Raw genomic sequence first — 54,879 nt, forward strand, 5'->3', positions numbered from 1 at the left:
CGGCGAAGGCACCGTTGAGCACCGACGTCGCACGGATCGACGCGGCGTCGACGTCGGCGGTGAACTCACGGCGGAGCTCGAAGTTGCGGTTGGTGCCCGGGGTGACCGAGCGGTAGTCGGCCGCGTAGTCGGACGGCACGAACCGCTGCACGCCGGCGTCGACCGCGGCTGCGAGCAGGGCGCGCTGGGCGTCGACGATGACCGAGCGGGTGCCGCTGACGGCCGAGACCACGACCTCGACGCCCTCGAGCGCCCGGAGCAGTGCGGCCCGGTCGGTGTAGTCGGCGACGACGACCTCGACCCGGTCCTGGTCGGCGAACTGCTCGGCCGCGCGGTTCGATCCCCCGCGGGTCAGGACCCGCACGTGCGTGTCGAGGAGCAGGAGTTCGCGGACGATGCGCGAACCGAGGTCGCCGGTCGCACCGGCGACGAGCACAGAGGTGGTCATGTCGACAACGCTACGGGTGACCATCGCCGACCGCTCAGGTCCTGCCACCCGGACGCCCGGCGGGCAGCGCGGTCACCACCCGGTGTCGAGCGTGTGCTGCACCAGGAGCGCGGCCAGCACCTGGACCGCCAGACCGACACGACGCCAGCGGGCGGGCAGCAGGGCGGTGCCGACGAGGACCCAGGGCGCGAAGGGCAACCAGATGCGCTCGACCTCGGCCTTGCTCATCCCGGACGCGTCGGCGAGGAACACCATCGCGATCCCCGCGAGCGACAGCAGGACGGGCACGACGACCGGTCTCGGCAGGCGGAACCAGGCCCGGATGCCGCCCGCGGCTCCCCGCAGCGTCCGGGCGGTCACCGCGACGGTCTGCGCCACGGCCGCACCGGCCAGGGGTCCGGCACTGAAGCCGAACGCGCCCAGGTTGCCCCAGGCCCAGTACGTGATCGGCCGGTTGTGCGCCACACCGGCGTAGTAGCGCACGCGGAGGACCGGGTACGCCTGCCACCACGCGAAGCCCCAGACGGCGAAGCCCCCGACCACGACGACCGCCCCGCCGACCGCCCAGACGAACGGCCGCCAGTTGCGCGCGGCGAGCAGCACCGCGACGGCGAGGACCCCGAGCAACGGCAGGCCGTAGGACATCATCACGGCGTACCCGAACAGCAGGCCGGCGCCGATCCCCCACGCCGCGGTCGCGGTCCGGGTCCTGCTGGACGCCGCCACGGCCAGCAGGCACGCAGCCCATGCCCCGACGGCGGCGAACACCGCGTCGGCGGACACCGCCGACCACACCGCCGCGGGCCCGAGCACCAGGAAGGGTGCTGCCCGACGGGCCGCCGATCCCGCTCCGAGCCGACGGAGGGTGAGCAGCACGGCGACCGGCGTCGTCGCCGCGACGAGCAGCGTGACCCACCCGGCAGCGAGACCCGTGGTGACACCGAGCCGGACGAGGACCACGTAGAACAGGAGTGCGCCCGGCGGGTGTCCGGCGATGTGGACCGGCCACTTGCCCGGGCCGTCCACGATCCGCGGGATGTAGCCGTCGAGCGTCTCGGCGAACGGGCGACCGGCGACGTCGCGAGCCGTGTCCATGTACTCGTATCCGGTGTCCAGGATGCGCCCGACCCCGTCGGTCCCGTCCACCAGCGCCAGGGCGGCGAACCAGGCCACGGTGACGGCGTACCCGATGAGCAGCAGCCACGGCCAGCGCAGTCGCGCCGTCAGTCGGGGCGCGGCGACGACCGCCAGCAGCGCCAGCAGCACGGCCGGGATGGTCCCGGGTCCGACGCGCGGCTCCCACGAGGCGTGCAGCGGCGGGAAGTACCGGACGTGCACGTCCCAGCCGGTCAGACCGGGGACGAGCACCGCGGCAGACATCAGGACGAGTGCGACGGCGAGGCCGATGGTCGCGGGCAGGCTCCGGAGGTCGCGCACCCCGGGAACAGTACCCGTGTCACACCACCGGGGCGCGTGCGTGCACCGTTCCCGGTCGGGAGGCCCGTGGCGGCGCCACCACGGGCCTCCCGACCGGGACGGGCCGGCACCACGGCGCACCCGCCCCATCGCGGTCAGTGTGCGGCGGCGGCCAGCGCGCGGAGTCCCTCGTCGATCGAAACCGACGGCGACCACCGCAGGTCCGACCGGGTGCGGCGCTGGTCGAACCAGTGCGCCGTCGAGAGCTGTTCGGCGAGGAACCGGGTCATCGGCGGCTCGTCGGTGCCGGGACGGACGCGCCACACGGCCTCCACGGCGGACCCGGCGATCCGGGCGAGCGCGGCCGGCACGTGCCGGCGGGGCGCGGGGACGCCGGAGGCCGTGCAGATCCCCGCCAGGAGCTCACCGACCGGACGGGGTTCCCCGTTCGTCACGACGTACGCCTGGCCGTGCACGTCCTCGGCGCGGTGCAGCGCGGCGACCATCGCGGTCGCGGCGTTGTCGACGTAGCAGGTGTCGATCAGGGCGGCGCCGGAGTCCAGCACCGGCAGGCGCCCGCTGCGGGCCCGGTCGACGATCCGGCCGACGAGCTGTTCGTCGCCCGGCCCCCACACCAGGTGCGGGCGGACGGCGACGACCGCGAAGCCGGGGGCGTCGGCGTCCAGTGCCAGGCGCTCGGCGGCGGCCTTCGTGCGGGCGTAGTCGCCACGGGCGGTCTCGGGGGCGGCGGGGGTGGCGTCGTCACCGGCGATCGACGTCCCGGTGTGCGCGACGGAGGGCGACGAGACGAACACGAAGCGTGTGGCTCCGGCCTCGCGTGCGGCGGCGAGCAGGACACGCGTCCCGTCGACGTTGATCCGCGCGAAGTCGGCGGGGTCCCCGGCGAGCGACACCTTGGCGGCGAGGTGCACGACCGCCTCGACCCCCGCGACGGCGGAACGGACCGCGGCCGCATCGGTCATCGTGCCGAGCGAGTCGGTGACGCCCTCGACACGGGAGGGCCGGCGCTGGAACGTCCGGACCTCTTGCCCGGCGTCCCGGACGGCGGCGGCGACCGCACGACCGAGGAAGCCGCTCGCACCGGTGACCAGGACCTTCACGGGCGGGTCATCCGTCCCCCGGAGAGCACCGTCGCCGCCCAGCGGGACAGTCGGGCCCGGTCGACCTTCGAGTTGTGCCGGATGTCCGTCGGCAGCACCGGGACGACGAGGACCGCCGCGACCGGCACCCCGGCCGCAGCACGGACGCGCTCGGCGAGTGCGGGGTCCGCGAGGCCGGGACGACGAGCGGCGGGGACGGTCTCGATGACGGCGACCACCTGCTGCGTGCCGGCCGGGCCGATGCCGGCGATGCCGACACGGCCGATGCCGTCCACCCGCTCGATGCGCTGTTCCGGGCCGACCGGCGTGACGACGCCGTCCGCGGTGGTGACGACGTGCTGCATGCGGCCCTCGACCCAGAGCTGGCCGGACGCGTCGAGGTGCCCGACGTCGCCCGTCCGGTGGCCGCGCGGGTCGTCGACGCCGAGACGCGAGGCGCGGTCGGCTCGCCAGAGGCGGTCGTAGTGGTCGCGCACGTGCGGGGCGACGACGACGATCTCGCCGGTGACGTCCGGTGTCTCGGTGAGTGCTCCGGTCGCGCGGCCGTCGGCGTCGAGCGGGGCGATCCGCACCCGCACCGACGCAGCTGGTCGGCCGACGCAGATGCCGACTGCCGACGTCCCGTCGTCGCCGGACCCGGCGGCGCGGACCCCGTCCAGGTCGACGTCCGTCATCAGCAGCCCCTCGGTCATGCCGTAGGGGGTGTGCGCACTGGCGTTCGGCATCAGCTCGGTCGCCGCGGTGAGCAGCGCCGCCGACACCGGGGCACCCGCGGACAGGAACAGCCGCACGCGGCCGAGTGCCCGCCGGTCGTCGTCGCTGAGGGCGGACGCCGTCGCGACGACGTTCGCCAGGGCCGCCGGGGAGAGGAACACCACGGTGGCGTCCGCTGCGACCACCGCGTCGGCGACCGCTCGTGCGGTCAGCGTCCTGGGCGCGGTGACGTCCATGTCGGGTGCGACCGAGCGGGCGCCGAGGGCGGGGCCGAGGAGTGCGAACGGTGCGAAGCCCGCCACCAGGCCGGTGCCGACGCCGACGCCGTACTGGCCGGCGAGGGCGTCCCGCACCGCGCCGAGCTGGCCGTGCGTGTAGACGACGCCCTTCGCCGGTCCGGTCGACCCGGAGGTGAAGAGGACCGCTGCCGGAGCGTCGGAGGCGGGTGCGGGCGGCAGTGCGGCTCCGGCAGCGAGCCGTGCGGCCCCGCGGCGGGCCACGGCGGCCAGGGTGTGCTCGACCCGCAGGGCCCGGCGTGCCGGTGCGGGGAGCGCCACGGTCGCGATCCGACGCCCGGGCCAACCGAGGGCCCGTGCGGCTGCGAGTCCGGGCAGGGCGCCGATGATCCAGTCCGGACGGGCACCGCGGACGGCGCGGGTCAGCCCGCCGAGGCCGAGCCCCGCGTCCGCGACGACGACGACCGCGCCGATCCGGACGCAGGCGTACAGGGCGGCGGTCAGGTCCGCGCCGGGCGTGACCAGGAGCGACACCCGGTCGCCGGGTCGGACGCCGAGGTCGACGAGCCCGGCGGCGACCTCGTCGATGCGTCGGGCGAGCAGCCGCCAGCTGATCGTCCGCGTGCCGCCGGGTGCGGCCATGTCCACCAGGGCGGGCTCGTCGCTGTCGCGGAGTCCGGTCAGGTGCGTCCAGAGCGGGCGGTGCGCGTGCTCTGCCCGGTCGGCGCTGGCGTCGGCCGTGCTGGCGACGTCGTCTGCCGGGAGGCCCGGTGCGGCAAAGGTGGGCAGGACACCGTCTGGCAGGTGGTCACCGAGCCAGTCGAAGACCGTCCCGGCGACGTCGGCGTCGTCCGGCAGCAGGTGTCCGGCGCCCTCGAACCGGTGCACGTCGGCCTGCGGCAGCCGTGCGGCGAGGTCGTCGAGGTAGCGCTCGAGGAACACCGGGTCGCGCGGGCCCCAGAGGAGCAGGGCGGGGACGTCCAGCGCCGCGACGCCCGCCGCGATCCGGTCGAGCTCGCGAGCGCTCGGGTGGGTGGCGTCGACGGGGATGTCCGCGACGAAGCCGCCGACGGCGCCCCGCCGTGCTGCACCGCGGTACGGCGCACGGTAGGCATCGGCGGTCGCTCGGTCGAGCCGCGGGTGCGCGATCGCCAGGGTGGTCTCGATGAACGCCGGCGTGACGACGGTTGCCCGGCCGAGCAGCTCGGGACGGAGCGCCAGGCGGAGCGGCGCCGGGATCGGCGCGTCCTCCGGCTGGTGTACGGCGGTGTTGCAGGTCGTCACCGCGACGACGAGGTCCGGGTGGTCCACGGCCCAGCCGAGGGAGACGACGCCGCCCCAGTCGTGGCCGAGCGTGACGACGGGACCCGCGAGCCCGAGTTCGTCGGTCAGGGCGCCGAGTTCGGCGACCCGGTCCGCCAGGCGGTGGTCGACGCCCGTGCGCTCCGAGAAGCCCATGCCGAGCTGGTCGACGGCGACGACGCGCCAGACCGGACCGCCGGCAGCGGCGACCTCGAGGGACCGCGCGACGACCGAGCGCCACAGGTAGGACCAGGTCGGGTTGCCGTGCACGCAGAGCAGCGTGCCGACGGGCTCGACGCCGAGCTCCGCCAGGGACGCGGCCGTGTCGAGGAGGTGCCAGGTCCGCGCGGGGCGAGCCGGGCCTCCCGAGCGGTCGGGAGTCGCGGGGACCGTGACCAGGCGGGACCAGGCCGGGTCGAGTCCGGGCAGGGGCGGCGGGAGCGTCGCCGGAGCCGTGGTCGCGGCGACGCGGGGCAACCGCGGTGTCACCAGCGCAGTTCCATCATCGCCGTGTTGATGCCGGAGCCGACGCCGCCGAGGAACACGCGGTCTCCGGGGCGGATGGAGCCACGGGTGACCTCGTCCGCGAGGGTGATCGGGATCGACGCCGGGCCGACGTTGCCGAAGCGCTCGTAGGTGGTCGGGACCTTGTCACGCTCGACACCGATGGCCTGGACGAAGGCGTTCGTGTGCACGTCCGAGACCTGGTGCAGGACGTAGCGGTCCATGTCGGCCCAGTCGAAGTGGGCACGGGCCTCGTTCCAGGCGGCGACGACGAGCTCCATGCCGCCCTTGAGCAGCATCTTCGCGTCCGTGAACATGCCGTCGACGCTGCCGACGCACAGGTCGTACCACTGGGTGGCCGCGCGCGTGACTCCGCCGACGATGCGGTGGCCGGCCGGGTGCAGGTCCGCCGGGCCGAGCACGGCGGCAGCAGCGCCGGAGCCGAGCGTCAGGCTGGCGAACTCGCTCATGAAGTCCTTGCGGTTCCGACCGCCCTGGTTCAGGCGGTCGATCGTGTTCAGCTGCACCTGGTCGGCGTCCTCGCCGTCCACGATGAGCGCGTACTTGATCTGACCGGAGTCGATCATGCCGGCGGCGACGCTCATCGCGTTGACGAAGCCGAGGCAGGCGTTCGCGATGTCGAAGTTGATCGCCGACGTCGGCAGGCCGAGGCCGTGGTGCAGCCGTACGGCCACCGAGGGCTCGAGGTGCGGACGGGTCACCGACGTGTTGATGAGCAGGCCGACGTCCTCCGGCTGGATGCCCGCGGCGGCCATCGCCCGACGTCCGGCGTCGATCGCGGCGGTCTGGAAGGACTGGTCCTCGCCCCAGTTGCGGCGCTCCCGCACCCCGGCGACGCGTTCGAGCAGCCCCATCGGCAGGCGGAGCCGGCGGAGCACACCGCGGAGCTTCTCCTCGATGTCCGCGGACGTGGTCACGCGCTCGGCGACGGTGGTCTCCACGGCGAGGATCGCGGCGTTCTGGAAACGGACGGTCGCGTTGCCGGGTCGTTCCGTCTCGGCGCTCGGGGTGTCCTGCTGAGGCCGCTCGGTCATGATCGTCACTTGCACATACTTCCGTATCGATGCTGGGTCTCCGTTGCGACTGCGCCGGACGGACCCCGGGAACGTCGTCGCCGTTGCCGATCCGGCAATCGTACTGGCCGTCCCCGAGCGCCGGTGCGAAGCTGCGCGGATGACCGCACAACCCGCTCCCGGCGCGGATGCCGAGGCCTTCTGGACCGCCCGCTACGGTGACGCCCCGATCTGGTCCGGGGCGCCGAACGCCTCGCTCGTCGACACGGTGGCCCCGCTCGCCCCCACTCGCTCGGATCATCCGCTCCGCGCGCTCGACCTCGGGAGCGGTGAGGGTGGCGACGCACTGTGGCTGGCGGCGCAGGGGTGGCACGTCACCGCCGTCGACATCGCCTCCAACGCCCTCGCGCGCGGCCGGACCGAGGCCGAGCGCGTCGGACTGGGCGACCGGGTGACCTGGGTGCAGGCCGACCTGGCCACCTGGGACACCGACGACCGGTTCGACCTCGTCGCGGCGTCGTTCCTGCACTCGTCGGTGTCGTTCCCGCGGACAGCGGTGCTCCGACGGGCGACGCGGCTCGTGGCGCCGGGCGGCCGCCTGGTCGTCGTCGGGCACGCCGGGTCGCCGTCGTGGGCGTCGCACGGGGAGCACGCGCACGCCGAGCCCCTGGTCGGGCCGGCGGAACAGGTCAAGCAGCTCGCACTGGACGACCGGTGGACCGTCGAGGTCGCCGAGCTCCACACGCGGCACATCGCCGCGCCGGACGGCAGTCCGGCGACGCTCGAGGACTCGGTGGTGCTGGTGCGGCGGGACTGACAGCCCGGCTCCACACCGCACGAGAGGCCCCGTCGCCGGAGCGACGGGGCCTCTCGTGTCAGGTGCGTCGGATCAGCCGCGCAGCTCGAGGTACTTGGCGATGAGCGCCTTCGTCGAGGAGTCCTGCGCGTCCAGGGCGTCCTGGTCACCGTCGACCGCCGGGGCGACCTGCAGCGCCAGCTGCTTGCCGAGCTCGACACCCCACTGGTCGAACGAGTCGATGCCCCAGATGGTGCCCTCGGTGAACACGATGTGCTCGTAGAGGGCGATCAGCTGGCCGAGGACGCTCGGGGTGAGCTCCGGCGCCAGGATGGACGTCGACGGCTTGTTGCCGGTGAAGGTGCGGGCCGCGACGATCATCTCGTCGGTGGTGCCCTCGGCACGGACCTCGTCGGCGGTCTTGCCGAACGCCAGCGCCTTCGACTGCGCGAAGAAGTTCGCCAGGAACAGGGAGTGGACGTCCTGGCCGGGCTGTACGGCCTTGCCGTCGCCGGACAGGTCCTGCAGGGCGTGGGCGGGCTTGGCGACCGTGATGAAGTCGGCCGGGATCAGCCGGGTGCCCTGGTGGATGAGCTGGTAGAACGCGTGCTGGCCGTTCGTGCCGGGCTCGCCCCAGAAGACCTCTCCGGTGTCGGTGACGACGTCCGAGCCGTCCCAGCGGACGCGCTTGCCGTTCGACTCCATCGTGAGCTGCTGCAGGTAGGCCGGGAAGCGGTGCAGGTACTGCGTGTACGGCAGCACCGCGTGGCTCTGGGCGCCGAGGAAGTTCGTGTACCAGACGTTGAGCAGGCCCATCAGGACGGGGACGTTCTGCTCGAGCGGGGCGGTGCGCATGTGCTCGTCGATGGCGTGGAAACCGGCGAGGAACTGCTCCCAGTTCTCCTTGCCGATCGCGATGACGACGCTGGTGCCGATCGCGGAGTCGACCGAGTAGCGGCCGCCGACCCAGTCCCAGAAGCCGAAGGCGTTCTCCGGGTCGATGCCGAACGCGGCGACCTTGTCGAGCGCGGTGGACACGGCGACGAAGTGCTTCGCGACGGCGTCCTTCTTCTCGTCGTCGCCGGCGTCGGACAGGCCGAGCTCCGACCAGAGCCACTGGCGCGCGAGACGGGCGTTCGTGAGGGTCTCGAGGGTGCCGAAGGTCTTCGACGCGACGATGAAGAGCGTGGTTTCGGGGTCGAGGCCCGCGGTCTTCTCGTGGATGTCGGCGGGGTCGATGTTCGAGACGAAGCGCACCTCGAGCCCCTGCTGCACGTACGGCTTGAGGGCTTCGTAGACCATGACGGGGCCGAGGTCGGACCCGCCGATGCCGATGTTGACGACGGTCTCGATGCGCTTGCCGGTGACGCCCGTCCAGGCGCCGGAACGGACCTGCTCGGCGAAGCCGTAGACCTTGTCGAGCGTGGCGTGCACGTCGGCGTCGACGTCCTGGCCGTCGACGGTCAGGGGTGCGGCGGGGACCAGGCCCTCGGTCGCCTTCGGTCGGCGGAGCGCGGTGTGCAGCACGGCGCGGTCCTCGGTCACGTTGATGCGCTCACCGGAGATCATCGCCTGGTAGCGCTCGGCGACGCCGGTGTCCTCGGCGACCTGCAGCAGTGCCTGCAGGACCTCTTCGGTCACCAGGCCCTTCGACAGGTCGACCGTCAGGTCCGCGGCCTGGAAGGTGTACTTCTCGGCACGACCGGGGTCGGCGTCGAACCACCCCCGGAGGTCCGGGGAGAAGCCGGCGGCGATGCCGTCGAGCTGCTTCCATCCTGCGGTCGATGTGGGGTCGACGGGTGCGGAATCGGTCACTTCGGTCCTCCTGGACGCCAGAGCTGGACGGCCCGCAGACCTGGCGCAGCATCGCGTCGCGGGCCGCGTCCGAGCGTAGTGCCGTTCCGTTGACCTCGCGCACAGGACCGCGTCACCGGTGGAGGACGCGGATCCGCCGGACACGACTTCGTCAGGATCGCCGCTCCCTCGACATTGCTGTAGTGAAGGAGGCACCGTGGACACCGAGACCGACACCGACGCAGACGTCGCCCTCACCCGACGACTGGCGGGTGGGGACCGCGCCGCGCTGGCGGACGCGTTCGACCGGTTCGCACCGACGGTCACCCGCTACGCGTGGGCGCTGGCCGGCAGCAGGCAGGACGTCGAGGAGCTCGTCCAGGACACGTTCCTGACGCTCTGGCAGAAGGCCGACACCCTGCAGCTGTCGACCCGTGCGCTCCTCCCCTGGCTGCTGGTGGTGTGCCGGAACCACGCGCGGAACCAGGCGCGGGCGATCGCCGGACGGGCGGCCGACGAGCTGCCGGCCGAGCTCGCCGTGCCGGAAGCCGACCAGGAGGCCCGTGAGCGCCTCCGGTGGGTCCGTGACGAGATCGACGCGCTCACGCCGCTCGACCGGCGGATCTGCGAGCTGTGCCTGATCGAGGGCCACTCGTACAGCGAGGCGGCCGCGATGCTCGGGCTGAGCGTCGGCGCCGTGACCCAGCGGGTGTCCCGCTCCCGAGCACGACTGAAGAAGGCGGTGACGCACGATGAACACTGAGCCCCCCACCGGAGACGACCTGCAGCGGATGCTCGTCTCGATGAAGCAGAACGTCCTCGAGCACGCCGAGGAGCGACACCCGGAGCCGCGGCGGCACCGCAGCCGCATCGTCATCGCCACCGTCGCCCTCCTCGCCCTCGGCACGGCCGGTGGCGCCGTCGCCCTCGCCGTCGTCCCGCAGGTCCAGCAGGCCGCCCCGGCGCCGAGCCCGACCGCCGAGCCCTCGGTGTCCGCGAGCACTCCGGCGTCGGCGCCGGTCGTCGACACCCCTGCTCCGAGGCCGTCCGCATCGAGCGCCGCGGCACCGTCTCGGTACCCGGCCGACTGCCGGGCGCTGTACTCGGACGCGGACCGGCAGCGGTTCTTCGGCGCGACGCCACTCGCCCAGACACCCGCGCACCCGGACGGGACGACCGTTCCGGCACCCGCGTCGACCACGTACTCCGGCGGCACCTGGACGGCCGCGACGTGGCTCGCCTGTGACTGGGCGCAGCCACGCACGGACGTCGGCAGCGTCCACGTCACCATCGGCAGTGCCTCCGCCACCGCTCTCGCTGAGCGCGAAGACGGGCTCCGCGCCGCGGGCGCAGACTGCGCGCCGGGTGACGGTGGCACGGTCTGCCGGCTGCCGGACGCGGCGGACCCGGACTTCGTCGGTGCCGAGACCTCGTGGTGGGACAGCGACGGTCGGTGGATCACGATCGACCAGGTCAACTTCCCGACCTCGGGCCTGCTGCCGGCGACCATCGCCGGGCTCTCGTCCGACCGGGTCGGACCGGGCTCCTGGGTCGTCAGCGGCGCGGGGGTCGGGCCGATCACCATCGGCAGCTCGTACCAGGACGTGGTGGACGAGGTCGAACCCGTCCTGCCGCAGACGAACGGCGCCTGCCCGAACCCGAACGTGGGGTTCTTCGACTCCGGTGACCTGCACGTCATCGTCGTGCAGGCGGGCGGGAAGGTCGTCGGTGTCGACGCGAGCGGCCTGACCACCGCGGCCGGGATGGGCCGGGGGAACAGCATCGACCAGCTCCGGGCCGCGTACCCGGACCTCACCCGGACCCCGGGGTACGGCGACGACTCGTCCCCCGCGTTCGCCTACTGGAGCGTCCGTGACGGCGACCGGTCGGTGACGTTCGAGATGGACGAAGGCGGGGAACTCGTGACCGGGGTGTGGGTCGGCGACGACCCGCGGCCGCCGTACGAGTACTGCGGTTGAGGCCCCGCGGCGACCTTCCCGGGCAATCGGTACGACGACAGTCGTACTGTGGACAGGCCCACGAACCGAACAACCGGGAAGGACCCGCGTGACCCACGCACTCTTCGACCCCATCACCCTCCGCGGACTCGAGATCCGGAACCGCGTCTGGATCCCGCCGATGTGCCAGTACATGGTCGAGGCGCAGGACGGCGTCCCCACCCCCTGGCACCTCGTGCACCTCGGCGGCCTGGCCCGCGGCGGTGCCGGCGCGGTGGTCGTCGAGGCCACCGGCGTCGTTCCCGAGGGTCGGATCAGCCCGCAGGACCTGGGCCTGTGGAACGACGAGCAGCGCGACGCGTTCCGCCCGATCACCGACTTCATCCACAGCCAGGGCGCCGTCGCCGGCATCCAGCTCGCGCACGCCGGCCGCAAGGCCTCCACCAGCCGCGAGTGGGGTCCCACGGCGGGTGGCGGCAACGTCGCGCCGGAGCAGGGCGGCTGGCAGCCGGTCGGCCCGTCGCCGATCGCGTTCCCCGGACTGCACGTCCCCACCGAGCTGACCGTCGAGGGCATCGCGGAGGTGGTCCGCGCCTTCGCGGCCGCCGCCCGTCGCGCGGTCGACGCCGGCTTCGACCTCCTCGAGCTGCACGGCGCCCACGGGTACCTGCTGCACGAGTTCCTGTCGCCCCTGTCGAACGAGCGCACCGACCAGTACGGCGGCTCGCTCGAGAACCGCGCCCGTGCGCTGCTCGAGACCGTCGACGCCGTCCGGGCCGAGGTCGGCGAGGACGTCCCCCTCGTCGTCCGCCTGTCCGCGACCGACTGGGTCGAGGGCGGCTGGGACCTCGCCGAGTCCGAGCAGCTGTCGGCCTGGCTCGGCGAGCACGGCGTGGACCTGGTCTCGGTGTCGACCGGCGGCAACGTCCAGAACGCCCCGATCCCGGTCGGTCCTGGCTACCAGCTGCCGTTCGCGACCGCGATCCGGCAGGCCACGGGCGTGCCGGTCGCGGCCGTCGGGATGATCGACGACCCGTTCCAGGCCGAGCAGATCGTCGCGCTCGGGCAGGCTGACGTGGTCCTCGTCGGTCGTGGTGCCCTGCGCGACCCGAACTTCCCGATCCGTGCCGCGCAGGCGCTCCGGGTGGACCTGCCGTACAAGCCCGCACCGTACGAGCGCGCCTACCGCTGATCCCGCTGCGCGGGTGACGGACGGGAGGCCCGCGCCACCGCCTCCCGTCCGTCAACCTCCACAGACGGCCGTTCCCGCGCCGCCGTCCACAGGTCGGGATCGCCCCGGCGGCCCGGCCGACGGGAGCCGCTACCGTGGTCCTCATGACGGGCACGGGGGTGACCGCCGGGCACGACCCGGCGCGGGGCGAGGAGTGGTCGCGACTCCCGGTGGGACGGCGCGAACACCGACAGGACGTGGTCCTGGCGCTCGTGCTCGCCGCCGCCCTGACGGTGTCGATGACCCTCTACGGCGCGCTCGGCCTGTACGACGACCCGGCCCCCTGGTGGGTGTCGGCGCTCATGGTCGTCGCGAACGCCGGACCGCTCGCGGTCCGGCGGCGCTTCCCGATGTCGGTCGCCGTGGTCGCCGCGCTGGCGTTCGCCGCGACCCAGCTCCTGCAGGTGCCCGAAGGGCTGTTCGTCAACTTCACGCTCTTCATCGCCCTGTACACCGTCGGCGCCTGGTGCTCGGACCGGGTCCGCGCCGAGGCGGTGCGCTGGTTCCTCATCCTCGGCATGTTCGCGTGGGTGTTCCTGGCGATCGTGTTCCGGTGGTCGGTGCCGAGCGCGCTGCCGGGCGACGGCGACTCGGTGATCCCACCGTTCGTGGCGAACTCGCTGCTGTCGATCATCATCAACCTGGTGTACTTCGGCGCCGCCTGGTACTCCGGCAACCGGGCGTGGACGGCCGCGGTCGCCAAGCACGACCTCGACGAGCGCACGGTCGAACTGGCCGCCGAGCGGGAGCGGTCCGCGGCGCAGGCGGTCGCCCTCGAACGGGTCCGCATCGCCCGCGAGCTCCACGACGTCGTCGCCCACCACGTGTCCCTGATGGGCGTGCAGGCCGGCGCCGCCCGACGGGTGATCGAGCGCGACCCGGTACAGGCCGCGGCGTCCCTCGGGGTCGTCGAGGACAGTGCCCGGACCGCGGTGGAGGAACTGCGGCGGATGCTCGGCACCCTCCGGCAGTCCGATGCGGACGGTCACACGCTGCCCGCCGACGCGCCGAGCACCGAGGGGCTCGCGCGGCTGCCGGAACTGGCCGCTGCCGCGACGAGCGCCGGACACGACACCGGCTTCAGCGTCGTCGGTGACGTCCGACCCGTTCCGCCGACCGTCGCGGCGGTCGCCTACCGGATCGCGCAGGAGGCCGTGACGAACGTCCTCAAGCACGCGGGGCACGACGCCCGCGCCGACCTGCGGCTGCGGTACCTGCCGGACGGCCTCGAGCTCGAGGTGACGGACACCGGGGCCGGGGCACGGGCCTCCCGGTCGACCGTGGGCAGCGGACTCGGCCACGTCGGCATGCGCGAGCGCGTCGCCGCGGTCGGCGGACGGATCGAGATCGGGCCCCGTGCCCGCGGCGGCTACCTGGTGCGGGCATGGCTGCCGACGGCGTGATCCGGGTGGTCCTGGCCGACGACCAGGACCTGGTGCGGGCCGGTTTCCGGGTGATCCTGGAATCGGAACCGGGTGTGCAGGTCGTGGCCGAAGCCGCCGACGGCGCCGCAGCCGTGGCCGCCGTCGTCGCCCACCGGCCGGACGTCGTCTGCCTCGACGTGCAGATGCCCGGCGTCGACGGGCTGGAGGCCGCTCGGCGCATCACCGCCACCGACGACCCGCCGGCGGTGCTCGTGCTGACGACGTTCGACACCGACGAGTACCTGTTCGACGCCCTCGCCGCCGGGGCCAGCGGGTTCCTGCTGAAGAACGCGTCCCCCGAGAAGCTCATCGAGGCGGTGCGCACGGTCGCGGCCGGGGACGCCCTGCTCTCCCCGGACGTGACCCGACGGGTGATCAGCCGCGCGACGAGCGCGAGCGCGCCGGTGGTGGCGCCGGTGACCGTGCCCGCGACCGCCGGCGTGGACGCCGGACCCGGTGCTGGTCCGGTGGCCGGCCTGACCGAGCGCGAGACCGAGGTGCTCCGGCTGCTCGGGCGCGGACTGAGCAACGCCGAGATCGCCCGGCTGCTCTTCGTCGGGGACGCCACCGTGAAGACCCACGTGTCGAACGTGCTGCAGAAGCTCGGCGTGCGGGACCGGATCCAGGCCGTGGTGTGGGCGTACGAGAACGGCGTGGTCCGCTCCGGCGACTGAGCCCTCCCCCGGGAGACGCAACGTCGGCGGCACGGCGCAAGGGTGTTCCGTTGCGCGGAACCGCCCACGTTGCGTCTCGCGGAAAGGACCGTCTCCCCCGCGTGGCGGAGGAGCCCGGGTGACGATCCCCGTCTCGTGCCGGAGGCGCCGGCCCCACCCGCCCTCGTACCGTCAGAGGCGCAGCGACGGTCGCTGCGGAAGGGACCCGTCATGCTCAGCATCGAGGGAGTGACCAAGCACTTCGGCGAGCGCCGCGTGCTCGACGACGTCGGCTTCACGGTCGGTCGGGGCCGGTTGACCGGGTTCGTCGGTGGCAACGGCGCCGGCAAGACCACCACCATGCGCATCATGCTCGGCGTGCTGGACGCTGACAGCGGCACGGTCGCCATCGACGGCGTCCCGATCGGCCCGGCCGACCGGCGTCGGTTCGGGTACATGCCCGAGGAACGCGGCCTGTACCCGAAGATGCCGGTGGCCGAACAGGTCACGTACCTGGCGCGGCTGCACGGTGTCGACCGCCGGACCGCGACGGCGCGGACCACCGAGCTGCTCGAGCGGCTCGAACTCGGCCCACATGCCGGCGACCCGGTGGAGAAGCTCTCGCTCGGCAACCAGCAGCGCGTGCAGGTCGCTGCCGCCCTGGCCCACCGGCCGGAGGTCCTGGTGCTCGACGAGCCGTTCTCCGGCCTCGACCCGATGGCCGTCGACACGGTCCTCGGCGTCCTCCGCGAGACCGCGGCGGACGGCGTGCCGGTGCTGTTCTCCAGCCACCAGCTCGACGTGGTCGAGCGGCTCTGCGACGACGTCGTCGTGATCGCGGGCGGTCGCATCCGGGCGGCCGGGCCGCAGGACGAACTCCGACGGAAGGCGGGTCCGGCGGCGTGGGAGATCCTGGTGGCGGACGACGCCGCCTGGCTCCGCGACGAACCGGGCGTCACCATCCGGGAGTTCGACGGCGGCTACGCCCTGTTCGAAGCAGACGAGTCCGTCGCCCAGGCCGTCCTGCAGCGCGCGGTCGGCCGGGGCGCGGTGGCGTCGTTCGGTCCGCGGGTCCCCCGTCTCAGCGAGGTCTTCACGGAGGTCGTCCGATGAGCGTCGTCCAGCGCAGCACCGTCGACGCGGTCCGGCTCGTCACCGTGCGGGAGATCCAGGCCCGGCTCCGCAGCAAGGCGTTCGTCGTCTCCGCGGCGATCCTGCTCGTGATGGTCGTGGCCGGCATCGTCGTCGCGGGCATCGTCGGCAAGTCAGCGGCGAACGCGACGACGCCGGTCGCCGTGGTCAGCGGTGTGAGCCTGCCGAGCTCCGACGGGCTGGACGTGACACGGGCGTCCGACCGCGCAGCCGCCGAACAGCTCGTGCGCGACGGCGAGGTGGACGCCGCGATCGTCCCCGACGGCGGACAGCTCGGCTTCCGGGTCGTCGGACTCGACAGCGCCCCGACCGACGTCGTGCAGGCGCTCAGCGTCTCCCCCGAGGTCGACCTGCTCGACCCCGGTGCGCTGCCGCCCGGGCTGGTGTCCCTGGTGGGGATCGCGTTCGGCGTGGTCTTCTTCGCCTCGGCCGTGACGTTCGGACAGTCGATCGCGCAGAGCGTGGTGGAGGAGAAGTCCACCCGGGTCGTCGAGATCCTGATGGCGGCGATCCCCGCACGAGCACTGCTCGCGGGGAAGGTGATCGGCAACAGCGCGATGGCCCTCGGACAGATCGTCGCGATCGCGATCGCCGCCGCCGTCGCACTCGCGGTGACCGGCCAGGACAACCTCTTCACACTGCTCGGCCCGAGCGCGCTGTGGTTCGTCGGGTTCTTCGCGATCGGGTTCGTCCTCATCGCGGCGCTGTTCGCGGCGTCGGCGGCCCTGGTGTCCCGTCAGGAGGACGTCGGCAGCGTGACGACCCCGGTGATGATGCTGCTGATGATCCCGTACTTCCTCATCGTGTTCGCCGCGGACGACCCGACGATCCTCGGCATCATGTCGTACGTGCCGTTCAGCGCCCCGATCGGCATGCCGGTCCGGATCTTCCTGGGGACGGCCGAGTGGTGGGAGCCCGTGCTCTCGCTGGTCGTCGTCGCAGCGTCCGCCCTCGTCGTGGTGCTCCTCGGTGCCCGGGTCTACGAGAACGCGCTGCTCCGCACCGGTGGCCGGGTGAAGCTGGCCGAGGCCATCCGCGGCTGACCCTGGCCACCGATGCTCCGGAGGACGCGACCGGTCGGCCCCCCGTGGCGGTTCCCGGACACCGGACTGCCACGGGGGACGGCTGTCGTGGGATGCTTCGCGTGATGCCGATCGACGACGCGATGCCGGTGCGTCTCGACGTGACGGGCACGGACCTCGGGGAGGCCGCGACCTTCATCGCGGACCTCTACGGCGCGGAACTCCGCGTCGAGCCCGTCGCGACCCCGTTCTCGTTCCGGTACGCGGCACTCGGCGACAGCACGATGTCGCTGCACACCGCCCAGTTCGCGGGACACGTCGACGGGGAACTGCCGCCGTCGGACGCCGTCATCGTCCAGTGGCTGCAGTCCGGGTCGTCCCGGCTCGACACCGGGGGCAGCGTCCTCGACATGGAACCGGGCATCCCGGTGCCGCTGCTGCCCGAGCGCACGTTCTCGTTCACGATGGAGGACTACGAGCAGCGGCTCGTGCACCTGTCTCGTGAGGTCGTCGAACGCGTCGCAGCCGAGCAGGGTGCGGACCTGACCGCCGGACTGCGCTTCGACCACACGACACCACCGTCCGACCAGTCCGTCCGGACCTGGCACAACACGGTGTCGCTCATCTCGCACACCCTGCGTGACGGCACGCCAGGCCGCCTGCTGCACGCCGAGATGGCGCGACTGGCCGCGGCGTCCCTGCTCGAGATGTACCCGCAGCAGCGCCCGGCACGCCGGAGCCCCGAGGGCACGGCACTGTCGGTGCACGTCCGCGCAGCCGTCGAGTACGTCGACGACCACGCCCGGATGCCGATCACGACGAGCTCGCTGGCGCGACACCTCGACGTGAGCCTGCGTGCACTGCAGGAGGCGTTCCAGCGGGACCTGCAGACCACGCCGAATGCCTACATCCGGCAGGTGCGCCTGGACCGGGTGCGGCAGGAGCTGCTCGCCTCCGAGCCGACCGCCGTCACCGTCCGCGAAGTGGCCGCGGGGTGGGGCTTCGCGCACCTCGGTCGCTTCGCGCAGCAGTACGTGGCAGAGGTCGGCGAGACCCCGATGGCCACGCTCGGGCGCTCGGCGCGGGGTCCGGTACCGGATTGACCCGGCCAGCTCGTGGCGGCACCGGTCGACGGGAGGAGGCCGTGCCTCCCGACCGTCGGTCCGGCAGGGCTCAGATGAAGTCGGTGTGCGCGTTCGGCGCGTAGGCCGTCATCAGCGTCGCCGCGGCGAGCCGGGCGGAGCGCGCCGGACGGGTCGTGCGGTGGATCGCTGCCTCCACCTTGGCGCCTTCGACGAGCAGCGACAACGCGTCGGCGACGTGCAGGGGCAGTCCTGCGCGACCGGCGAGCGCGTGCAGGTGGGCCTCGATGCCGCGCAGGTGCTCGTGAGCCAGGGCGGCGACGCGCGACTCGGAGCGCCCGAGCTCGCCGTAGCCGTTGATGAAGGCACATCCGGTCCAGGTCTCGTCCTCGAAGCAGGACTCGAGGTGCGCGAAGACCGTCAGGATCTCGTCCCGGGCGTCGGCAGCCCCGACGGCGGCATCGGCGAGACCGTCGTTCCACCGCTCGTGGCGGTGCTCGAGCACGGCGACGACGACGTCGATCCGTTCCGGGAAGAGGGCACGGACCGTGGCCTGGTCCTCCCCGGCGAGCGTGGCGATGGTGGCGTGGTCGAGACCGACGGCCCCCTCGGCGGTGAAGACCCGATCGGCGGCGTCGACGACGCGAGCACGGTCCCAGCGGTGCGGTGCCTGCTCGACGTCGACGCCCACGTCAGATGGTCGTGGTCGTGGTGCGGAGAGCGGTGACGCGAGCAGATCGCTCGGTGCACAGCGCTTCGAGCCGGCCCAGTCGAGCCCAGACGACCCGGTGGTCGGCAGTCAGCCCGGTGGCATCGGCCGTCACACCGGTGCTCCCCTGCTGGAGGGCGTTCACGCGGCGGCCTGGAAGAAGTCGGCGTACGTGGGGTCGGTGCTGACGCCGATGCCGAGTCGGCTGATCACGATCCGGTCGATCTCGACGGGCGAGGACATACCTCGTCGGTGCCACTCCAGGGGGTCGGAGCGGAGTTCCTGCATCATGGTGGAGTCACGCACGGGGGGCCTCCTGTTCGCGCAGCAGCGCGGTCATGTCGATGGGTTCGGTCAGCGCGACGGTGTCGTACGGCGCTGTTGCGGCGGTGATCACGAGGCGACCACCAGGGCGATCACGGCGAGCGTGAACGCGGCGACGGCGGCGAGGCCGGCGACGAGCGCGCTGGCGGTCAGGATCCGGCGTCGGGTCGCCTCGCGGACCTCGGAGAAGGTCTCGGTGCGCCTCGGGCGGCGAACGGCCGGGCCTCCGGCGAGAGGTGTCGGGATGGCGGTGATGGTGGCGGGCATGAGCTTCGCCTCCTCTACAGGGACCTCGGACGGTCCCGCGTCGACCAGGGCGACCGCTGCGTACAGGCCGCCGCAGATCGCGGGGGATGTCGGGGCACGCGGGATGATGTTCGTCCTGGTGTCTGCGACGCTACGACACCCGTCCGGCGGGACACGAACGCGTTCGTGGATCCGCGACTCGCGACGGGCGCAGACCGCGCATCCCGAGCGGGGGTCACGCGCGTTCCGCGCATCGCGCTGCGGGCCGGTCAGCGCAGTGCGCGCCGGTAGCGCCAGCGGACGACGACCTGCGCGACCCGGAGCAGCGGGAACACGACTGCCCAGCGGCGGGTCGTGGACGGCCGGGTCAGGGAGCGCAGCGTCAGCCACACCGCGTCGCCCTCACGGGTGACGACGAACGCCTCCTCGCCGTCGACCGGGTGGCCGGGCAGCGTCCGGTAGGCGAACCCGACACGGTCGGCGGTGCGCACGACCTCGACGACCTCGACGGGCTCCCGCACGACGACCGGCCCGATCCGGAAGCGCACGTCCAGCCGCTGACCCGGTCGCGCCTCCGTGTCGTCGGGCACCGAGAAACCGCTGCGCGTCTTCACACCCCAGCGGAGCACCGACCGGGAGGCCCGCTCCCACACCGCCTCGCCCGTCCCGACCACCGACCGCCGCTCGTACCGCCGGTACGTCGGGGCCGTGGGGCCCCAGACGGCGGACGCGACCGCCGTCCGTGCCGCGCCCGCCGCGCTGCCCCGTCCGACCGCGGCCGTCCCCTCGTCGTTGCCCATGCCGGCCATCCTGCCCGAGGGACGTGCGCGGGCGAGCTGGACGACCCTCCCGGCCCATCGCCGACCACCCCGTCGTCAGGCCCCGCGCGTACCGTCCAGACCATGAGCAACGTCATCATCCTCGGCGGCCACGGCCGCGTCGCCCTCCTCACCGCGCAGCTCCTGACGGCCCGCGGCGACACCGTCTCGTCCGTCATCCGCAAGGCCGAGCAGCAGGACGACGTCCGCGGCACCGGTGCGGAGCCCGTCGTCGCGGACATCGAGCAGCTCGACATCGCCGGGCTCACCGACCTGGTCCGCGGACACGACGCGATCGTCTGGGCAGCAGGCGCCGGCGGGGGTTCCGCCGAGCGCACCTGGGCCGTCGACCGGGACGCCGCGATCCGCTCCATGCACGCTGCGCTCCAGGCGGACGTCCAGCGATTCGTCCTGGTCTCCTGGTCGGACGCGGGCCTCGGTCACGGCGTCCCCGAGGATGACGACTTCTTCGCCTACGCCGAGGCGAAGACCGTCGCCGACGCGGTCCTCCGCGACTCGGCCCTCGACTGGACGATCGTCGCCCCGAGCACCCTGACCGACGACGAGCCGACCGGGTCCGTCGAGACCGCCGACCCGTCCTCGAGCATCGCCCGCGGGGACGTCGCCGCACTGGTCGCCGCAGCCCTGCACGACGACGCGTCGGTCGGCAAGACCTTCCGCGTCAACACCGGCGACGTGGCGATCGAGCAGTTCGTCCGCGACTGAGCGGTCACCCCGCGCTGAGCCGTCACCCCGCGTCGCGAGACGCCCGCACGTCCCCGAGACGCCGCCGGATCCGGCGGCGTCTCGTGCTGTCGGCGGCGTCTCGTGCTGTCGGCAGCGCTCAGGGCAGCAGCGCCGCGGCCACCGCTCGGGCCGTCGTGGTGTCGCCGGCGCCGCCCCGGAGGCGCATCGCCAGCGCCCCGGACACCACGAGGAGCAGTCGGTCGGCGAGGACGTCGGCCTCCTCCGGCCCGACCAGCGGCACCGCAGCCTGCCGGAGGCGCGACCGCAGCGTGGCCGTCTCGTGGCGCAGGACGACCGTGATCTCGTCGGGCGCGTCCGCGTACTCCGACGCCGTGCCGAGGAACGCGCACCACCGCGACCCGGTCGGCGTCGACCGGAAGTCGTCGAGCGCGTCGAAGACCGCCAGCAGCCGGCCCCGGTCGTCGGGCGCGTCTGCGACGGCGTCGTCCCACACCCGCAGCCACTCGTCGTGCCGCCGGTCGAGCGCTGCGGCGACCAGGGCCTCCTTGCTGGCGTACCCGCGGTAGAGCGTGGCGGCGGAGACCCCGGCGCGTTCGAGGACGGCGTCGATCGGGGTCGCGGCGATGCCCCGCGTGAAGAACAGTTCCTCCGCGGCGTCGAGGAGCTTCCGCTCCGTTCCTGGACGCATCGTCATGCCAGCACCCTAGGCTCTCAAAAGTGAAACGTACGTTTTCGTTCATGGGCTCGCCCGCCGCGCTGGTCGGCAGCGGTACCGCGCTCATCGCGGCCACCTACGGGCTGGTCCGCCTGGCCTACGGACTGTTCCTGCCCGACGTCCAGCACGCGATCGGGCTCGGCGACGGCCCGGCCGGCTGGATCGCGTCGGGCTCCTCCGTCGTGTACTGCGTCGGCGCGCTCGCCGGGTTCCTGGTCGCACCGACGCACCCCCGGACCGCCGTCGTCCTGGCGGTGCTCACGGCCGGCCTCGGTGTCGCCGGGATGGCCGCCAGCACCGGCCCACTCGGGTTCGGCGTCGCCGCGGTCGTCAGCTCGGCGGGGGCGGGGCTGGCCTCCCCCGCACTCGTCCGACTCGTCCAGCGGAACCTGACGGCCGAGCGGGCGAACGGGGCGCAGGCCGTGGTCAACTCGGGCACGGGGCCGGGCCTCGTCGCCGCGGGTGTCCTGGCCCTCCTACTGCTGCCGGACTGGCGGACGGCCTGGGCGGTGGCGGCCCTCGTCACGGTGCTCGCCGGGGCGGCCGTCCTGCTCACCGACCGAGCGGGCGCGGCAGCACCGGCACCGGCATCACCACCAGCACCGGAGCCCCCGACCGACACCGGAGCCACCACCGTCCCACCCCGCCCCTGGTTCGCCGCACACCGCCGCCCCGTCCTGGTGGCACTGCTCCTCGGCGCCGGATCGGCCGCGGTGTGGACGTACGGTCGGACCCTGCTCGTCGACGCCGGCGCACCGACGACCCTGTCGGTCGTGGCGTGGATCGCCCTCGGGGCCGGAGGCGCCGCGGTCGCCCTGACGTCGAGGCGGCTCGGGCGGCTGCCGGCCCGGTCCGCGTGGACCCGGACCGCATCCGTGGTGGCGATCGCGACCCTCGGCCTCGGCCTGGCCGCGCAGCTGCACGGTGGGGCCCTGACCGCGGCGGCACTGGTCTGCTGCGCACTGTTCGGGTGGGGCTACACCGCCGCGACCGGTGCCCTCATCACGTGGACGGCGGAACTCGACCGCGACCGCGCGGCGGCCGGCACCTCGGTGCTCTTCGTGGTCCTGGTCCTCGGACAGGCAGTCGGGGCGGCGGCAGCGGGCAGCGCAGTCCTCACGGCCGGGACGGGACCGGTGTTCGTCGCCGCAGCGGTGGTCGTCGCGCTCGGGGTCGTGCCGGCGCTCAGAAGTCCTCGCCGATGTCCGGCACGTCGGTCATCTCCTCGTTCCACGCCGGCCGGGCGGGCTGCAGGCGCAGGGTCTCCGCCTCGAGGTACTCGATGACCTCCGGGTCGAACGGCTCGTCGGCACTGTCCGGCACCGGTGTCGAGAAGATCTCGCTGGCCGGGCCGATGAGCAGGTGCGCGTAGACCGTCCCGCCGCCTTCGGTGATGATCGGGATCTGGACGACGTCGGACTTGTTCGCCACGGCCAGGGCGCGGCAGTACCGGAGGAGGGCCTTGCAGGTGCGGTCCCCGGTCAGGAAGGAGCTGTTCACGTAGTGGATGCGGCGCATGTCGGCCAGGGTGTCGGACGGCCCCTGAGTCGACGCTTAGGCTTTGCCGAAGCCGGACAGACGGCGCGGAAGGACACCACCATGGGCAAACTCGTCTACGACTCGACGTTCACCGCGGAGTTCGACGACCGCCTGCTGACGCACCTGCAGATCGTCATCGGGATGAAGCTGCGCCGTGGTGAGTCCTTCATGTTCTCGTGGAAGGACGACGTGGAGCTCGGTGACGGGCGCACCGCGATCTGGCTCGACCGCTCGATGCCCCTGGTCTTCCGCTACTCGGGCAGTCGCATCCCTGCCGTGAACCGCGCCTGGGTCGAAGCCCTCGGCCTGACCGCCGGGTCGTCCGCGGGCCTCCGCATCGTCCCGGAACCGACCGATCCCGGAGACACCCTGTGAAGCGCACCGTCCTGACCTACGGCGGCACGCAGTACACGATCGCCAACGAGGACACCGAGACCGTCCAGGCACGGATCGACTCGGGCCTGCGGGACCAGCCGTTCATGTGGCTGCAGGTCAACTACGGGGACGGCCGGGCGACGCCCGCCGTGCTCCTCATCTCCCCCGCGACCCCGGTTGCGATCATCACCGAGCGTGACGTCGACGAACAGGACGAGGACGGCTCCGTCGCCCGCTACCTGCTGCCCGAGCAGACCCGGCCGGCGTCCATCGAGATCGGTCCCACCGAGCACTGACGGCGTCGGGAGCGGTCACCGCCCTGCCGTCCGGCACCACTTCAGCCCCGACCGCCGCCGAGCAGTGCGCGCAGGGCGTCCTCCAACGGCACGGCGACCGATTCGACCTCGGCGGACGCCAGGGGTTCCACGCGCGTCGAGGTCCGCATCATGGTCATGCCGAGCACGACGGACAGGGCGATCTCGGCGCGGACCAGCAGGTCGTCGTCGACCTCGTCCACGCTCCCGGCTCGCACGGCACCGGCGAGCCGTTCGGCGTAGCCGCGCAGGGTCTCACGACGGATGCGGTCCACGACCTCGTCCCCGGAGCTCCGGAGCAGGAGCAGCAGCTGCATCGAGTCCTCGTCCGTGGGCGACCGGATGATGTGCCGGATGAGGCCGCCGAGCGCCCGCTCCAGGTCTGAGCCGGACGGCGCAGCGTCCTGGTCCGGCGCTGCCCGGTCGAGACAGGCGCGGAACAACCCCTCCTTCGATCCGAAGTACCGGTTGATGAGCGCGACGTTCACCCCGGCGTCGGCGGCGATGTCCCGCACGGTCGTGGCCCGGTAGCCGTCGAAGGCGAATCGGCGCCGGGCAGCCTGCACGAGGGCCAGGCGAGTGGCGGCGGCGTCCTTGCTCATGGCCCGAGCGTAGCGCCCGCGCCGGTGCGGCCGATCGTGATGTAAGCGTCTGTTGACATCGACGGGAGAACGCGTACCCTCGTCAAGTCAGCAGTTGTTGACATCGACAGCGTCGTCGGCCCCCTTGCCCAGAACACCCCGATCCGACGGAGCACGATGTCCACCGCCACCGCGAGCCCCCGCACGGGCTCGACCCCGACCACCGACCACGGCCGGCGCCCGAACAGCACCGCGATCATCGTCTACCTGTCCCTGGGTGGCCTGTCGTTCGCGGTCCTGCAGTCCCTCGTCGCACCCGCGCTCTCGACGATCGGCACGGACCTCGGCGCCTCGACCAGCGCCGCCAGCTGGGTCCTCACCGCCTACCTGCTCTCCGCGTCGGTGCTCACCCCGATCCTCGGTCGCCTGGGCGACATGGTCGGCAAGCGCAAGGTGCTCATCGTGGTCCTCACGATCCTCCTGGTCGGTGCCGTCCTCGCCGCGCTCGCCCCGAACCTCGGCGTGCTCATCGTCGCCCGAGCACTGCAGGGCGCGGCGGGTGCGGTCATGCCGCTGTCCATCGGCATCGTCCGCGACGAGCTGCCGAAGGAGAAGGTGAGCGTCACCATCGGACTGCTCTCCGCGATCTTCGGCATCGGAGCCGGCGTCGGCATCGTGGCCGCCGGGCCCATCGTCGAGCACCTGTCGTGGCACTGGCTGTTCTGGCTGCCCGCCGTCCTCGTCGTGATCGCCCTGCTCGGTGCCGTGTTCGGCATGCCCGAGTCCCCGGTGCGGAAGCCCGGCCGTCTCGACGTCGCCGGCACCGCCGTCCTCGCCGTGTCGCTCGTCGCCATCCTGCTCGCCGTCAGCGAGGGCCAGACGTGGGGCTGGGGCGACGTGAAGACCGTCGGCCTGCTGATCGTCGGCGCCGTCGCCCTCGTCGCGTTCGTGCTCGTCGAGCTGCGTGTCGCCGAGCCGCTCATCGACGTGCGGCTCTTCGCCGTCCGCGGGGTCTGGACCGCCCACGTCGTCGCGCTCGTCTTCGGCTTCGCGATGTTCGGCACGTTCGTCCTCGTCCCGACGATCCTGCAGCTGCCCACCGCGCTGGGCTACGGCTTCGGCAAGGACGTGACCCAGGCCGGCCTGTTCCTGCTGCCGACCGTGGTCATGATGGTCGTCGCCGGTCCGATCGCCGGCATCCTGGTCCGCAAGGTCGGGCCGAAGCCGCCGATGCTCATCGGTGGGGTCGCGATCGTCGCCGCGTTCGCCGTCCCGGCCGTCTCACACGCGGCGATCGCCGAGATCGTCGTGTCCGGCATCCTCACCGGCATCGGCATCGGCCTGGCACTGGCCGCCTGCTCGAACGCGATCATCGAGAGCGTCCCGGCGAACCAGACCGGTGAGGCGATCAGCGCGAACACCGTCGTCCGGACGATCGGTTCCAGCGTCGGCACGGCCGTGATCGCGGCCCTCATCACCTCGCACAGCACCCCGCAGGGTCTGCCCACCGACGACGCGTTCACGATCGGCTTCTGGGCGTGCACCGGAGTGGCGGTCCTCGCGGTGGTCGCGGCCCTCGCTGCCCCGTCGATGCGCGCCCGCCGGGCCGCTGCGGTCGCCGCGGGCGTCGACGACTTCGACGAGGTCACGCACTGACCCGCTGACCGGGCCCGGTCGGCGAGACGCCGCCGGTCGCGCGAGACGCCGCCGAGATCGGCGGCGTCTCAGCGACCCGGCGGCGTCTCAGCGACTCGGCGGTGTCTCGGGCTGCCGACCGAAGAGCGATGCGAGCGTCGCGACGATCGCCATCCGGAGCCGGACGCCGGCGGGCGGGGCCGGCGGCAGGGTCCGGATCGGTGCGGTGAAGGCGAGGTCGTGCAGGTTGTTGCGCTTCGACCCGTCCCAGTTCGCGAAGAGGTACGGCGTGCCGAGCGCCATCAGGCTGCGGACCGGTGCCGGGCGCACGCCCGAGGCGGCGACCGCGTAGCCGGAGTGGCCGGCGGTGATCGCCTGGATGACGGTGTCCGCGTCGGTGACCCCGTTGGCGGTCACCACGGTGGTGATGCCCGTGCGGTCGCGGGCCACGAATTCGATGATGTGTTCAGTCACGAGGAGCTCAGGGTGGCGAGTGTCTGTCTCGGCGCGGGTGAGACGCACGAGGCTTGGCCGGAACCGACGTTGCTTCCGTCGTCGAGGATACGTCGCACCCGTCGGGACGGCGCACGGACGATCCCGATTGCGTACCCGTGTCCCGGCCTGCGCCCGTGACCGTGTCCCGGCCCGCGCCCGCGCCCGCGCCCGCGCCCACCGGCACCGTGCACGGGTCAGGCGACCCAGACGACGATGCCGTTGTAGCCGTTCAGCAGCGCTGCCACCCCAGCGCGCAGGGCGCGGCCGGCACGCTCGTCCGTGAACGTGGACGGGTCGTGGTGGCTCGAGGTGCCGAGCCCTTCGCCGCGGAAACCGGCGCCGGTCCAGTCCGCCGCCGTCACGTTCGCCGTCGGTTCGGCGATCTCGGCACCGAGGACGAGGAACTGCTGGTGCAGCGCGGACGGTGAGATCGCGGCGATCGGGTCGACCAGCGCGTCGCCGACGCTGATCACCAGGTCGGTGCGCTTGCCGATGGCCGCGGCGACGGACGGCAGCCGGTCCTCGGCGGTGTCCGCGACGACCGGGACGACCGTGACGTCCTCGGACCGGGCCCACGAGCGGACGGCGTCGACGAGGGTCTCGGTCTGTGCGTCCGGCTTCCCCGGGGACAGCAGGACCACCCGGTACCCGGACGGCGGCGCCACGTCGTCCCACGAGTGCGGTGCGGGGCTGACGGTGGCCTCCGGCGCGGGCGGCGAGTCCGGGTCGACGAAGCCCGGGCCGAGCGCGCCCGTCCCGCGGACCGGGGTGGGCGCGTCGGTCGGCACCGCCGTGGTGGCGGCGCCGGTCCGGAGGCCCGTGGCCTGCTCGGCGTCGACGCTCCGGCCCGTCTGCTCCGCCCCGGTCGAGCAGCCGGCGACGAGGACCGAGCCGGTCGCCACCAGGGCAGCGGCGGCGAGGACGGTGGTGGCACGACGAGTCAAACGGATCACGAGACGCCATGCAAGCACAGCCGGAGGCCGCGACGGACCGGTGGGAGCCGCTGTCCAGAGCCCGTCCAGCCGTTCGTAACCCGTTGTTCGCCTGCGCGTCGATCTCGGCCGCGATGGTCAGGCCGGTGATGCACCGAACCACCCGTCCCGCTCGCAGCGGGCTCCACCTCCTCCCCGCGCCCGTCCGCCCCCGGCCGCTCCTCCCGCGGCCCGTCCTCCCTCGGATCGTCGCGCGGCTGGTCGCCGTCCTCGTGCTCCTCGGCACGGTGGTCGTGAGCCTGTCGACGGGAGTGTCCGCGGCGAGCGCCCACGGCTTCAGCTCCGTCGTCTACGCGGACGTCAGCGGGAAGGGGTCCGACGTCGTGCGGGCCCGACTGGGGCTGGAGTACGACCTCCTGCTCGTGTCCGTGGCGACGAGCGAGCACGACGACGAGCTGTACCGACAGGGCCAGGCCGCGTGGGACGACGGTGACGACCCCGGCATGGTCAGGGCGGTGGAGGCGCACCACGACGCGATCAGCGAGTACCTGTTCGACCGGTTCTCGGTGACCTCCGGTGGGCAGGCGTGCACCGGCACGCTCCACGACACCATGGAGGTCGACGTGCAGGACGAGGTCCCCTACGCCGAGGTCGTCGCGGACTTCGCCTGCCCGACACCGGGACGCACCGACCCGGGGCACGTGGTGGAGTCGACGCTCTTCCCGGACAGCGAGACGTTCGTGCGGGACACGAAGACGATCGTCACGTACGACGTCGACGGCAAGCAGGGCACAGCCACCCTCGACGCATCCCAGCCGACGTTCTCGACCGAGCAGTCGGCGGGGCAGCGGTTCTGGGAGTTCTTCACCCTCGGGGCGGAGCACCTGCTGACCGGGATCGACCACATCCTGTTCCTCATCGCGTTGATCGCCGGCTCCCGACGGCTGCGCGAGGTCGTGTACACGGCGTCGGCGTTCACGATCGCGCACTCGATCACGTTCATCCTGGCGGCGCTCGGCGTCGTCAGTCCGCCGTCGATCGTGGTCGAGCCGCTCATCGCCCTCTCGATCGCCGCGGTGGCCGGCTGGTACCTCTGGCGGTTGGCGACCCGGCGGTCGCAGGCTGACGCGCTCGTCCTGACCGATCGGGGACGGTTCGCGCTGGACCGCTCCGGGTGGTCCCGTCTGGCCGTGGTGTTCGCGTTCGGGCTCATCCACGGGCTCGGGTTCGCCGGAGCGCTGGGCATCCACGAGGCGTTCTCGTGGCAGCTGCTCGTGTCGCTCCTCGTCTTCAACGTCGGCATCGAGGCGGTCCAACTGGCGATCATCGTGATCGTGTTCCCGCCGCTGTCCCTGCTCCGCCGGAAGGCCCACCGGGTCTCGCTCTGGGTCACCGGCGCCGTGACGGCCGGGGTGTTCGTGATGGGGATGATCTGGTTCGTCCAACGGCTCGTCGAGGGCTGACGACGCCTGGGTCGCCTACCACCTGCGGGCCGGAACCCGTATGGACACACAGCGTTCACCCACGATCTACGAAGGCGATGCAGAGTCTGTCTGCTGCACCATCCCTGTCACTGAGAACGGAAACACATGAGTCTCCTGTCCGGCGCCCCCTCCCGGCGCAGAACCACCACACTCCGCTTCGGCGGGGCCGTCATCGGCGCCGCCCTCATCGCGGGCGCCTGCCTCGTCGGCACCGGCTCCGCGAGCGCGGCGACCGCCACCCCGACGACGAACATCTCCTCCGGTGGCCCGATCCACATCCTGCTCGGCGTCGGCGCGACCGAGAGCCAGCGCATCGCCTCGTGGTACTTCCCGGCCAACGTGGACCAGTCGGTCGAGATCCAGAAGACCGACACGATGACCGGCGGCGTCTTCACCGACGCGAAGAAGACGATCGCCGCGCAGAAGTCCGCGAACACCGCGGCCGACACCAGCACCACCGACAGCAGCACGAAGGCGATCCCGGGCATCACCAACGAGGCCGGCTACGTCAACGCGCACGTGGTCATCGACGGCCTCGAGCCGAACACGACGTACACCTACCACGTCGGTGCCGCGGACGGTTCGGCCTGGTCGACGTCCTACACCTTCACGACGAAGAGCTTCAGCGGCGACTTCGACTTCCTGTTCTTCGGTGACCCGCAGATCGGGTCGTCGGGCTTCGTCGACGACGACGGTGCCGGCTGGGCCGACACCCTGAAGTACGCCACCACGAAGGAGAAGGACGCCGAGCTCCTGGTCTCCGGTGGCGACCAGGTCGAGAACGCCAACAACGAGTACCAGTGGGGTGCGTTCGCCGACAGCAGCGACGTCCTCAAGCGCTACCCGTGGGCCTCGACCATCGGCAACCACGACGTCGGCGGCAAGTCGTACGAGCAGCACAACCAGCTGCCGAACTCGCTCAAGGTCCCGGACTTCTACCCGGGTGGCAACACCACCACGAACTCGGGTGGCGACTACTGGTACATGTACAAGGGCGTCCTGTTCATCGACATCAACTCGAACGCCTACGCGGGCGGCTCGGACGCAGCGCACGTCAACTACGTGCGCGACGTGATCACCCGCCACGGCGACGACGCGAAGTGGACCGCGCTGGTCTACCACCACTCGATCTACTCGCCGGCCGACCACGCGAACGACAAGGACAACCAGCAGCGCCGGTTCGACTTCACGCGCGCGTTCTCGGACATGGGTGTCGACCTCGTCCTGCAGGGTCACGACCACTCGTACTCGCGCAGCTACGCGATCAAGAACGGCAAGAAGGCCAACCCCGCCGAGCAGCCGGGCGCTGACGAGGTCTTCGCCGGCCCCGGTGGCGTCATCTACCTGACCGCCAACTCCGCGTCGGGCTCGAAGTACTACGACCTGACCACCCCGGACCCGACGCAGGGCGGCTACGGAGCCGACCCGCTCGACCCGACCGGTCAGCGCCACTTCGCCAACTCGGTGGAGAACCAGGAGCACGTCCGCACCTACGTCAAGGTCGGCGTCACGGACGACAACCTCGCCGTCACGACCGTCCGTGCCAGCGACTGCACCACGCTGAACTCGGCCGTCCAGCACGGCAAGGTCGACAGCTGCGGCGTCACCCTCAAGCCGACGGCCTCGGCCGACCCGGCAGCGATCGGCTCGACCGTCGACCAGTTCACGCTCGACGCCGCCCTGCCGGCGACGACCACCACGCTGACGGCCTCGGCCACGAAGCAGTCCTACGGCACGGCCAAGCCGGTCACCCTCACCGCCACGATCGGCGGCGGCCTCGGTGACAAGAGCGGCACGGTCAACTTCACGGAGGCGGGCAAGACGCTCGGCACCGCACCGGTGACGAAGAACGCGGCGACGTTCACGCTGCCGAAGACCACCTCGGTCGGCAAGCACAGCATCACCGCGTCCTTCACGAGCACCTCGGCCTACTCGGGCGAGGACACGGCGGCCACCACGGCGGTCGTGGTCACGGTCGCGAAGGCCACCTCGGCGTCGTCCATGACCTACGCCAAGGGCAAGGCCGTCGTCCGGGTCACCTCGCCCGGCAACACGGTGAACGGCGAAGCGAAGATCTACGACGGCAAGAAGCACATCAAGACCGTCAAGGTCTCCAGCGACACCGCCGCGACCCGCTTCGCCCTGAAGCGCGGCACGCACAAGCTGACGGTCGTCTTCAGCGGCACCGGCACGATCGCCGGCAGCACCAGCCCGGTCCTCTCGGTCCGGGTGCGCTGACCTCCGGTCAGGCAGAGTGAGGGCCCCGCGGCTTCGGCTGCGGGGCCCTCACCCGTTGCCGGGCCCTCACCCGTTGCCGGGCCGCCGGCACAGCGACCGCGTCGCGTCCCCCGCCGCGTCCGCTCGGCGTCAGGCGTTCTGCCAGACCCGCAACCAGTCGACGGTCATCTGCTGCGGGAACCGGGTCGACGAGTCCGGGGAACCCGGCCATCCCCCGCCGACCGCGACGTTCAGCACCACGAAGAACGGCTTGTCGAACACCCACCGGTCGCCACCCAGGTCCGCCGGCGTGACGGTGCGGTACGTCGCGCCGTCGAGCGTCCAGCTGATCGACCCCGGTCGCCAGTCCACCCCGTAGACGTGGAAGTCGTCGGCGAAGGCGCCGGTCGGCAGCGTCGCCGTGCCGCTGATGCCCTCCGTGCCCGAGTACCCCGGGCCGTGCACGGTGCCGTGGACCGCTGCGGGCTCACGACCGATGTTCTCCATCACGTCGATCTCGCCGCACGCCGGCCAACCCACCTGCGGCAGGTCCGCGCCGAGCATCCAGAACGCCGGCCAGATCCCCTGTCCGCGCGGGATCCTGATGCGCGCCTCGATCCGCCCGTACTGGGCGGTGTACGTGCCCTGCGAGGTGAGCCGCGCAGACGTGTACGACCCGTCGGCCTCGCGCCGCGCGGTGATCACGAGGTTCCCGCTGCCGTCGAGCGCGGAGTTCCGCCGCGAGTCCGTGTAGACCTCGAGCTCGCCGTTGCCCCAGCCGCCGCCACCCAGGTCGTACCGCCAGATCCCGGGGTTCGGAGCGCTGCCGGCGGGTCCGTCGAACTCGTCGGCGGCCAGGAGGGTCGGGCTGGTCGCTGCGCTCGCTGCATCCGGACGGAGACCGGACGCTCCGACCGTCCCGACGGCCGCGGCGGCCCCGAGACCGAGCGTCAGCAGGCGACGGCGGTCGATCCCGCCGGACCCGTCGTCCGGGTGGTCGGTCTGCTGCTGGTCGTCTCGCTGCACGGTTCCTCCATCGCGTGCGACGGTTCCGCACGGAGGGACAGGTTCACCCGTCGCCGTCCGCGGCGCCAGTCCCCCGTCCGGGCGCACCGCGTCGAGCGGCCAGGACCGCACCCCGGACGGACGGGAGGCCCGTGGCGGATCCGCCACGGGCCTCCCGTCCGTCGACCGGTCACCACCGCGACCAGCGACCGCAGTGCGGGTCACGGTCAGGCGTGCCCTGCCGACGCCTCGACGGTCTCCTCGAGCACCTCGGCGGGCGCGTGCGTCGAGCGGGTGCGGACGAAGACGGCGGCGAGGACCGCCACCACGACCGCGACCACCCCGGCCACGACGAAGGCGGTGTGCATGCCGCCGAGGAACGCGTCCCGGGCGACGGCCGACGCCGTGGCGTCCAGCCCGTCCGGCACGATCCCCTGTGCCAGGCCCTGACGAGCGGCGGTACCGAGTCCGAGGCTCGTCGTGCCGGAGAGCACCCCGGCGCTGACGACCGCGGACAGGACCGACGTGCCGAGTGCGCCGCCGAGCTGCAGTGCGGTCGCCTGGAACCCGCCCGCGACACCGGCGAGCTGGACCGGGGCCCCGCCGACCACGGCCTCCGCGCCGGCGGTCATCGTGAAGCCCGCACCCAGGGCGAAGACCACGAACGGGATCGCCATGCCGATGTACGGCGAGTCCTGGGTGGTGCCGGTGAGCAGGAACAGGGCGACGCCGACCATGAGCAGGCCGATGGTCAGGGTGCGGCGGATGCCGAGCTTGGCGACCAGGGCGGCCCCGATCGGCGACGCGATGATCGAGACGCCGCTCAGCGGGAGCTGCATGAGCCCCGCCTGCAGACCGGTCACCCCGCGCAGGTTGAGCATGTAGAGGGAGAGGAAGAACGTCACGCCGAGCATCGCGAAGAAGTTCGCCCCGACGGCCAGGCCACCGATCGACAGGGACGACGACCGGAAGAGCGACATCGGCAGCAGCGGGTCGGTGACGCGCAGTTCGACGACGACGAACACCACCAGGAGCGCGACGCCGGCGAGCAGCACGCCGAGGGTGAGCGGGCTCGTCCAGCCCCACGACTCGGACTGGACGACCGCGAGCACGATGCCGAAGAGGCCCAGGGCGAGCAGCACCACGCCGGGCACGTCGAAGCGTCCGCGGTGCGGGGCGGTGGACTCGCGCAGGACGAGGCCGCCGAAGACCAGGCCGACGACGGCGATCGGGGCGTTCACGAAGAACACCGACTCCCAACCGAGCGAGGCCACGAGGACCCCGGCGACGATCGGTCCGGCGGCGATGGCGACCGAGGAGGCGCCACCCCAGACCCCGACGGCGACGCCGAACTTCTCCTTCGGGAAGGTCGCACGGAGCAGCGCCAGGGTCTGCGGCATGAGCAGTGCGGCGCTGAGGCCCTGCACGGCGCGGAACACGATGACGCCGGTGGCGGTGCCGACCAGGCCGATCGCGACCGAGGACAGCGCGAACGCGACGACCCCGATGAGGTACATCCGACGACGGCCGAAGCGGTCTCCGAGCTTGCCACCGAGGATCAGGAACACGGCCAGGGCCAGCAGGTAGGCGTTGGTGATCCACTGCAGCTGCGTGAAGGTGGTGCCGAGGTCGGCGGCGATCGCGGGGTTCGCGATCGAGACGACGGTGGCGTCGAGGCCGACCATGAACAGGCCGAAGCACACGGCGACGAGGGTGGCGATCGGGTTGCCGCGCAGGCTGCGGCGGGTTCCGGGCATGGCTGTGCCCACGGGGAGCTCCTTCGGACGACACGGATCGTGCTCCGACGGCTGGGCCGTGCGGCGAGGGGCACGAGGGGTGCGAACCGAAGGACACGGGGGTGGCACCGACTGCGAGCGGTACACGAGCCGTCCGTCGACCTCACGCGACGGGCAGCCCCCTTGGTTCTGAAACCATAACGATACCAGACGTGGGGTCGAGGTGGGCATCCGCTCCGGGCGTCCCGGTGTCGACCTCGGCCCACACGGCGTCGAGGGACAGTCCGAGCACGCCGGCGAGCGCCGCCACCGTGGAGAACGCGGGCGTGGCGATGCGGCCGGTCTCGATCTTCCGCAGCGTCTCGGGCGACAGCCCAGCGGCGAGCGCGACGTCGAGCATCGACCGGTCGCCCCGCGCTGATCGGAGCACTCGGCCCAGGCGGAGGCCGCGTTCGAGGTCGAGCGGCGTGAGCGGGAGTCGGACCATGATCTGATAGTAATACCGGTACAACTATCCCGACGGAGGAAGCGCCGCATGATCGAGATCCTCACCCCGGCCGAACTGCCCCGGGCGCGTGCCGCGGGCACGCTCGTCGCCGACATCCTGCACACCCTGCGCGGGCGGGCGACGGTCGGCACCAACCTGCTCGACCTCGACCGCTGGGCGGCCGAGATGATCCGCGCGGCCGGGGCGACCTCCTGCTACGTCGACTACGCGCCCTCGTTCGGACGCGGCCCGTTCGGCCACCACATCTGCACCGCCGTGAACGACGCCGTCCTGCACGGGCTGCCACACGACCGCGTGCTGGCCGACGGGGACCTGCTCACCCTCGACCTGGCCGTCGTGCACCACGGGTACGCGGCGGACTCGGCGATCAGCTTCATCGTCGGGCCGAGCCGGCCGGCCGAGAGCGTCGCACTCATCGAGACGACCGAGCGTGCCCTCGCCGCCGGCATCGCAGCAGCCCGGCCGGGAGCACGGCTCGGTGACCTGTCGCACGCGATCGGCACGGTGCTCAGCGCGGCCGGCTACCCGATCAACCTGGAGTTCGGCGGCCACGGCATCGGGTCGACGATGCACCAGGACCCGCACGTGGCGAACGACGGACGCCCGGGCCGCGGGTACGCCCTGCGGCCGGGGCTCCTCCTGGCGCTCGAGCCGTGGGTGATGGTCGACACCGACGAGCTCGTCACCGATCCGGACGGGTGGACGCTCCGCAGCGCGACCGGCTGCCGGACCGCACACAGCGAGCACACCATCGCGGTCACCGAGGACGGGGCCGAGGTGCTCACGCTGCCGTCCGGCTCGGTCGCCGGGTAACCTCAGGATGTCTCCGGGTGACTTCGGGGGCGTCGGGCGGCCGAGGGGGCCGTCCACACGAGGGGGATCACCGATGCGCACCACCACCATGTCCGTCGCCGCGGCCGCGGTCGTCATGGCCCTGACGCTGGCGGGCTGCTCCGGCGGGGACGACTCCGCCGGCGATGCGGGGACGCGGACCTCGACACCCGTCACGAGCGCCCCCGCGGCGAGCGCGACGCCCACCGCGTCCTCGTCGTCGGGTACCAGCGCCGCCGCGCACACCGACGCCGAACTGACGAGCGTCTTCCAGCGCATCCAGTTCAAGCCCGCCGAGTTCAGCTCGACGGACGCGATGCTCGACTCCGTCTACCCGGGGCTGACGGTCTCCGACGCCAGCTGCCTCGCCCCGTTCGGTGTCGGCTGGGAGAAGTCGGACGACGCCGGAGCGGTGGTGTTCGGCACGAGCAACGACCTGTCGATGACCGCCGTGGTCGCCAGCACGGGTGACTCCGCCGCCGCGACGACACTGGTCGGTGACGCCCGCGACGCGCTGAGCCGGTGCGCGGACGGCACGGCGCTGTTCTCGATGCAGGGCAAGCCGGTCGAGACCACGGTCGAGACGACGAAGCCGACCCTCACCGGCACCGACGAAGCGCTCGGCTGGCGGGTGCGCGGCACGGTCGGTGGGAACCCGTTCACGCTCGTGGGGCTCACCGCGCGGGTCGATGGCGACGTCGTCGCGCTGGTCGGGTGGGACCAGGCGTCGAACACGACGAACGTGCCGCTCGCGACGCAGATGTTCGTCGACGCGCTGTAGTCGGTTCGACGCCCTGGAGTCGGACCGGCGCGCTGGCACCGCCGGACGGGAGGCGCGCGGCGGCCCGGCCACGGGCCTCCCGTCCGGCAGGCGGCCCGCTCCGGCGGGGCGGCCCGCTCCGCCGGACCGCTACGGCCGGGTCAGGCCGGCGATGCCCCGTCGAGCTGCTCGACCATCTCGATCTCGGACCGCGTCGGGTCGAGCCCGTAGGGCTCGGTGTGCCCGGTGCGCACGAAGCCGCGGCGCTCGTAGAAGGCGAGGGCTCGGGGGTTGTCCTCGTGCACGTGCAGCCGCAGGGTCGTCCCGTGTCCGGCAGCCCAGCGTTCCACGGCGTCCAGGAGCGCGTCGGCCACGCCCGCGTCCCGACCACGGTGCCCGGGTGCGACGTACACGCCGACCAGCAGTGGGCCGGTCGTCGCGTCGGGGACGTAGCCGTTCATCATGCCGACCCACTCCCCCGAGGCGTCGATCGCGACGAGCGAGGTGCTGCCCGGAGCCTGGCCGCGTCGACCCCGCGAGCGCCACTCGTCCTCGTCGTACTGCTCGGCGTCCGCGCGGTGCTCGCCGTACGCGATCGGCGTGTCCTCGAGCATCGCGAGGCGGAGGGCACGGACCTCCCGCCAGTCGTCCTCGGTCGTGGTCCGGATCGTCAGCTCGTCCATCTCCCGACCCTACGGCGAAGCCAGCGCCCGGCGGCGAAGCCGACCCCCGGACGGTGACACGGTCGGCGGTGCGCGCTAGGTTGTTGAACAATCCCGACAGGAGGTCCGCATGCCCACGATCGACCTGAACAGCGACCTCGGCGAGGGCTTCGGAGCCTGGACCGCGGGCGACGACCGCGCGGTGCTCGACCTCGTCTCCAGCGCGAACATCGCGTGCGGCGCCCACGCCGGCGACCCGACGATCATGCTCGACACCTGCCGGGCAGCAGCGGAGCGCGGTGTCGCGATCGGGGCGCACGTGGCCTACCGGGACCTCGCCGGCTTCGGCCGTCGGCCCGTGCACGTCACCCCGGACGAGCTGTACGCCGACGTCGTCCACCAGATCGGCGCCCTGGCCGCCGCCGCCCACGTCGCCGGCACCCGCGTGACCTACGTCAAGCCGCACGGCGCCCTCTACAACACGGCCTGCGCCGACGCGGTGCAGGCCGAGGCCGTCGTACGTGCGGTCGCTGACGTCGATCCCTCGCTGGCGGTCCTCGCACTGCCCGGGTCGGAACTGCTCCTCGCCGCGGAACGGCACGGCCTCCGTCCGGTGAGCGAGTCGTTCGCGGACCGCGCCTACGAACCGGACGGTTCCCTGGTCGCGCGCAGCCGACCGGGCTCGGTGCTGCACGACCCAGACCAGGTCGCGGGCCGCGTGCTCCGGATGGTGACGGACGGCGTCGCCACCGCGGTCGACGGCACCGAGATCAGCGTCCGTGCCGACTCGGTCTGCGTGCACGGCGATTCGCCGGACGCGGTCGCGATGGCCCGGGCGATCCGCACGCTGCTGGCCGAGCAGGGCGTCGACGTCACGGCGTTCGCGGTGCCCTCGGCATGACCCCCGACGTCCGGGCGGCCGGCGCCTCGGCGGTACTGGCGACGTTCGACTCCCTGGCTGAGGTCGTGGCGTTCCGCGCCGGACTGGCGGAGGGCCTCCCGGCGGGTGTCACCGAGGTCGTCTCCGGTGCCCGGACGCTGCTGTTCCGGTTCGACCCCGCCGTGACCGACGCCGGACGGGTCCGCTCCCTGCTGTCCGGAGTCCGGCCCTCCCGCCCCTCGGACGACCGCGAGGAACGCGAGCCCGTCGTCGTCCCCGTCACCTACGACGGCGCGGACCTCGACGCCGTCAGCAGCCTGACCGGCATGACCCGCGACGACCTCGTCGCCTGGCACACCGGGCAGGTGTGGACGAGCGCGTTCTGCGGCTTCGCCCCCGGTTTCAGCTACCTGACCGGTACCGCGGCGTCGCTCGACCTGCCCCGCCGGGACACCTCGCGCACCGCCGTCCCGAGCGGCGCCGTCGCCCTGGCCGGCGAGTTCAGCGCCGTGTACCCGCGGACCTCGCCCGGCGGCTGGCAGTTGATCGGGCGGACCGAGGTGCCGATGTGGTCACTGGACCGCACCCCGCCCGCGCTCGCGCCGGCCGGCGTCCGTCTGCGCTTCGTCGACGCCCAGGCACGCTCGTGAGCACCCTGACCGTCGTGCAGCTCGGGTACGGCGTGACGACACAGGACCTCGGCCGTCCCGGGCTCAGCGACATGGGGCTCGGTGCCGCCGGTGCCGCGGACCGCGGATCGGCCGCGCTGGCGAACCGGATGGTCGGCAACCGTCGGGACGCGGCCGTCCTGGAGGCCCTCCTCGGCTCCGTCACGCTCCGCACCGACGCGTACACCGTCGCCGCCGTCACCGGTGCCCCGTGCCCGGTGTCGGTCGAACGGGCCGACGGCCGGGTGCGCGGCGCCGCCGCGTACGAGGTGCTGCTGCTCGAGCCGGGCGACACCCTGCGGGTCGGGCTGGCCGAGGACCGACTGCGTGCCTACGTCGCGGTCCGCGGGGGCATCGCCGTCGAGCAGGTGCTCGGCAGTCGGTCGTGGGACTCGCTCGCGCAACTCGGTCCCGCGCCGCTGTCGGTCGGGGAAGTCCTGCCGGTCGGGGACGCGTCGGACGGTGTCGGTGCCGGTGCCGGTGCCGGTGCCTGGCCGGTCGTCGACGCGGTGCCGCCGCCGCTCCTGCCCTGGCCCGGAGACCCAGTGGTCCTCGACGTGGTGCCCGGCCCGCGTGACGACTGGTTCACCCCGGAGTGGCGGACGACCCTGACCGGCCAGGAGTTCCACGTCAGCCCGGACAGCGACCGGGTCGGGGTCCGCACCACCGCGGCCACTCCGCTGCTCCGCGCGGTCACCCGTGAGCTCCCCAGCGAGGGTGTCGAGACCGGGTCACTGCAGGTCCCGCCGGCCGGGTTCCCGGTGCTGTTCCTGGCGGACCACCCGGTCACCGGCGGGTACCCGGTCGTGGCCGTCCTCACACCGGAGTCGGTCGACCGTGCCGCACAGCTCCGCCCGGGCGACACCCTGCGCTTCCGCACCGCCCGCTGAGCGTCGCCCTCGGAACAACGACCCGTCGGCGGTGGTTGGCGTCACCGGACTCCGTCAGCGGACGGCGGTCCGACGACGAAAGGTGCACACCATGACGATGACCGTCTTCCTCGAGGTACAGATCCGTGACGACGTCGCCGCAGACACGGTCGAGGCCGCGATCCGCGAGACCCTCGCCCAGACCGCAGCCCGCCAGGGCAACGAGTCACTCGAGGTCCTGGTCGACGACGAGGACCCCACGCGCATGGTCGTGCTCGAGCGGTGGGCCACCGCCGAGGACCACGACGCCTACGTCGCCTGGCGCGCCACCCCCGAGGGCGCCGCGGAAGCGCTCGGCGCTGTCCTCGCCGCCCCGCCCGTCACGAAGACCTTCGGCCGCACGATCCCCCTGGTCTAGCCTCCCCCGCAGAACGCAACGTCGGCGGCGCTGCGCAGCGGAACACCGCTGCGAGGAACCGCCGACGTTGCGTTCCGCGGAGCGGAGGTCAGCGGGCCGCGTGCTCGCGCGCCTCCATGGCGTCCCAGGCGAAGCTCGCCAGCCAGTGGGTGGAGTAGTACTCCTCGCCGACGCTCGCGGCGAGACCCGAGGCGAGCAGCCGGTCGGCCGCGCCGTCCAGCAGGTCCGCGAGCGCGGTGTCCTCGGCCCCGGCGGAGCGCAGGGCGTCCGCGATGCGCCGCGCTGAACCGGCCCGGGACAGGTCGAGCCCGAACAGGTGCACCTGCTGCGGGTCGTTCTCGTCGCGGACGGTCGTCGGCGTGAGGATCGCGTCCCCGGCGGAGACCTGGGCGAAGAACCTCCGCGCCCAGGGACCGAACTCGGACGTCGGCAGCACCGCCCGCATCAGGTCCGCCTCGGCCAGCCCGGCGGACAGGAAGTCGTGCCCGCTCCGCTCCCACGCGAAGGGCCATCCGGCGTCGTCGCCGAACCACGCACGGGCAGCGCGCTCGACGGTCGCGGCGAGGTCGTGCCGCCCGAGCGACCGGGCGCCATCGAGCACGAGCAGCAGCCCGAACGCCGAGTTCGAGTGCACCCCGTGCCGGACCGGGTGCGCGGCGCCGTCGACCCACCGGGTGACGAGGTCCTCGAGCACCTCGACGACCGGAGCGAAGCCGGGGGTGAGCGCACGGATCGCGGGCACCTCGGAGGCGGACACCTCGGCAGCCAGGCGCATCAACCACGCCCAGCCGTACGGGCGCTCGTAGTGCGGGGTCTCGCGGAGGTACGCGGCCTCGGTGGCCAGGTGCTCCGTCGACAGGTGGGCCTGCAGGACCGAGGTGATCCGGGCCTCCAGGTCGGCCGGCACCCCGTACGCGACCAGGCGGGTCGCGAGCCAGTGCATGTGCACCGATGAGTGCCAGTCGTAGGACGTGGCGAAGGCGGGGTGCAGTTCGACCGGCAGCGCACGGTCGTCCGGGCCCGACGTCGTGTGGTGCGCGGCGTACGGGTACTCGCGCGTGACGTTGTCGAGGGCGACGGCGGCGAAGCCCGCAGCCCAGGCCGAACGCCCGAGGTCCGTCGGTTCGGGGTCAGAATGCGACAAGGTACATCACTCCCATGTTGACGACGAGCAGGATCCCGGCGGTCGGGATCTGCGCCTTGATCGGGCCGTACTTGTCCCGCATCTCGAGCAGGGCAGCGGGCACGAGGTTGAAGTTCGCGGCCATCGGGGTCACCAGCGTGCCGCAGAAGCCGGCGAGCATGCCGATCGCGAAGATCGGAGCCGGGTTGCCGTCGAAGCCCTGCACGAGCACCGGCCAGCCGATCGCCGCGGTCATGATCGGGAAGGCGGCGAACGCGTTGCCCATGATGACCGTGAACAGGGCCATGCCGAGGCAGTAGACGATCACCGCGGCGAACAGCGACCCGTCCGGCAGGACCGCCTTGATGATCGTCCCGACGGCCGAACCGACGCCGGCCTGGGTGAAGACGATGCCGAGCGTGGAGAGCATCTGCGGCAGGAGCGCCGCCCAGCCGATCGCCTGCAGTAGCCGGGCGCCTTCGCGGACGGGGGTGTCGAGCCGTGGCGGACGGAGCACGAGCACCGCGACGACGACGGCGAGCACCGATCCGATGCCGAGCCCGGTCAGGGTCGCACTCCCCTCGGCGAGGAGCGGCTCCCCACCGATCCGGACGAGCGGGCCGAGGGTCGCGACGAGCACCGCGACGACGGGGATCACCAGCGCGGGGATGAAGAGCCGGTTGCCGAACCGTTGCGCGAAGCCGGCGCGCTCGTCCGGGCTCGTCGTGGCGAGGACGCTCGTGCTGGAGCTCGGCCGGGTGGTGACCGCGGTCGGTTCGGCCGGCCCGGTCGCCGAGCCGACTCCGGCACCGGGGACGCTCGCGACCCGGGTGCGGCTCGTGGTCCCCGTGAACCCGAGTCCGGCGAGCGCCACCATCACCAGGACGGCGATCCCGAGCGCCCATGCGGGGATCGCGCCGGACACCACGAAGGTGCCGGCGAAGAAGGAGAGCCCGAGGATGCCCCAGAACGCCGCGTTGCCGAGACGCTTGGCGTGCGTGCGGTCGGTGACGATGAACACGGACACGGCGATGAAGAACGCGCCGATGAGCCAGTAGAGCCATTCGCTGGTGATCATGTTGCGACCCCCTGGGCCTGGTGGAGGTCGGCCGCCATCTTGTCGAGCCTGCGGTCGAGCAGCAGCAGCCGGGTGCCGTGCACGAGCAGTGCGGCGATGCCGGTGGGGATCGCCCACAGCGCCAGGTCGATCGGCTCGAGGGCGAGCCCGTAGGTGGTGTCGACGAAGGTCGTGATGAGCAGGATCGACCCGACCGCGACGAAGACGTCCTCGCCGAAGAACACCCCGACGGTGTCCGACGAGGCCGAGAAGCCCTTGATCTTCTCGCGCATCCGCTCGTCGATCCGGCCGTACTTCTTGGTCGCGGCTCCCTCGGCCATCGGGTGCACGAGCGGGCGGACGGTCTGCGCCGGGCCACCGATGCTCGTCAGGCCGACCGCGGCGGTGATCTGTCGCACCGCCAGGTACCCGGCGAGGATACGCCCGGTCGTGAGCTTGTCGAGCTTCGCGATGAGGCGCTTCGCCTGGTCCTGCAGGCCGTAGCGCTCGATGAGGCCGATGACCGGCAGCACGAGCGCGAAGGTCGTCACGCTGCGGCTGGACGCGAAGCCGCTGCCGAACGCGGTGAGGATGCCGACGGGGTCGATCCCGCCGATGGCTGCGGTGACGATGCCCGCCACGGTGACGACGAGCAGCGCGTTGACGCGCAACGCGAAGCCGATGATCACGACGGCGACGCCGATGAGGACGAACATGCGGGACAGTCTGGCCCGCATTGTTCAACAATCTCAAGACCCTGCCGTGATCTGTAACACGGCGGTCACACGGGCCGCGCTGTCGGGCTCTGCGAGGATCGGCGCATGACCCGAACCGTCAGCGGCGCAGAGTCCACCGCGGCACGCCTGCGGTCCTCGATCGCGGACGGCGCCTTCATGCCGGGCACCCAGCTGTCCGAGGAGCGCTTGAGCGACCAGCTGGGCGTCTCGCGGAACACCCTGCGCGAGGCCTTCCGGCTGCTCGCCCGGGACCGACTCGTCGAGCACGTCTTCAACCGCGGTGTCTTCGTGCGGCGGCTCTCGGCGGCGGACGTCACCGACCTCTACGCCGCTCGTCGGGTGCTCGAAGAAGCCGGCCTCCGCGCCTGCACGCCAGTTTCACCCGCCCTCGCCGCTGCTGCAGCCGCCGTCGCGGAGGCCCGGACGGCCGCAGCAGCACACGACTGGCGAGCGGTGGGCAGCGCGGACATCCGCTTCCACGCCGAACTCGTCCGAGCCGTCCCGAGCACGCGGCTGCACGGCCTGATGGACTCCCTGCTCGCCGAGATGCGACTCGCGTTCCTCACGACGGACGACCCGGGGGCGTTCCACGGCGGGTTCGTCGAGCGCAACGACGCCATCGTCGCAGCGCTCCGCTCCGGGGACCGGGACGGCGCCTCGGCACTGCTCGCAGACTACCTCGACGACGCGGAGCGGATCCTGCGGGCGGCAGCCACCCCGTCCTGACGGAGCCACGGCCGGGAGGCGCGGCAAGCGCCCCGCCCGTCCGTCCCGCACTCCTCCGTCGAGCAGCGCAGGCTCACTCCGCCGTCGGCGGTTCCGTCTGGTCGTCGCCCTCGGTGAGGTCCGCCCGGGTGTCCGCGTGGATGACGGTGTCGTGCCCGAACGTCCGGGCGGCGGCGCGGAGCCGGGCGACGAACTCGTCGTTCTCGAGCTCGAGTTCGTCCTCTTCGGCGTCCTCCACCACGACTTCGCTCGTCGGGCCGATGAGGATCTTCGTGGTCGTCATCGTGCCGTCGTCGGCGACTGCGGGCACTGCCACGGTGTCGGCCCGGTCCCCGCCGGAGAGCGCTGCCGCGTACTCGATGACGGCGTCCGCGACGTCGTCGCTCGTGAGGATCGCGGTGTTGTCGTATCGGATGGTCTTCATCGGTGCTGTTCCCCTTCCGCCCTTCATCCTGGCCCTCGCCTCCGACGAAGGGCTCAGTTGCTCCGAGAACCGCGAATCGTTCCGGTGCCGGCCGTCGCACCGCCGGACGGGAGGCACGTGTGGACCCGTCCCCCGCCTCCCGTCCGCCTGCTGAGGACCCCCACAGGCCCGGAGGGGCGGTCCTGCCCGAGGCCGGGCGCGGCCCTATCCTTCGACCGTGCCCACTGATGCGCGTCACTGGTTCCTCACCCGCGACGAACGCGGCAACACCGCGACCGAGGTGCACGCCGGCACCGACGACGGCCCCGCGTGGTCCGACGGCAACCTCGTCCGCCCCCTGGTGCACGGGGCACCGTACTTCGCGCGGATCGAGGCGGAGCTGTCGGCGCTGCAGCCCGGCGACCGTGTCTGGTTCACCGACTGGCGCGGCGACGCCGACGAGCGCCTGCTGCCGGACGGCCCGACCATCGGCGACCTGCTCGCCGACCGCGCCCGCGCCGGCGTGGAGGTCCGCGGGCTCATCTGGCGCTCCCACGGCGAGCGGATCTCGGCGTCGCTCAGCGCGAAGGCGAACGAGCTGCTCGGGCGGAAGATCAACGACGCGGGCGGTGAGGTCCTCCTCGACCAGCGCGTCCGGTTCTTCGGCTCGCACCACCAGAAGTCCTTCGTCACCCAGCACCGCGACGACCCGTCGCGCGACGTCGCCTACGTCGGCGGCATCGACCTGTGCCACAGCCGCCGGGACGACGCCGGGCACGAGGGCGACCCGCAGGCGATCTCGATGGACTCCCGGTACGGCGACCGCCCCGCGTGGCACGACGCGTCGATGGAGCTCCGCGGCCCGGTCGTCGCCGACGTGCTCGCCGTGTTCGCTGAGCGCTGGGACGACCCGCACCCGCTGGACCGCAGCCTGCCGTACCGGATGCTGCTGCAGCGCCTGGTCCGGATGCCGCGCCGCCCGGAGCCGCTGCCGGAGCGGACTCCACCGCCACCGACCGCCGGGCAGCACGCCGTGCAGCTCCTCCGGACCTACGGGGTGAAGCGGCCGCCGTTCCCCTTCGCGCCGGAGGGCGAACGGAGCATCGCCCGTGCGTACGGCAAGGCGTTCCGCACCGCCAGGTCCCTGATCTGCATCGAGGACCAGTACCTGTGGTCCCGCGAGGTGGCGACCGGCATCGCCGAGGCCCTCGAACAGAACCCGGAGCTCCGGGTCATCATCCTGGTGCCCCGGTACCCGAACTCGGACGGGGTGTTCAGCGGTCCGCCGAGCCGTCTCGGGCAGATCGACGCGATGGCGACCCTCCGGCGGACGGCCCCGGACCGCGTCGGGGTGTTCGACCTGGAGCACGAGTCCGGTCGGCCGATCTACATCCACGCGAAGGTGTGCATCGTCGACGACGAGTGGTTCACCATCGGGTCGGACAACTTCAACCGTCGCTCCTGGACGTCGGACAGCGAGCTGACCTGCGCGGTCGTCGACACTGCCGACGGCTCACTCGCCCGCGACCTGCGACACGAACTGTGGGCCGAGCACCTCGCGACGACGCCGGACGACCCGCGGCTCGACGGCACGGGCGCCGAGCTCCTGGCACTCTGGCGGTCGCTTGCCCGGGCGCTCGACCACTGGCACGAGGACGGCCAGCCCGGCGCCCGGCCGCCGGGGCGGATCCGCCGGCACGAGCCGGAACCGGTGTCGGTGCTGCAGCGGCTGTGGGCGGCGCCGGCGGCGAAGCTCGTGGTCGACCCCGACGGGCGGCCGCGCGCGTCACGGGGCACGACGCGGTTCTGACGGACGACGCGGCAGACGGGCGGGCGACCGTCAGACCGACGCCTCGGTTCCCCGCACCTTGCCGACGACGACGTCGATGATGCCGGCGAGCAGCGCGGCCCCGACGAAGCCGAGCGACACCGCGAGTCCGAGCGGCAGGCCCGTCGCGTAGTCACCGTGCGACGTCGCGAGCGTCGAGTAGAAGACACTGCCGACCGCGGCGATCCCGACCGCCGAACCGACACGGGCACCGACCTGGATGAGCCCGCCCGCCGAGCCGCCCTGTTCGACCGGAACCTCGGACAGCGTGAGGGTCTGGTTCGGGGAGATGGTCAGGCCAGAGCCGATGCCCGCGACGAGCAGCGGCAGGACGAGCCACCAGCCCAGGTCGGCCTCGAAGTGGTTCGCGACCACCCAGACCACGACGCCGAGGCCGATGAGCACCAGGATCGTCCCGATGACGATGAGCTGCCGCCCGAACCGGTGCACGACGCGGCCACCGACGGTGGAGGCGACACCCGACCCGATCGCGAACGGCACCGTCGACAGACCGGCCGTCAGCGCCGAGTAGTGCAGCCCGGACTGCAGGGCGAGCGTCAGGACGAAGAACAGCGGCGTGAAACCGGCGAAGTAGACCGTCGCCAGACCGACACCCAGCGAGAACGACCGTCGGCGGAAGAGTCGCAGGTCGACCACTGGCTCCTTCGTCCGCTGGTAGTGCCGCTCCCACAGGACGAACAGCACGCCGAACACGACGGCGACGACGATCAGCCACCACTTCGCGTTGCCCTTCCACACCTGCGACTGCACGAAGGGCAGCAGCAGAGCGACCACCGCCGCACCCAGCAGCGCGATGCCGACCGGGTCGAAGTCGTGCTTCTTGCCCCGCTCGGCGCCCGAGGGCGCCGGCAGGTAGCGGAAGGCCAGGAGGATCGTGACGAGTCCCACGGGCAGGTTCACGAAGAAGACGAACCGCCACCCGTTCTCGGTGCCGAAGGCCGTGATGAGCAGGCCGCCGATCAGCGGACCGATCGCGGTCGCGATGCCGACGGTCGCGCCGAAGAGCCCGAACGCGGTGCCACGCTCCTTGCCGCGGAACAGCTGCTGGATCAGCGCGGTGACCTGCGGGGTGAGCAGACCACCGGCGAGGCCCTGCACCAGCCGGGCGATCACCAGGACCAGGCCGTTCGGGGCGAAACCGCAGAGGGCGCTGGCGAGCGTGAACAGGCCGACACCGATGACGAACATCCGGCGGCGTCCGGTCGCGTCGCCGAGCCGCCCGCCGGGGACGAGCAGCAGGCCGAACGACAGGGCGTACCCGGAGAGGATCCACTGCACGGCCTCGGGGGTCGTGCCCGGCAGCCCGGTCGAGATGGACTGCAGCGCGACGTTGACGATCGACACGTCGAGCAGCACGATCCCACCGCCGAGCAGGCAGATGACGAGCGCCTTCCAGCGGTTCGGGTCGGGCTGGGGAGCCGCATCGGGCTCGACGGGGGTGCGGTGTTCAGCTGTCATGGCCGCTCCACGCTAGGCTCGCCGCCCCGGGGAGCCGGGCACGATCCTCCCGTCCCCGCACGGACGTGTGAAGGAACCCACAGGTGCAGCCACTGTCCCGCGTTCTGGGGGCCGGTGAAGTGGATGGTGCCCGTGTCCGCACTTCGGGGGACCAGTAGGTTCAGGACATCCCGCGCCTCCCCGGACCGAACGGAACCCCGTGCGCTCGATCGTCACCGGCACCATCGCCGCCGCCACCGGCATCACGCTGCTGCTCGGCGGCGCCGGCAGCTTCGCCCTCTGGAACGCCGACGCGAGCACCCGCTCGTCGACCGTGCACGCGGGGGACCTCGCCCTGACGGCGAACCCGGACGGCGTCTGGACGGACATCACGAACGGTCGCTCGGACCCGGTCGACATCTCCGCGGTCCGGATGGTTCCGGGGAACGCGTACCAGTTCCACCAGACGTTCGACGTCACGGCCACCGGCGACGACCTGTCGGCCGACCTGAGCTGGACGCCGCTGGACATCACCGGGGACGCCGAACTCCGGCAGGCCGTCACCAGTTCACTCGCCGTCACCTCCGACAGCGCGGTGCTCACCCCGGCCGGTCGGACCTCGTGGCTCGTGCGGCCCTCGGCGGGCGTCTCGGTCCTCGACGTCACCGCCACGATCGGGTTGTCGTCGGACGTCACCACGGGCGAGGACCAGACGATCGACCTCAGCGGCCTGACGTTCACCCTGACGCAGAAGCCCATCGAGGACTGACCGCGACGGTCACCACGAGCTCGGGGCGTAGTCCTTCAGGAAGACACCGAACAGGTCCTCGCCCGCCTCGCCGCGCACGATCGGGTCGTACACGCGGGCGGCTCCGTCGACCAGGTCGAGCGGGGCGTGGAAGCCCTCCTCCGCCAGCCGGACCTTCGTCGGGTGCGGACGTTCGTCGGTGATCCAACCGGTGTCGACGCTCGTCATCAGGATGCCGTCGGTCTCGAACACCTCCTGCGCGCTCGTCCGCGTGAGCATGTTGACGGCGGCCTTCGCCATGTTCGTGTGCGGATGCCCCGGCCCCTTGTAGGCACGACCGAACACCCCCTCCATGGCACTCACGTTGACGATGTACGTGCGCCGCGCAGCGCTCGCCGCCATCGCGGGACGCAGCTTCGAGATGAGGATGAACGGTGCCGTCGTGTTGGCGAGCTGGACCTCGAGCATCTCGAGCGGGTCGACCTCGTCGACGCGTTGCGTCCAGGAGTTCTCGTCGTGCAGGTCCGGCACGAGCCCACCGGCGTCGATCGCGGTGCCCGCGGCGTGCCGCTCGAGCGAACTCGAACCCGGCGCCATCGCCTGCTCGGTGAGCTCGTCCGCACGGGCTGCGGCGGCGGCGAGGATCGGGTGCGCCGTGACCGAACGTGCGAGGGCCTGCGGGTGCCGGTCGTTCGTGTGACCGAAGGTGACCAGCTCCGGCAGCGGGCCGTCCGGGAGCGGTGCGAGTTCGGCGTCGACGAGGGGCTGGTACGCCCCGGTCGACCGGCGCACCGTCTGCGTGGCGTTGTTGATCAGGATGTCGAGCGGGCCGGCCGCGGCGACGTCCTCGGCGAGCCCGATGACCTGGGCGGGATCACGCAGGTCGATGCCGACCACCTTCAGGCGCGACATCCACTCGGCGGAGTCGGGCAGGCTCGCGAACCGGCGCACCGCGTCGCGGGGGAACCGCGTGGTGATGGTGGTGTGCGCCCCGTCGCGCAGCAGCCGGAGCGCGATGTACATGCCGATCTTCGCGCGTCCGCCGGTGAGCAGCGCCCGCTTGCCGGTCAGGTCGGTCCGGGCGTCGCGCTTGGCGTGGCTCATCGCAGCGCAGCGGGGGCACAGCTGGTGGTAGAACGCGTCGACCAGCGTGTAGTGCTGCTTGCAGATGTAGCAGGGGCGGGACTTCAGCAGGGTGCCGGCGGTGGACGACCCGGACGAGGTGCTGATCGGGATGCCGCGGGTCTCGTCGTCGATGCGGTCGGACGCACCGGTCGCGGTGGCGGCGATGACGCGACGATCCGCGTCGGCGACGACGGCCCGCTTCTCGAGACGGTGGGCGCGCTTCACGGCCTTGAACATCTTCGCCGTCGCCTGACGCACGCGGACGAAGTCAGCGTGCGTCTCGTCGATGTCGGTGAGCTGCTCGAGGACCCGGAGCGTGACGCTCAGGTCCGCCGGGTCGATGCCGCTGGGTTCGAGACGCTCGGAGATCACACGGGATTCTACGGCGGACCGGGCACCGCTCCCGTCGTCACACCGGACTAAGCGGCTGGAGGTCGCCCTCGGGCAGCTCGACCCGCACCCCGTCGCCGGGCCGGACGACTCCCCCGGTCACGACGACGCCCATCACTCCGCCCCTGCGCGAGACGGACCCGTCCTCGTCCCGGCCGAGCACCTGGCGGAGCAGCCCCGGCTCGAACCCGTTGATCTGCTGGCACGGGTTCCGGAGGCCCGTGACCCGCACGCACGCGTCGTCGCCCAGGTGGAGCAGCGCTCCGGTGGGCAGCCCGAGCAGGTCGACCCCGCGGGTGGTGACGTTCTCGCCGAGTTGACCGGGCTCGACGACGTAGCCCGACGCGTCGAGCTCGTCGAACAGCTCGGCGTGGATCAGGTGCACCTGACGCAGGTTCGGTTGCGAGGGGTCCCGAGCGACGCGGGACCGGTGCTGCACGGTCGTCCCGGCGTGTGCATCGCCCTCGATGCCCCACCCCTCGACGAGCGTCACCTCGTCGACGACGGGCTTGCTGAACCGGTGGTCGTGGTCGCGGCTGACGGCCACGACCTCTGATCGGCCTGTTCCCTCGTTCCCCATGCCCCGAGTCTCGCGCACCGCGCCCGCCGTGGGCAACGGGCAGCGCTCCCGACACATGCCTAGGCTGACGGAGTGGTCCTGCCCAGCACGTCGTCCGCCCGCTTCCACCGGCTCGCGTCGTGACCGCGCGGGCGCAGCTCGCGGCGGCCGTCGCCCCCGGCGCCGCACCGCTGGTCAGCGGCATGCCGTCGACACCCGACCCACGGCAGGCTGCGGTGCTCCTGCTGTTCGGCCCGCTCGACCGCGTGCCGAGCGAGCGACCGGCACGAGCGGCCGAGGTCTCACGGGACCTGGACGTCCTCCTCCTCGCCCGCGCCAGCACCCTGCGCTCCCACGCCGGAGAGGTGGCCTTCCCCGGCGGACGCGTCGACCCCGGTGACACCGACGTCGTGGCTGCCGCACTCCGGGAGGCACGTGAGGAGACCGGCCTGGACGTCACGGGCGTCGACGTGCTCGGGTCGGCTGCACCCGTGCCGCTGGCGCACTCCCGGCACCTGGTCACGCCGGTGCTCGGCTGGTGGCGCGCGCCGTCCCCGATCCGCGTGGTGGACGAAGCCGAATCCGCCGCTGTCTTCCGCACCCCGGTCGCCGACCTGCTCGACGCGGCGAACCGCGGCACCACCGTGTTCCGTCGGGCGGGTCGCACCTGGCGCGGGCCGGCGTTCACCGTCCACGCCGACTCCGGGTCGTACGTCGTGTGGGGCTTCACCGCGACACTGCTGGACGGCCTGTTCGACCGGGTCGGGTGGACCGAGCCCTGGGACCACGAGCGGATCGTCGCGATCCCCGGGCAGTGAGCGGTCCTCCTGCTGGTGGTGCACCACGGCCGTCGACGTGACGGACGGGAGGTGCGGTGCCAGCTGGCACCGCGCCTCCCGTCCGGACGTGGAGCCGGCCTGGTCAGCGACGCCACTTGTCGAGGATGCCGGCCTTCGAACGCTGCTGCTCGCCCTGCTGCGCGCCCATCACCAGCAGCACACCGGTCAGGACCGGCGTGGCCCACTGCAGGATCTTCTGCTGCCCCTGCGCCGCCTTGAGCGCGTCCGACGCGTTCGCGTTCGGCTCGGTCGTGCCCGTGGCGCCCTCCCGGGCGTGCTCGGCCATCTTCTTGCCGACCGCAGCCGACCAGAACGTCGTGACCAGGGCGGCCCCGGTCAGCGCCAGCTTCAGGCCCGTGTTCGTGCGTGCGCCCTGCTGGACACCGAGACGGTCGCGGTTCGCGATGATCAGCCCGATCCCACCGACGCTGTGGACCGCGAGCGCCGCGAGCTGCACCGGCGCCCACTTCGCCCACCCGACGGACGACAGGGTGAGGCGCTCGACAGGGTCCTTCGCCCCGGCGGCGGCACCGTTGAGGCCGATCGCGCCCATGAGCTGACCTCCGAACCAGGCCGCGAGGCCGAGGTCGTGCATGCTGCGGATGACGGTGTTGTTCTCGGACATGAGGTGACTCCCTGGGTCGGTGACGTGGTGCGCGGGACGCTACGCGGACGCAGGATCGGGACGGCCCAGGACCCGCGTGATCTGCGCGACGGGCGGGAAGCACCCCCCAATGGCTGCTTCCCGCCCGTCGTCGCCCTCGCGACCTCGGCCTTCCCCCGGCACCGCTACCCCCAGACCTCCTGCTGGATCGCGGGGAGCAGACCGTTCGTAGGGAAGTTGGTCTGGCGGATGAGCAACCAGGTCGATCCCTCCGAGTAGAAGGTGAACGTGGTGTCGACCGGGTAGACCTCGTCCGCCCGCGTCATCCGGCACAGCCGACCAGCGCCGCTGTCCGAGCAGGTGTACCCGGTCCGCACGAGGAGGCTCTCGTAGTCCGCGATCGTCTCGGCGGTGTCGGAGCCGAGGTCGACGCTGAGCCCGCTGACGTCCGCACGCGGGTCCCGCCAGATGCACGAGAGGTCCACGGTCGGCTGGTGGTCTCCGTCACTGCCCGCCTCGCTGCCGGCAGGGTTCTGGAGCGGCGTCGAACCGAACAGCCGGTCGTACTCGGACGCCGGGACGAGCGCCCGGCAGTCCGTCGGCAGCGTGCCCGCACGCGCCACGGGTGTCGGCGTGGGGGTCGGTGTCGGCACGGGGTCCGGCGTCTCCTGGACCGGTGCGGACGCCGGGGTGCTGGGCATCGCCGGTTCGGAAGGGCTCGGGGCAGGAGCCGGTGCCGATGCAGTGAAGGGCTGCGGGATCATCCCGAGGGCCACACCGCCGCTCGTGGCACCGAGGCCGAGCAGGGCGATCACGCCGATGGCGATGCCGGCACGGCGGCCTCGTCGGTGCGGTGCAGGGCGACGGTCCTCGGCGCGGTCGAGGACGGTCTGCTTCATCGAGACGAGCATCCGCTGCAGGTCGTCTCCGGTGGGGGGCTCAGTGTTCATCGTGCATCACCGCCTTCTTCAGTCGTGCGCGCGAGCGGGAGACCCGCTGGGTGACGGCCCCGACGCTGAGGCCGAGGATCTGCGCAGCCTCCGCGTACGAGTGCCCCTCGAGCAGGCAGAGTTCGCAGATGCGCTGGTCCGTCGGGGCCAGGGTCGCGATCTCGTCGCGGACCCAGCGCAGGCGTTCGCGGGCCTCGTCGGCGTCGGGCGGCGTCGGCAGGTCCTCGGGGAGCTCGTCAGCGGCCCCCTTCGCGAGGCGCCGGGACTGGTTGCGTGCGTGGTTCCGGCACACGACCAGCAACCACGGCAGCAGTGCGCTCGTCGCGAGGTCGAGTTCGCCGCCCTTCTGCCAGAGCGTCAGGAACGTGTCCTGCACGAGCTCCTCGACGTCCTGCCTGCTGCCGGCCAGTGCCCACGCGTACCGGGTCAGTGTCGGCGCGAACCGGTCGAACGCGTCGGCCAACGCCGTCCGTTCCCCGCTCGCGAGCCGACGAGTCAATGCTGCGTCGGCTTCGGTGTCCTCTTCCACGGATGCCCCCTCTCACTACAGAAGTGTCGGGTGCGGGGCGATCCTGACGAGGACTCCACGAATCGGTGTGTCGAGGTCACGGGCTCCCCCGGCGCCGGCGGTGGCTTCGGGCACGACGGCGTCCTCCGCGGAGCAGCCATGCGCTCGGTCGCCCTCGCTGTCGCATGAGGCGGTGCGTCTCGACGCCGGGCGGTCGGTGTGACGGACGGGAGGCACGGTGTCAGCTGGCACCGTGCCTCCCGTCCGTCGCTCGTCGCGGACCGTTCCTGGACTGCGGCCGGGGTCCGCCGGGCAGGATCGGCACCGGCGCGGCAGCAGCTGCGCAGCGTTCACCACCCGACAGGAGCCGCATCATGACCGACGGATCGCCCGCCGCAGGGACACCCACCGACAGCAGCGACGTGGTCCTCATCGTCGGAGCCGGTGGTGTCGTCGGGCGCAGCGTCGTGGAGCACTTCGCCCGCCGTGGTGTCCGCACCCGTGGGGCCAGTCGTCGCGCTCCGCAGGGGCCCGTGTCCGGGTGGGACCACCTGCCGGTCGACCTGTCCGACGCCGAGGCGGCGGTCGACGGACTGCGCCCGGCTGCCGACACGACGCGTCTCGCGTTCGCCGCGTACGTGGAGCACGCGGACCTCGCCGAGCAGATCGCCCCGAACGTCGCCCTCCTCGAGAACACGCTCGACGCCCTCGACCGTCTCGGCGCTCCGCTCCGGCACGTCACCCTCTACCAGGGGATGAAGTACTACGGGGCACACCTCGGGCGCTTCAGGACGCCGGCGAAGGAGGACGACCCGCGCCTGATGGTGCCGAACTTCTACTACGACCAGGAGGACCTGCTCCGCGAGCGCGCAGCCTCCCGAGGCTTCGCGATGACCGTGCTCCGGCCCGAGGCCGTGATCGGGTACGCGCAGGGCACGCCCATGAACCTGCTCATGGCGATCGGGACGTACGTGAGCATGACGAAGGAGCTCGGGCTGCCGCTGCGGTTCCCCGGCGCCCGCACCACGTACGACGGGATCTTCTACCAGATGACGGACGCGGAGCTCCTCGCCCGTGCCACCGACTGGGCCGGCACTGCGCCGGCTGCAGCCGGGCAGGCGTTCAACGTCACGAACGGCGACGTCGTCCGCTGGAGCCACCTGTTCGAACGCCTCGCCGCCCACCACGGCCTGGACCTCGCCGAACCCCAGTCGATGGAACTCGCGCAGGTGATGCCCTCCCGGGAGGACCTGTGGCAGCGGATGGTCGAACGGCACGGGTTGGTCGCCACCCCGTACGCGGACCTCGTCGACTGGCGGTTCGCGGACATGATCCTGAACTCGACGTGGGACAACGTCTCGTCCCTGATCAAGATCCGGCAGGCGGGGTTCGCGGAGTGCCACGACTCGGCGGACCGGCTCGTAGAGCTCCTCGACGACCTCGGTCGGCGGCGGATCCTGCCCGTTCCCGCGAGGTAGCGGCCCGCCTACCCGAGCGGCTCGACGCCGTAGCCGATGACCACCGCTCGCAGCTCGTCCAGGTAGGCCTGCGCCTGCACGGTCAGGGGCACCGAGGCGTGGGCGATCCACCCGATCTCGATGCGTTCGTCGACGTCGAGCGGGATGGCGACGATCTCCGGGTCGAGGTCGTCACTGATGAGGCCGGTCGAGATCGTGTACCCGCCCAGGCCGATCATGAGGTTGAAGATCGTCGCCCGGTCCGAGACGCGGATCTCCCGCTTGCTCGACATCGTCGACAGGATCTCCTCCGCCAGGTAGAAGGAGTTGTTCGCGCCCTGGTCGAACGTCAGCCGAGGCAGGTCGGCGAGGTCGGCGAGGGTCGCGCGCTCCCGTGACGCGAGCGGGTTCCGCCGGGCGACGAAGATGTGTGGTTGCGCGACGAAGAGCGGGGTGAACACGACGCCGGCGTCACGCATCAGCTTGCCGAGGACCTGGCGGTTGAAGTCGTTGCGGTAGAGGATGCCCACCTCGCTGCGCAGCGTGCGGACGTCCTCGATGATGTCCCAGGTACGCGTCTCACGGAGCGAGAACTCGTACTCGTCCGCAGCCGCCGCCTCGACCATCCGGACGAAGGCCTCCACGGCGAACGAGTAGTGCTGCGCCGACACCCCGAGCAGCCGACGCGAGGGCTGCCCACCGACGTAGCGCTGCTCGAGGAGGGAGACCTGCTCGACGACCTGTCGTGCGTAGCCGAGGAACTCAACGCCGTCGACGGTGAGCACGACCCCCCGGGCCGAGCGGGTGAAGAGCGGGCGTCCGATCCGCGTCTCGAGGTCCTTCATCGCCGCGGACAGCGTCGGCTGCGCGACGTAGAGCAAGTCGGCTGCCGCGCTGATCGAGCCCTCCGTTGCGACCTCGATGAAGTACCGGAGCTGTTGCAGGGTGATGTCGTTCGAGACCCGGGCCATAGGCGCAGGCTATACCGGCGCATAGCGCCTCGGTATTACCTGATGACCCGCGCCTGCAGTCATGATCGTGGGACACCTTC

The 54,879-nt window shown here is 72.4% G+C and carries 58 protein-coding genes (1 of these 58 running past the window's edge); 27 read left to right on the forward strand and 31 right to left on the reverse strand.

Going from position 1 to position 54,879, the window contains the following annotated elements:
• The 5 genes from DEJ24_RS10000 to DEJ24_RS10020 all read right to left on the reverse strand — a co-directional run.
• On the reverse strand, positions 1-448 hold the beginning of the coding sequence (locus tag DEJ24_RS10000) for an NmrA family NAD(P)-binding protein (protein ID WP_111078503.1). The gene continues 452 nt to the left of window position 1, outside the view; 448 of the gene's 900 nt are visible here — the first part of the coding sequence; the start codon lies at positions 446-448; the stop codon falls past the left edge of the window.
• Between the two features lie 72 nt (positions 449-520).
• The gene (locus DEJ24_RS10005; protein ID WP_220036709.1) at positions 521-1,885 is read right to left on the reverse strand and encodes a hypothetical protein; all 1,365 of its coding nucleotides are present in this window, start codon (positions 1,883-1,885) and stop codon (positions 521-523) included.
• 134 nt (positions 1,886-2,019) lie between these two features.
• Positions 2,020-2,985, reverse strand: a complete 966-nt coding sequence (locus DEJ24_RS10010) for an NAD(P)-dependent oxidoreductase (RefSeq protein ID WP_111078504.1) — start codon at positions 2,983-2,985, stop codon at positions 2,020-2,022.
• A complete protein-coding gene (locus DEJ24_RS10015) occupies positions 2,982-5,726 on the reverse strand; it encodes an alpha/beta fold hydrolase (protein WP_258374781.1) in 2,745 nt (914 codons plus the stop codon). Before DEJ24_RS10015 ends, DEJ24_RS10010 begins: the two co-directional genes overlap by 4 nt.
• Positions 5,723-6,796 (reverse strand): 3-oxoacyl-ACP synthase III, encoded by a 1,074-nt coding sequence (locus DEJ24_RS10020; protein WP_110904227.1) that lies wholly within the window; start codon positions 6,794-6,796, stop codon positions 5,723-5,725. Before DEJ24_RS10020 ends, DEJ24_RS10015 begins: the two co-directional genes overlap by 4 nt.
• Positions 6,797-6,935: 139 nt before the next feature.
• Between DEJ24_RS10020 and DEJ24_RS10025 the strand changes: the two genes are divergently transcribed.
• On the forward strand, positions 6,936-7,592 hold the full coding sequence (locus DEJ24_RS10025; RefSeq protein WP_111078505.1) for a class I SAM-dependent methyltransferase: 657 nt from the start codon (positions 6,936-6,938) through the stop codon (positions 7,590-7,592).
• A 72-nt stretch (positions 7,593-7,664) separates the two neighbouring features.
• Here the strand turns inward: DEJ24_RS10025 and pgi are convergent, their stop codons facing one another.
• Complete coding sequence (pgi, locus tag DEJ24_RS10030; RefSeq protein ID WP_111078506.1) at positions 7,665-9,386, reverse strand: glucose-6-phosphate isomerase; 1,722 nt, start codon at positions 9,384-9,386, stop codon at positions 7,665-7,667.
• A 196-nt stretch (positions 9,387-9,582) separates the two neighbouring features.
• On the opposite strand from pgi, the gene DEJ24_RS10035 reads away from it, so the two are divergent.
• The 8 genes from DEJ24_RS10035 to DEJ24_RS10070 all read left to right on the forward strand — a co-directional run bounded on the left by DEJ24_RS10035 (position 9,583) and on the right by DEJ24_RS10070 (position 17,908).
• Positions 9,583-10,128, forward strand: a complete 546-nt coding sequence (locus DEJ24_RS10035; RefSeq protein WP_111078507.1) for an RNA polymerase sigma factor — start codon at positions 9,583-9,585, stop codon at positions 10,126-10,128.
• Positions 10,118-11,344 (forward strand): hypothetical protein, encoded by a 1,227-nt coding sequence (locus DEJ24_RS10040; RefSeq protein ID WP_146245970.1) that lies wholly within the window; start codon positions 10,118-10,120, stop codon positions 11,342-11,344. Before DEJ24_RS10035 ends, DEJ24_RS10040 begins: the two co-directional genes overlap by 11 nt.
• Before the next feature lie 88 nt (positions 11,345-11,432).
• Positions 11,433-12,515, forward strand: a complete 1,083-nt coding sequence (locus tag DEJ24_RS10045) for an NADH:flavin oxidoreductase/NADH oxidase (protein ID WP_111043962.1) — start codon at positions 11,433-11,435, stop codon at positions 12,513-12,515.
• A gap of 143 nt (positions 12,516-12,658) precedes the next feature.
• A complete protein-coding gene (locus DEJ24_RS10050) occupies positions 12,659-13,957 on the forward strand; it encodes a sensor histidine kinase (RefSeq protein ID WP_111078509.1) in 1,299 nt (432 codons plus the stop codon).
• Positions 13,939-14,652 (forward strand): response regulator transcription factor, encoded by a 714-nt coding sequence (locus DEJ24_RS10055; RefSeq protein WP_111078510.1) that lies wholly within the window; start codon positions 13,939-13,941, stop codon positions 14,650-14,652. Before DEJ24_RS10050 ends, DEJ24_RS10055 begins: the two co-directional genes overlap by 19 nt.
• Positions 14,653-14,862: 210 nt before the next feature.
• A complete protein-coding gene (locus DEJ24_RS10060; protein ID WP_111078511.1) occupies positions 14,863-15,744 on the forward strand; it encodes an ABC transporter ATP-binding protein in 882 nt (293 codons plus the stop codon).
• Positions 15,741-16,826 (forward strand): ABC transporter permease, encoded by a 1,086-nt coding sequence (locus tag DEJ24_RS10065; protein WP_111078512.1) that lies wholly within the window; start codon positions 15,741-15,743, stop codon positions 16,824-16,826. Before DEJ24_RS10060 ends, DEJ24_RS10065 begins: the two co-directional genes overlap by 4 nt.
• 104 nt (positions 16,827-16,930) lie before the next feature.
• Positions 16,931-17,908 (forward strand): AraC family transcriptional regulator, encoded by a 978-nt coding sequence (locus tag DEJ24_RS10070; RefSeq protein ID WP_181436576.1) that lies wholly within the window; start codon positions 16,931-16,933, stop codon positions 17,906-17,908.
• Positions 17,909-17,978: 70 nt separating this feature from the next.
• Here DEJ24_RS10070 and DEJ24_RS10075 read toward each other — a convergent pair whose 3' ends face one another.
• The 5 genes from DEJ24_RS10075 to DEJ24_RS10085 all read right to left on the reverse strand — a co-directional run bounded on the left by DEJ24_RS10075 (position 17,979) and on the right by DEJ24_RS10085 (position 19,966).
• Positions 17,979-18,578 (reverse strand): TetR/AcrR family transcriptional regulator, encoded by a 600-nt coding sequence (locus tag DEJ24_RS10075; protein ID WP_111078514.1) that lies wholly within the window; start codon positions 18,576-18,578, stop codon positions 17,979-17,981.
• 1 nt (position 18,579) lies between these two features.
• Positions 18,580-18,741 (reverse strand): hypothetical protein, encoded by a 162-nt coding sequence (locus DEJ24_RS16890; RefSeq protein WP_181436577.1) that lies wholly within the window; start codon positions 18,739-18,741, stop codon positions 18,580-18,582.
• Positions 18,738-18,902: a hypothetical protein gene (locus tag DEJ24_RS16895; RefSeq protein WP_181432785.1), complete on the reverse strand. Its 165-nt coding sequence runs from the start codon at positions 18,900-18,902 to the stop codon at positions 18,738-18,740. Before DEJ24_RS16895 ends, DEJ24_RS16890 begins: the two co-directional genes overlap by 4 nt.
• Positions 18,903-18,989: 87 nt before the next feature.
• A complete protein-coding gene (locus DEJ24_RS10080; protein WP_111078515.1) occupies positions 18,990-19,187 on the reverse strand; it encodes a hypothetical protein in 198 nt (65 codons plus the stop codon).
• Between the two features lie 248 nt (positions 19,188-19,435).
• Positions 19,436-19,966 carry a DUF1990 family protein gene (locus DEJ24_RS10085; RefSeq protein ID WP_111078586.1) on the reverse strand — a complete coding sequence of 177 codons (531 nt, stop codon included), beginning with the start codon at positions 19,964-19,966 and terminating at the stop codon, positions 19,436-19,438.
• Between the two features lie 102 nt (positions 19,967-20,068).
• Here DEJ24_RS10085 and DEJ24_RS10090 point away from each other — a divergent pair, with 102 nt between their 5' ends.
• The gene (locus DEJ24_RS10090; RefSeq protein ID WP_111078516.1) at positions 20,069-20,710 is read left to right on the forward strand and encodes an NAD(P)H-binding protein; all 642 of its coding nucleotides are present in this window, start codon (positions 20,069-20,071) and stop codon (positions 20,708-20,710) included.
• 118 nt (positions 20,711-20,828) lie between these two features.
• Here the strand turns inward: DEJ24_RS10090 and DEJ24_RS10095 are convergent, their stop codons facing one another.
• The gene (locus DEJ24_RS10095; RefSeq protein ID WP_111078517.1) at positions 20,829-21,386 is read right to left on the reverse strand and encodes a TetR/AcrR family transcriptional regulator; all 558 of its coding nucleotides are present in this window, start codon (positions 21,384-21,386) and stop codon (positions 20,829-20,831) included.
• A 23-nt stretch (positions 21,387-21,409) separates the two neighbouring features.
• On the opposite strand from DEJ24_RS10095, the gene DEJ24_RS10100 reads away from it, so the two are divergent.
• Entirely contained in the window at positions 21,410-22,693 is a 1,284-nt protein-coding gene (locus DEJ24_RS10100; protein ID WP_146245971.1) for an MFS transporter, read from the forward strand.
• Here the strand turns inward: DEJ24_RS10100 and DEJ24_RS10105 are convergent.
• Complete coding sequence (locus tag DEJ24_RS10105; protein WP_111078519.1) at positions 22,593-22,925, reverse strand: hypothetical protein; 333 nt, start codon at positions 22,923-22,925, stop codon at positions 22,593-22,595. The genes DEJ24_RS10100 and DEJ24_RS10105 overlap by 101 nt on opposite strands.
• An 81-nt stretch (positions 22,926-23,006) precedes the next feature.
• On the opposite strand from DEJ24_RS10105, the gene DEJ24_RS10110 reads away from it, so the two are divergent.
• Positions 23,007-23,321 carry an ATP-dependent DNA ligase gene (locus DEJ24_RS10110; protein WP_111078520.1) on the forward strand — a complete coding sequence of 105 codons (315 nt, stop codon included), beginning with the start codon at positions 23,007-23,009 and terminating at the stop codon, positions 23,319-23,321.
• Positions 23,318-23,617 carry a hypothetical protein gene (locus DEJ24_RS10115; RefSeq protein WP_111078521.1) on the forward strand — a complete coding sequence of 100 codons (300 nt, stop codon included), beginning with the start codon at positions 23,318-23,320 and terminating at the stop codon, positions 23,615-23,617. Before DEJ24_RS10110 ends, DEJ24_RS10115 begins: the two co-directional genes overlap by 4 nt.
• Before the next feature lie 41 nt (positions 23,618-23,658).
• On the opposite strand, the gene DEJ24_RS10120 is transcribed toward DEJ24_RS10115, so the two are convergent.
• On the reverse strand, positions 23,659-24,237 hold the full coding sequence (locus tag DEJ24_RS10120) for a TetR/AcrR family transcriptional regulator (protein WP_111078522.1): 579 nt from the start codon (positions 24,235-24,237) through the stop codon (positions 23,659-23,661).
• Between the two features lie 156 nt (positions 24,238-24,393).
• Between DEJ24_RS10120 and DEJ24_RS10125 the strand changes: the two genes are divergently transcribed.
• Positions 24,394-25,872, forward strand: a complete 1,479-nt coding sequence (locus DEJ24_RS10125; RefSeq protein WP_111078523.1) for an MFS transporter — start codon at positions 24,394-24,396, stop codon at positions 25,870-25,872.
• Between the two features lie 87 nt (positions 25,873-25,959).
• Here DEJ24_RS10125 and DEJ24_RS10130 read toward each other — a convergent pair whose 3' ends face one another.
• A complete protein-coding gene (locus DEJ24_RS10130; RefSeq protein ID WP_111043954.1) occupies positions 25,960-26,325 on the reverse strand; it encodes a hypothetical protein in 366 nt (121 codons plus the stop codon).
• Positions 26,326-26,540: 215 nt separating this feature from the next.
• Complete coding sequence (locus tag DEJ24_RS10135) at positions 26,541-27,299, reverse strand: hypothetical protein (protein WP_111078525.1); 759 nt, start codon at positions 27,297-27,299, stop codon at positions 26,541-26,543.
• A gap of 128 nt (positions 27,300-27,427) precedes the next feature.
• On the opposite strand from DEJ24_RS10135, the gene DEJ24_RS10140 reads away from it, so the two are divergent.
• Together DEJ24_RS10140 and DEJ24_RS10145 are read left to right on the forward strand one after the other, a co-directional pair.
• Positions 27,428-28,741, forward strand: a complete 1,314-nt coding sequence (locus DEJ24_RS10140; protein ID WP_111078587.1) for a HupE/UreJ family protein — start codon at positions 27,428-27,430, stop codon at positions 28,739-28,741.
• 126 nt (positions 28,742-28,867) lie between these two features.
• Positions 28,868-31,000 (forward strand): Ig-like domain repeat protein, encoded by a 2,133-nt coding sequence (locus tag DEJ24_RS10145; RefSeq protein WP_181436578.1) that lies wholly within the window; start codon positions 28,868-28,870, stop codon positions 30,998-31,000.
• A 129-nt stretch (positions 31,001-31,129) separates the two neighbouring features.
• Here DEJ24_RS10145 and DEJ24_RS10150 read toward each other — a convergent pair whose 3' ends face one another.
• The 3 genes from DEJ24_RS10150 to DEJ24_RS10160 form a co-directional block, all read right to left on the reverse strand.
• Positions 31,130-32,005: a glycoside hydrolase family 16 protein gene (locus DEJ24_RS10150; RefSeq protein ID WP_258374782.1), complete on the reverse strand. Its 876-nt coding sequence runs from the start codon at positions 32,003-32,005 to the stop codon at positions 31,130-31,132.
• Between the two features lie 206 nt (positions 32,006-32,211).
• Positions 32,212-33,753 (reverse strand): MFS transporter, encoded by a 1,542-nt coding sequence (locus tag DEJ24_RS10155; RefSeq protein WP_220033993.1) that lies wholly within the window; start codon positions 33,751-33,753, stop codon positions 32,212-32,214.
• A 130-nt stretch (positions 33,754-33,883) separates the two neighbouring features.
• Positions 33,884-34,207: a helix-turn-helix domain-containing protein gene (locus tag DEJ24_RS10160; protein WP_111078589.1), complete on the reverse strand. Its 324-nt coding sequence runs from the start codon at positions 34,205-34,207 to the stop codon at positions 33,884-33,886.
• A gap of 48 nt (positions 34,208-34,255) precedes the next feature.
• Between DEJ24_RS10160 and map the strand changes: the two genes are divergently transcribed.
• A complete protein-coding gene (gene map, locus DEJ24_RS10165; protein WP_111078527.1) occupies positions 34,256-35,041 on the forward strand; it encodes a type I methionyl aminopeptidase in 786 nt (261 codons plus the stop codon).
• Positions 35,042-35,114: 73 nt separating this feature from the next.
• Complete coding sequence (locus DEJ24_RS10170) at positions 35,115-35,840, forward strand: hypothetical protein (RefSeq protein ID WP_111078528.1); 726 nt, start codon at positions 35,115-35,117, stop codon at positions 35,838-35,840.
• A 140-nt stretch (positions 35,841-35,980) separates the two neighbouring features.
• Here the strand turns inward: DEJ24_RS10170 and DEJ24_RS10175 are convergent, their stop codons facing one another.
• Positions 35,981-36,502 (reverse strand): GNAT family N-acetyltransferase, encoded by a 522-nt coding sequence (locus DEJ24_RS10175; RefSeq protein WP_111078529.1) that lies wholly within the window; start codon positions 36,500-36,502, stop codon positions 35,981-35,983.
• A gap of 109 nt (positions 36,503-36,611) precedes the next feature.
• On the opposite strand from DEJ24_RS10175, the gene DEJ24_RS10180 reads away from it, so the two are divergent.
• The 4 genes from DEJ24_RS10180 (at position 36,612) to DEJ24_RS10195 (ending at position 39,316) form a co-directional block, all read left to right on the forward strand.
• A complete protein-coding gene (locus tag DEJ24_RS10180; protein ID WP_111078530.1) occupies positions 36,612-37,382 on the forward strand; it encodes a LamB/YcsF family protein in 771 nt (256 codons plus the stop codon).
• Positions 37,379-38,011 (forward strand): allophanate hydrolase subunit 1, encoded by a 633-nt coding sequence (locus DEJ24_RS10185; protein ID WP_111078531.1) that lies wholly within the window; start codon positions 37,379-37,381, stop codon positions 38,009-38,011. Before DEJ24_RS10180 ends, DEJ24_RS10185 begins: the two co-directional genes overlap by 4 nt.
• The gene (locus DEJ24_RS10190) at positions 38,008-38,919 is read left to right on the forward strand and encodes a biotin-dependent carboxyltransferase family protein (protein WP_111078532.1); all 912 of its coding nucleotides are present in this window, start codon (positions 38,008-38,010) and stop codon (positions 38,917-38,919) included. The genes DEJ24_RS10185 and DEJ24_RS10190 overlap by 4 nt, the downstream gene beginning before the upstream one ends.
• 91 nt (positions 38,920-39,010) lie before the next feature.
• Positions 39,011-39,316, forward strand: a complete 306-nt coding sequence (locus tag DEJ24_RS10195; RefSeq protein ID WP_111078590.1) for a putative quinol monooxygenase — start codon at positions 39,011-39,013, stop codon at positions 39,314-39,316.
• An 88-nt stretch (positions 39,317-39,404) separates the two neighbouring features.
• On the opposite strand, the gene DEJ24_RS10200 is transcribed toward DEJ24_RS10195, so the two are convergent.
• Genes DEJ24_RS10200 through DEJ24_RS10210 form a run of 3 tightly spaced genes read right to left on the reverse strand, consistent with a single transcriptional unit; the run spans position 39,405 to position 42,212 of the window.
• Positions 39,405-40,460: a DUF2891 family protein gene (locus DEJ24_RS10200; protein WP_111078533.1), complete on the reverse strand. Its 1,056-nt coding sequence runs from the start codon at positions 40,458-40,460 to the stop codon at positions 39,405-39,407.
• The gene (locus DEJ24_RS10205; protein ID WP_111043948.1) at positions 40,447-41,517 is read right to left on the reverse strand and encodes a DUF979 domain-containing protein; all 1,071 of its coding nucleotides are present in this window, start codon (positions 41,515-41,517) and stop codon (positions 40,447-40,449) included. The genes DEJ24_RS10200 and DEJ24_RS10205 overlap by 14 nt, the downstream gene beginning before the upstream one ends.
• Complete coding sequence (locus DEJ24_RS10210; protein WP_111078534.1) at positions 41,514-42,212, reverse strand: DUF969 domain-containing protein; 699 nt, start codon at positions 42,210-42,212, stop codon at positions 41,514-41,516. The genes DEJ24_RS10205 and DEJ24_RS10210 overlap by 4 nt, the downstream gene beginning before the upstream one ends.
• Before the next feature lie 105 nt (positions 42,213-42,317).
• On the opposite strand from DEJ24_RS10210, the gene DEJ24_RS10215 reads away from it, so the two are divergent.
• On the forward strand, positions 42,318-42,959 hold the full coding sequence (locus DEJ24_RS10215) for a GntR family transcriptional regulator (protein ID WP_111078535.1): 642 nt from the start codon (positions 42,318-42,320) through the stop codon (positions 42,957-42,959).
• A gap of 73 nt (positions 42,960-43,032) precedes the next feature.
• Here the strand turns inward: DEJ24_RS10215 and DEJ24_RS10220 are convergent, their stop codons facing one another.
• Entirely contained in the window at positions 43,033-43,383 is a 351-nt protein-coding gene (locus DEJ24_RS10220) for a hypothetical protein (RefSeq protein ID WP_110904181.1), read from the reverse strand.
• A 217-nt stretch (positions 43,384-43,600) separates the two neighbouring features.
• Here DEJ24_RS10220 and DEJ24_RS10225 point away from each other — a divergent pair, with 217 nt between their 5' ends.
• Positions 43,601-45,172 (forward strand): phospholipase D-like domain-containing protein, encoded by a 1,572-nt coding sequence (locus DEJ24_RS10225; RefSeq protein WP_111078536.1) that lies wholly within the window; start codon positions 43,601-43,603, stop codon positions 45,170-45,172.
• A gap of 30 nt (positions 45,173-45,202) precedes the next feature.
• Here DEJ24_RS10225 and DEJ24_RS10230 read toward each other — a convergent pair whose 3' ends face one another.
• Entirely contained in the window at positions 45,203-46,669 is a 1,467-nt protein-coding gene (locus DEJ24_RS10230) for an MFS transporter (RefSeq protein WP_111078537.1), read from the reverse strand.
• Between the two features lie 199 nt (positions 46,670-46,868).
• Here DEJ24_RS10230 and DEJ24_RS10235 point away from each other — a divergent pair, with 199 nt between their 5' ends.
• The gene (locus DEJ24_RS10235) at positions 46,869-47,417 is read left to right on the forward strand and encodes an alternate-type signal peptide domain-containing protein (protein ID WP_111078538.1); all 549 of its coding nucleotides are present in this window, start codon (positions 46,869-46,871) and stop codon (positions 47,415-47,417) included.
• A gap of 9 nt (positions 47,418-47,426) precedes the next feature.
• On the opposite strand, the gene DEJ24_RS10240 is transcribed toward DEJ24_RS10235, so the two are convergent.
• Together DEJ24_RS10240 and DEJ24_RS10245 are read right to left on the reverse strand one after the other, a co-directional pair.
• On the reverse strand, positions 47,427-48,893 hold the full coding sequence (locus DEJ24_RS10240) for an SDR family oxidoreductase (RefSeq protein WP_111043943.1): 1,467 nt from the start codon (positions 48,891-48,893) through the stop codon (positions 47,427-47,429).
• Positions 48,894-48,930: 37 nt separating this feature from the next.
• On the reverse strand, positions 48,931-49,491 hold the full coding sequence (locus DEJ24_RS10245; RefSeq protein WP_111078539.1) for an MOSC domain-containing protein: 561 nt from the start codon (positions 49,489-49,491) through the stop codon (positions 48,931-48,933).
• Between the two features lie 182 nt (positions 49,492-49,673).
• Here DEJ24_RS10245 and DEJ24_RS10250 point away from each other — a divergent pair, with 182 nt between their 5' ends.
• Positions 49,674-50,288 (forward strand): CoA pyrophosphatase, encoded by a 615-nt coding sequence (locus DEJ24_RS10250; RefSeq protein WP_111078591.1) that lies wholly within the window; start codon positions 49,674-49,676, stop codon positions 50,286-50,288.
• Between the two features lie 103 nt (positions 50,289-50,391).
• Here DEJ24_RS10250 and DEJ24_RS10255 read toward each other — a convergent pair whose 3' ends face one another.
• The 3 genes from DEJ24_RS10255 to DEJ24_RS10265 all read right to left on the reverse strand — a co-directional run bounded on the left by DEJ24_RS10255 (position 50,392) and on the right by DEJ24_RS10265 (position 52,392).
• The gene (locus DEJ24_RS10255) at positions 50,392-50,934 is read right to left on the reverse strand and encodes a hypothetical protein (RefSeq protein WP_111078540.1); all 543 of its coding nucleotides are present in this window, start codon (positions 50,932-50,934) and stop codon (positions 50,392-50,394) included.
• A gap of 164 nt (positions 50,935-51,098) precedes the next feature.
• On the reverse strand, positions 51,099-51,863 hold the full coding sequence (locus DEJ24_RS16900; protein ID WP_181432788.1) for a hypothetical protein: 765 nt from the start codon (positions 51,861-51,863) through the stop codon (positions 51,099-51,101).
• Complete coding sequence (locus DEJ24_RS10265; RefSeq protein ID WP_110904174.1) at positions 51,853-52,392, reverse strand: RNA polymerase sigma factor; 540 nt, start codon at positions 52,390-52,392, stop codon at positions 51,853-51,855. The genes DEJ24_RS16900 and DEJ24_RS10265 overlap by 11 nt, the downstream gene beginning before the upstream one ends.
• Before the next feature lie 353 nt (positions 52,393-52,745).
• Here DEJ24_RS10265 and DEJ24_RS10270 point away from each other — a divergent pair, with 353 nt between their 5' ends.
• Positions 52,746-53,849, forward strand: coding sequence for an SDR family oxidoreductase (locus DEJ24_RS10270; protein ID WP_111078541.1), 1,104 nt, complete (start codon positions 52,746-52,748; stop codon positions 53,847-53,849).
• Positions 53,850-53,857: 8 nt separating this feature from the next.
• Here DEJ24_RS10270 and DEJ24_RS10275 read toward each other — a convergent pair whose 3' ends face one another.
• A complete protein-coding gene (locus DEJ24_RS10275) occupies positions 53,858-54,799 on the reverse strand; it encodes a LysR family transcriptional regulator (RefSeq protein WP_111043938.1) in 942 nt (313 codons plus the stop codon).
• Positions 54,800-54,879: the final 80 nt, after the last annotated feature.

The sequence above is a fragment of the Curtobacterium sp. MCPF17_001 genome, assembly GCF_003234615.1.
Classification (GTDB): Bacteria; Actinomycetota; Actinomycetes; order Actinomycetales; family Microbacteriaceae; genus Curtobacterium.

What these genes read in the sequence shown, in the direction of transcription:
- DEJ24_RS10095 (WP_111078517.1), bottom strand. Translation starts at nt 21,386, where the DNA reads ATGACGATGCGTCCAGGAACGGAGCGGAAGCTCCTCGACGCCGCGGAG.
- DEJ24_RS10090 (WP_111078516.1), top strand. Translation starts at nt 20,069, where the DNA reads ATGAGCAACGTCATCATCCTCGGCGGCCACGGCCGCGTCGCCCTCCTC.
- DEJ24_RS10085 (WP_111078586.1), bottom strand. Translation starts at nt 19,966, where the DNA reads ATGGGCAACGACGAGGGGACGGCCGCGGTCGGACGGGGCAGCGCGGCG.
- DEJ24_RS10050 (WP_111078509.1), top strand. Translation starts at nt 12,659, where the DNA reads ATGACGGGCACGGGGGTGACCGCCGGGCACGACCCGGCGCGGGGCGAG.
- DEJ24_RS10250 (WP_111078591.1), top strand. Translation starts at nt 49,674, where the DNA reads ATGCCGTCGACACCCGACCCACGGCAGGCTGCGGTGCTCCTGCTGTTC.
- DEJ24_RS10145 (WP_181436578.1), top strand. Translation starts at nt 28,868, where the DNA reads ATGAGTCTCCTGTCCGGCGCCCCCTCCCGGCGCAGAACCACCACACTC.
- DEJ24_RS10180 (WP_111078530.1), top strand. Translation starts at nt 36,612, where the DNA reads ATGCCCACGATCGACCTGAACAGCGACCTCGGCGAGGGCTTCGGAGCC.
- DEJ24_RS10055 (WP_111078510.1), top strand. Translation starts at nt 13,939, where the DNA reads ATGGCTGCCGACGGCGTGATCCGGGTGGTCCTGGCCGACGACCAGGAC.
- DEJ24_RS10025 (WP_111078505.1), top strand. Translation starts at nt 6,936, where the DNA reads ATGACCGCACAACCCGCTCCCGGCGCGGATGCCGAGGCCTTCTGGACC.
- DEJ24_RS10255 (WP_111078540.1), bottom strand. Translation starts at nt 50,934, where the DNA reads ATGTCCGAGAACAACACCGTCATCCGCAGCATGCACGACCTCGGCCTC.
- map (WP_111078527.1), top strand. Translation starts at nt 34,256, where the DNA reads ATGATCGAGATCCTCACCCCGGCCGAACTGCCCCGGGCGCGTGCCGCG.
- DEJ24_RS10205 (WP_111043948.1), bottom strand. Translation starts at nt 41,517, where the DNA reads ATGATCACCAGCGAATGGCTCTACTGGCTCATCGGCGCGTTCTTCATC.
- DEJ24_RS10175 (WP_111078529.1), bottom strand. Translation starts at nt 36,502, where the DNA reads ATGGACGAGCTGACGATCCGGACCACGACCGAGGACGACTGGCGGGAG.
- DEJ24_RS10245 (WP_111078539.1), bottom strand. Translation starts at nt 49,491, where the DNA reads ATGGGGAACGAGGGAACAGGCCGATCAGAGGTCGTGGCCGTCAGCCGC.
- DEJ24_RS10070 (WP_181436576.1), top strand. Translation starts at nt 16,931, where the DNA reads ATGCCGATCGACGACGCGATGCCGGTGCGTCTCGACGTGACGGGCACG.
- DEJ24_RS10160 (WP_111078589.1), bottom strand. Translation starts at nt 34,207, where the DNA reads ATGGTCCGACTCCCGCTCACGCCGCTCGACCTCGAACGCGGCCTCCGC.
- DEJ24_RS10065 (WP_111078512.1), top strand. Translation starts at nt 15,741, where the DNA reads ATGAGCGTCGTCCAGCGCAGCACCGTCGACGCGGTCCGGCTCGTCACC.
- DEJ24_RS10125 (WP_111078523.1), top strand. Translation starts at nt 24,394, where the DNA reads ATGTCCACCGCCACCGCGAGCCCCCGCACGGGCTCGACCCCGACCACC.
- DEJ24_RS10140 (WP_111078587.1), top strand. Translation starts at nt 27,428, where the DNA reads ATGCACCGAACCACCCGTCCCGCTCGCAGCGGGCTCCACCTCCTCCCC.
- DEJ24_RS10210 (WP_111078534.1), bottom strand. Translation starts at nt 42,212, where the DNA reads ATGTTCGTCCTCATCGGCGTCGCCGTCGTGATCATCGGCTTCGCGTTG.
- DEJ24_RS10105 (WP_111078519.1), bottom strand. Translation starts at nt 22,925, where the DNA reads ATGCGCCGCATCCACTACGTGAACAGCTCCTTCCTGACCGGGGACCGC.
- DEJ24_RS10080 (WP_111078515.1), bottom strand. Translation starts at nt 19,187, where the DNA reads ATGCCCGCCACCATCACCGCCATCCCGACACCTCTCGCCGGAGGCCCG.
- DEJ24_RS16900 (WP_181432788.1), bottom strand. Translation starts at nt 51,863, where the DNA reads ATGAACACTGAGCCCCCCACCGGAGACGACCTGCAGCGGATGCTCGTC.
- DEJ24_RS10270 (WP_111078541.1), top strand. Translation starts at nt 52,746, where the DNA reads ATGACCGACGGATCGCCCGCCGCAGGGACACCCACCGACAGCAGCGAC.
- DEJ24_RS10230 (WP_111078537.1), bottom strand. Translation starts at nt 46,669, where the DNA reads ATGACAGCTGAACACCGCACCCCCGTCGAGCCCGATGCGGCTCCCCAG.
- DEJ24_RS10185 (WP_111078531.1), top strand. Translation starts at nt 37,379, where the DNA reads ATGACCCCCGACGTCCGGGCGGCCGGCGCCTCGGCGGTACTGGCGACG.
- DEJ24_RS10040 (WP_146245970.1), top strand. Translation starts at nt 10,118, where the DNA reads ATGAACACTGAGCCCCCCACCGGAGACGACCTGCAGCGGATGCTCGTC.
- DEJ24_RS10120 (WP_111078522.1), bottom strand. Translation starts at nt 24,237, where the DNA reads ATGAGCAAGGACGCCGCCGCCACTCGCCTGGCCCTCGTGCAGGCTGCC.
- DEJ24_RS10220 (WP_110904181.1), bottom strand. Translation starts at nt 43,383, where the DNA reads ATGAAGACCATCCGATACGACAACACCGCGATCCTCACGAGCGACGAC.
- DEJ24_RS10195 (WP_111078590.1), top strand. Translation starts at nt 39,011, where the DNA reads ATGACGATGACCGTCTTCCTCGAGGTACAGATCCGTGACGACGTCGCC.
- DEJ24_RS10110 (WP_111078520.1), top strand. Translation starts at nt 23,007, where the DNA reads ATGGGCAAACTCGTCTACGACTCGACGTTCACCGCGGAGTTCGACGAC.
- DEJ24_RS10275 (WP_111043938.1), bottom strand. Translation starts at nt 54,799, where the DNA reads ATGGCCCGGGTCTCGAACGACATCACCCTGCAACAGCTCCGGTACTTC.
- DEJ24_RS10170 (WP_111078528.1), top strand. Translation starts at nt 35,115, where the DNA reads ATGCGCACCACCACCATGTCCGTCGCCGCGGCCGCGGTCGTCATGGCC.
- DEJ24_RS10215 (WP_111078535.1), top strand. Translation starts at nt 42,318, where the DNA reads ATGACCCGAACCGTCAGCGGCGCAGAGTCCACCGCGGCACGCCTGCGG.
- DEJ24_RS10060 (WP_111078511.1), top strand. Translation starts at nt 14,863, where the DNA reads ATGCTCAGCATCGAGGGAGTGACCAAGCACTTCGGCGAGCGCCGCGTG.
- DEJ24_RS10020 (WP_110904227.1), bottom strand. Translation starts at nt 6,796, where the DNA reads ATGACCGAGCGGCCTCAGCAGGACACCCCGAGCGCCGAGACGGAACGA.